This is a genomic window from Mucilaginibacter aurantiaciroseus (genome assembly GCF_024055595.1).
Taxonomy (GTDB): domain Bacteria; phylum Bacteroidota; class Bacteroidia; order Sphingobacteriales; family Sphingobacteriaceae; genus Mucilaginibacter; species Mucilaginibacter aurantiaciroseus.
The window spans coordinates 1-57,671 of record NZ_JAMXOF010000003.1; the positions used below are offsets into that span (position 1 = coordinate 1).

The 57,671-nt window shown below is 43.5% G+C and carries 55 protein-coding genes (1 of these 55 running past the window's edge); 23 read left to right on the forward strand and 32 right to left on the reverse strand.

Annotated features, from left to right (window positions below; genetic code table 11):
- The first annotated feature begins 600 nt into the window (after positions 1-600).
- Positions 601-1,977 (forward strand): methyltransferase RsmF C-terminal domain-like protein, encoded by a 1,377-nt coding sequence (locus NAF17_RS13325; protein WP_252758500.1) that lies wholly within the window; start codon positions 601-603, stop codon positions 1,975-1,977.
- A gap of 131 nt (positions 1,978-2,108) precedes the next feature.
- Here NAF17_RS13325 and NAF17_RS13330 read toward each other — a convergent pair whose 3' ends face one another.
- Both NAF17_RS13330 and NAF17_RS13335 read right to left on the reverse strand, forming a co-directional pair.
- Complete coding sequence (locus NAF17_RS13330) at positions 2,109-2,834, reverse strand: LytR/AlgR family response regulator transcription factor (RefSeq protein WP_252758501.1); 726 nt, start codon at positions 2,832-2,834, stop codon at positions 2,109-2,111.
- A gap of 2 nt (positions 2,835-2,836) precedes the next feature.
- Complete coding sequence (locus NAF17_RS13335; RefSeq protein WP_252758502.1) at positions 2,837-3,799, reverse strand: sensor histidine kinase; 963 nt, start codon at positions 3,797-3,799, stop codon at positions 2,837-2,839.
- A gap of 374 nt (positions 3,800-4,173) precedes the next feature.
- On the opposite strand from NAF17_RS13335, the gene NAF17_RS13340 reads away from it, so the two are divergent.
- The gene (locus NAF17_RS13340; RefSeq protein ID WP_252758503.1) at positions 4,174-4,377 is read left to right on the forward strand and encodes a hypothetical protein; all 204 of its coding nucleotides are present in this window, start codon (positions 4,174-4,176) and stop codon (positions 4,375-4,377) included.
- Positions 4,378-4,436: 59 nt separating this feature from the next.
- Positions 4,437-4,598 (forward strand): ATP-binding cassette domain-containing protein, encoded by a 162-nt coding sequence (locus NAF17_RS13345; protein ID WP_256474531.1) that lies wholly within the window; start codon positions 4,437-4,439, stop codon positions 4,596-4,598.
- A gap of 241 nt (positions 4,599-4,839) precedes the next feature.
- Here NAF17_RS13345 and NAF17_RS13350 read toward each other — a convergent pair whose 3' ends face one another.
- Both NAF17_RS13350 and NAF17_RS13355 read right to left on the reverse strand, forming a co-directional pair.
- On the reverse strand, positions 4,840-5,835 hold the full coding sequence (locus tag NAF17_RS13350) for an EamA family transporter (RefSeq protein ID WP_252758504.1): 996 nt from the start codon (positions 5,833-5,835) through the stop codon (positions 4,840-4,842).
- A gap of 79 nt (positions 5,836-5,914) precedes the next feature.
- Positions 5,915-6,289 carry a DoxX family membrane protein gene (locus NAF17_RS13355; protein ID WP_252758505.1) on the reverse strand — a complete coding sequence of 125 codons (375 nt, stop codon included), beginning with the start codon at positions 6,287-6,289 and terminating at the stop codon, positions 5,915-5,917.
- Positions 6,290-6,369: 80 nt separating this feature from the next.
- On the opposite strand from NAF17_RS13355, the gene pdxR reads away from it, so the two are divergent.
- Positions 6,370-7,857 carry a MocR-like pyridoxine biosynthesis transcription factor PdxR gene (gene pdxR, locus NAF17_RS13360; RefSeq protein WP_252758506.1) on the forward strand — a complete coding sequence of 496 codons (1,488 nt, stop codon included), beginning with the start codon at positions 6,370-6,372 and terminating at the stop codon, positions 7,855-7,857.
- Here the strand turns inward: pdxR and NAF17_RS18330 are convergent.
- Positions 7,854-8,093 (reverse strand): hypothetical protein, encoded by a 240-nt coding sequence (locus NAF17_RS18330; RefSeq protein WP_370341184.1) that lies wholly within the window; start codon positions 8,091-8,093, stop codon positions 7,854-7,856. The two genes, pdxR and NAF17_RS18330, sit on opposite strands and share 4 nt — an antisense overlap.
- Before the next feature lie 129 nt (positions 8,094-8,222).
- On the opposite strand from NAF17_RS18330, the gene NAF17_RS13370 reads away from it, so the two are divergent.
- The gene (locus tag NAF17_RS13370) at positions 8,223-8,894 is read left to right on the forward strand and encodes a MarC family protein (protein ID WP_252758507.1); all 672 of its coding nucleotides are present in this window, start codon (positions 8,223-8,225) and stop codon (positions 8,892-8,894) included.
- Positions 8,895-8,937: 43 nt separating this feature from the next.
- Here the strand turns inward: NAF17_RS13370 and NAF17_RS13375 are convergent, their stop codons facing one another.
- From NAF17_RS13375 to NAF17_RS13390, 4 genes are all read right to left on the reverse strand, one after another.
- The gene (locus NAF17_RS13375) at positions 8,938-10,074 is read right to left on the reverse strand and encodes a hypothetical protein (RefSeq protein WP_252758508.1); all 1,137 of its coding nucleotides are present in this window, start codon (positions 10,072-10,074) and stop codon (positions 8,938-8,940) included.
- Entirely contained in the window at positions 10,025-10,858 is an 834-nt protein-coding gene (locus tag NAF17_RS13380) for an AAA family ATPase (protein WP_370341333.1), read from the reverse strand. The genes NAF17_RS13375 and NAF17_RS13380 overlap by 50 nt, the downstream gene beginning before the upstream one ends.
- The gene (locus NAF17_RS13385) at positions 10,855-11,601 is read right to left on the reverse strand and encodes an AAA family ATPase (protein ID WP_252758509.1); all 747 of its coding nucleotides are present in this window, start codon (positions 11,599-11,601) and stop codon (positions 10,855-10,857) included. Before NAF17_RS13385 ends, NAF17_RS13380 begins: the two co-directional genes overlap by 4 nt.
- Positions 11,602-11,709: 108 nt before the next feature.
- Positions 11,710-14,631 carry a ligand-binding sensor domain-containing protein gene (locus tag NAF17_RS13390; protein WP_252758510.1) on the reverse strand — a complete coding sequence of 974 codons (2,922 nt, stop codon included), beginning with the start codon at positions 14,629-14,631 and terminating at the stop codon, positions 11,710-11,712.
- A 320-nt stretch (positions 14,632-14,951) separates the two neighbouring features.
- On the opposite strand from NAF17_RS13390, the gene NAF17_RS13395 reads away from it, so the two are divergent.
- From NAF17_RS13395 to NAF17_RS13420, 6 genes are all read left to right on the forward strand, one after another.
- On the forward strand, positions 14,952-18,074 hold the full coding sequence (locus NAF17_RS13395; protein WP_252758511.1) for a SusC/RagA family TonB-linked outer membrane protein: 3,123 nt from the start codon (positions 14,952-14,954) through the stop codon (positions 18,072-18,074).
- A 19-nt stretch (positions 18,075-18,093) separates the two neighbouring features.
- The gene (locus tag NAF17_RS13400; protein WP_252758512.1) at positions 18,094-19,605 is read left to right on the forward strand and encodes a RagB/SusD family nutrient uptake outer membrane protein; all 1,512 of its coding nucleotides are present in this window, start codon (positions 18,094-18,096) and stop codon (positions 19,603-19,605) included.
- Positions 19,606-19,623: 18 nt separating this feature from the next.
- Positions 19,624-21,708 (forward strand): hypothetical protein, encoded by a 2,085-nt coding sequence (locus NAF17_RS13405; protein WP_252758513.1) that lies wholly within the window; start codon positions 19,624-19,626, stop codon positions 21,706-21,708.
- 8 nt (positions 21,709-21,716) lie between these two features.
- Positions 21,717-22,610 (forward strand): PKD domain-containing protein, encoded by an 894-nt coding sequence (locus NAF17_RS13410; RefSeq protein WP_252758514.1) that lies wholly within the window; start codon positions 21,717-21,719, stop codon positions 22,608-22,610.
- 8 nt (positions 22,611-22,618) lie between these two features.
- Positions 22,619-23,656 (forward strand): family 16 glycosylhydrolase, encoded by a 1,038-nt coding sequence (locus tag NAF17_RS13415; protein ID WP_252758515.1) that lies wholly within the window; start codon positions 22,619-22,621, stop codon positions 23,654-23,656.
- Between the two features lie 71 nt (positions 23,657-23,727).
- Positions 23,728-24,585, forward strand: coding sequence for a glycoside hydrolase family 16 protein (locus tag NAF17_RS13420; protein WP_252758516.1), 858 nt, complete (start codon positions 23,728-23,730; stop codon positions 24,583-24,585).
- Between the two features lie 201 nt (positions 24,586-24,786).
- Here the strand turns inward: NAF17_RS13420 and NAF17_RS13425 are convergent, their stop codons facing one another.
- Entirely contained in the window at positions 24,787-25,182 is a 396-nt protein-coding gene (locus tag NAF17_RS13425; RefSeq protein ID WP_252758517.1) for a VanZ family protein, read from the reverse strand.
- Between the two features lie 6 nt (positions 25,183-25,188).
- A complete protein-coding gene (gcvH, locus tag NAF17_RS13430) occupies positions 25,189-25,569 on the reverse strand; it encodes a glycine cleavage system protein GcvH (protein ID WP_252758518.1) in 381 nt (126 codons plus the stop codon).
- Positions 25,570-25,711: 142 nt separating this feature from the next.
- Here gcvH and NAF17_RS13435 point away from each other — a divergent pair, with 142 nt between their 5' ends.
- The 3 genes from NAF17_RS13435 (at position 25,712) to NAF17_RS13445 (ending at position 27,920) form a co-directional block, all read left to right on the forward strand.
- Positions 25,712-26,293 carry a DUF4142 domain-containing protein gene (locus NAF17_RS13435; protein ID WP_252758519.1) on the forward strand — a complete coding sequence of 194 codons (582 nt, stop codon included), beginning with the start codon at positions 25,712-25,714 and terminating at the stop codon, positions 26,291-26,293.
- A 100-nt stretch (positions 26,294-26,393) separates the two neighbouring features.
- Positions 26,394-27,410 (forward strand): Gfo/Idh/MocA family oxidoreductase, encoded by a 1,017-nt coding sequence (locus tag NAF17_RS13440; RefSeq protein ID WP_252758520.1) that lies wholly within the window; start codon positions 26,394-26,396, stop codon positions 27,408-27,410.
- 12 nt (positions 27,411-27,422) lie between these two features.
- Positions 27,423-27,920 (forward strand): TlpA family protein disulfide reductase, encoded by a 498-nt coding sequence (locus tag NAF17_RS13445; RefSeq protein WP_252758521.1) that lies wholly within the window; start codon positions 27,423-27,425, stop codon positions 27,918-27,920.
- Between the two features lie 73 nt (positions 27,921-27,993).
- On the opposite strand, the gene NAF17_RS13450 is transcribed toward NAF17_RS13445, so the two are convergent.
- The 3 genes from NAF17_RS13450 to NAF17_RS13460 form a co-directional block, all read right to left on the reverse strand.
- Positions 27,994-28,782 (reverse strand): succinate dehydrogenase/fumarate reductase iron-sulfur subunit, encoded by a 789-nt coding sequence (locus tag NAF17_RS13450; protein WP_252758522.1) that lies wholly within the window; start codon positions 28,780-28,782, stop codon positions 27,994-27,996.
- 84 nt (positions 28,783-28,866) lie between these two features.
- The gene (locus NAF17_RS13455; RefSeq protein ID WP_252758523.1) at positions 28,867-30,801 is read right to left on the reverse strand and encodes a fumarate reductase/succinate dehydrogenase flavoprotein subunit; all 1,935 of its coding nucleotides are present in this window, start codon (positions 30,799-30,801) and stop codon (positions 28,867-28,869) included.
- Between the two features lie 135 nt (positions 30,802-30,936).
- Positions 30,937-31,716: a succinate dehydrogenase cytochrome b subunit gene (locus tag NAF17_RS13460; RefSeq protein WP_252758524.1), complete on the reverse strand. Its 780-nt coding sequence runs from the start codon at positions 31,714-31,716 to the stop codon at positions 30,937-30,939.
- Between the two features lie 208 nt (positions 31,717-31,924).
- Here NAF17_RS13460 and NAF17_RS13465 point away from each other — a divergent pair, with 208 nt between their 5' ends.
- Positions 31,925-33,058, forward strand: coding sequence for a TlpA family protein disulfide reductase (locus NAF17_RS13465; protein WP_252758525.1), 1,134 nt, complete (start codon positions 31,925-31,927; stop codon positions 33,056-33,058).
- A 41-nt stretch (positions 33,059-33,099) separates the two neighbouring features.
- On the opposite strand, the gene NAF17_RS13470 is transcribed toward NAF17_RS13465, so the two are convergent.
- On the reverse strand, positions 33,100-33,555 hold the full coding sequence (locus NAF17_RS13470) for a GNAT family N-acetyltransferase (RefSeq protein ID WP_252758526.1): 456 nt from the start codon (positions 33,553-33,555) through the stop codon (positions 33,100-33,102).
- A 137-nt stretch (positions 33,556-33,692) separates the two neighbouring features.
- On the opposite strand from NAF17_RS13470, the gene NAF17_RS13475 reads away from it, so the two are divergent.
- From NAF17_RS13475 to NAF17_RS13485, 3 genes are all read left to right on the forward strand, one after another.
- Entirely contained in the window at positions 33,693-33,908 is a 216-nt protein-coding gene (locus NAF17_RS13475) for a FeoA family protein (RefSeq protein WP_252758527.1), read from the forward strand.
- A 12-nt stretch (positions 33,909-33,920) separates the two neighbouring features.
- Positions 33,921-36,035 carry a ferrous iron transport protein B gene (gene feoB, locus NAF17_RS13480; protein ID WP_252758528.1) on the forward strand — a complete coding sequence of 705 codons (2,115 nt, stop codon included), beginning with the start codon at positions 33,921-33,923 and terminating at the stop codon, positions 36,033-36,035.
- A gap of 110 nt (positions 36,036-36,145) precedes the next feature.
- Positions 36,146-36,769, forward strand: a complete 624-nt coding sequence (locus NAF17_RS13485; RefSeq protein WP_252758529.1) for a SprT-like domain-containing protein — start codon at positions 36,146-36,148, stop codon at positions 36,767-36,769.
- A 49-nt stretch (positions 36,770-36,818) separates the two neighbouring features.
- Here the strand turns inward: NAF17_RS13485 and NAF17_RS13490 are convergent, their stop codons facing one another.
- Together NAF17_RS13490 and NAF17_RS13495 are read right to left on the reverse strand one after the other, a co-directional pair.
- Entirely contained in the window at positions 36,819-37,073 is a 255-nt protein-coding gene (locus tag NAF17_RS13490) for a hypothetical protein (protein WP_252758530.1), read from the reverse strand.
- A gap of 13 nt (positions 37,074-37,086) precedes the next feature.
- Positions 37,087-39,063: an alpha-ketoacid dehydrogenase subunit alpha/beta gene (locus NAF17_RS13495; RefSeq protein ID WP_252758531.1), complete on the reverse strand. Its 1,977-nt coding sequence runs from the start codon at positions 39,061-39,063 to the stop codon at positions 37,087-37,089.
- A gap of 58 nt (positions 39,064-39,121) precedes the next feature.
- Here NAF17_RS13495 and NAF17_RS13500 point away from each other — a divergent pair, with 58 nt between their 5' ends.
- Positions 39,122-39,970: a DUF4198 domain-containing protein gene (locus NAF17_RS13500; protein ID WP_252758532.1), complete on the forward strand. Its 849-nt coding sequence runs from the start codon at positions 39,122-39,124 to the stop codon at positions 39,968-39,970.
- Between the two features lie 272 nt (positions 39,971-40,242).
- Here NAF17_RS13500 and NAF17_RS13505 read toward each other — a convergent pair whose 3' ends face one another.
- The 11 genes from NAF17_RS13505 to NAF17_RS13555 all read right to left on the reverse strand — a co-directional run bounded on the left by NAF17_RS13505 (position 40,243) and on the right by NAF17_RS13555 (position 50,267).
- On the reverse strand, positions 40,243-40,791 hold the full coding sequence (locus NAF17_RS13505; protein ID WP_252758533.1) for a dihydrofolate reductase family protein: 549 nt from the start codon (positions 40,789-40,791) through the stop codon (positions 40,243-40,245).
- Positions 40,792-40,800: 9 nt separating this feature from the next.
- Positions 40,801-42,183, reverse strand: a complete 1,383-nt coding sequence (locus NAF17_RS13510; protein WP_252758534.1) for a LutB/LldF family L-lactate oxidation iron-sulfur protein — start codon at positions 42,181-42,183, stop codon at positions 40,801-40,803.
- A gap of 144 nt (positions 42,184-42,327) precedes the next feature.
- Complete coding sequence (locus NAF17_RS13515) at positions 42,328-43,908, reverse strand: M28 family peptidase (protein ID WP_252758535.1); 1,581 nt, start codon at positions 43,906-43,908, stop codon at positions 42,328-42,330.
- A 29-nt stretch (positions 43,909-43,937) separates the two neighbouring features.
- Positions 43,938-44,372 carry a ribose 5-phosphate isomerase B gene (rpiB, locus tag NAF17_RS13520; protein WP_252758536.1) on the reverse strand — a complete coding sequence of 145 codons (435 nt, stop codon included), beginning with the start codon at positions 44,370-44,372 and terminating at the stop codon, positions 43,938-43,940.
- Between the two features lie 173 nt (positions 44,373-44,545).
- Positions 44,546-45,403, reverse strand: a complete 858-nt coding sequence (gene tatC, locus NAF17_RS13525) for a twin-arginine translocase subunit TatC (RefSeq protein ID WP_252758537.1) — start codon at positions 45,401-45,403, stop codon at positions 44,546-44,548.
- Between the two features lie 71 nt (positions 45,404-45,474).
- On the reverse strand, positions 45,475-46,809 hold the full coding sequence (gene accC / locus NAF17_RS13530; protein WP_252758538.1) for an acetyl-CoA carboxylase biotin carboxylase subunit: 1,335 nt from the start codon (positions 46,807-46,809) through the stop codon (positions 45,475-45,477).
- A 118-nt stretch (positions 46,810-46,927) separates the two neighbouring features.
- Complete coding sequence (gene accB, locus NAF17_RS13535) at positions 46,928-47,398, reverse strand: acetyl-CoA carboxylase biotin carboxyl carrier protein (RefSeq protein WP_252758539.1); 471 nt, start codon at positions 47,396-47,398, stop codon at positions 46,928-46,930.
- Between the two features lie 167 nt (positions 47,399-47,565).
- Positions 47,566-48,570, reverse strand: coding sequence for a beta-ketoacyl-ACP synthase III (locus tag NAF17_RS13540; protein ID WP_252758540.1), 1,005 nt, complete (start codon positions 48,568-48,570; stop codon positions 47,566-47,568).
- Between the two features lie 11 nt (positions 48,571-48,581).
- The gene (gene plsX / locus NAF17_RS13545) at positions 48,582-49,520 is read right to left on the reverse strand and encodes a phosphate acyltransferase PlsX (protein WP_252758541.1); all 939 of its coding nucleotides are present in this window, start codon (positions 49,518-49,520) and stop codon (positions 48,582-48,584) included.
- A gap of 16 nt (positions 49,521-49,536) precedes the next feature.
- Positions 49,537-49,728: a 50S ribosomal protein L32 gene (rpmF, locus tag NAF17_RS13550; protein ID WP_252758542.1), complete on the reverse strand. Its 192-nt coding sequence runs from the start codon at positions 49,726-49,728 to the stop codon at positions 49,537-49,539.
- Between the two features lie 17 nt (positions 49,729-49,745).
- Positions 49,746-50,267 (reverse strand): YceD family protein, encoded by a 522-nt coding sequence (locus tag NAF17_RS13555; RefSeq protein ID WP_252758543.1) that lies wholly within the window; start codon positions 50,265-50,267, stop codon positions 49,746-49,748.
- A 619-nt stretch (positions 50,268-50,886) separates the two neighbouring features.
- Here NAF17_RS13555 and NAF17_RS13560 point away from each other — a divergent pair.
- Positions 50,887-51,297: a nuclear transport factor 2 family protein gene (locus tag NAF17_RS13560; RefSeq protein ID WP_252758544.1), complete on the forward strand. Its 411-nt coding sequence runs from the start codon at positions 50,887-50,889 to the stop codon at positions 51,295-51,297.
- Between the two features lie 236 nt (positions 51,298-51,533).
- Here the strand turns inward: NAF17_RS13560 and NAF17_RS13565 are convergent, their stop codons facing one another.
- The 3 genes from NAF17_RS13565 to pdxA all read right to left on the reverse strand — a co-directional run bounded on the left by NAF17_RS13565 (position 51,534) and on the right by pdxA (position 54,436).
- Positions 51,534-52,022, reverse strand: a complete 489-nt coding sequence (locus NAF17_RS13565; RefSeq protein WP_252758545.1) for a cupin domain-containing protein — start codon at positions 52,020-52,022, stop codon at positions 51,534-51,536.
- A gap of 92 nt (positions 52,023-52,114) precedes the next feature.
- Positions 52,115-53,299: a DUF5009 domain-containing protein gene (locus tag NAF17_RS13570; RefSeq protein WP_252758546.1), complete on the reverse strand. Its 1,185-nt coding sequence runs from the start codon at positions 53,297-53,299 to the stop codon at positions 52,115-52,117.
- Positions 53,300-53,380: 81 nt separating this feature from the next.
- The gene (pdxA, locus tag NAF17_RS13575) at positions 53,381-54,436 is read right to left on the reverse strand and encodes a 4-hydroxythreonine-4-phosphate dehydrogenase PdxA (RefSeq protein ID WP_252758547.1); all 1,056 of its coding nucleotides are present in this window, start codon (positions 54,434-54,436) and stop codon (positions 53,381-53,383) included.
- Between the two features lie 217 nt (positions 54,437-54,653).
- Here pdxA and rsmA point away from each other — a divergent pair, with 217 nt between their 5' ends.
- Positions 54,654-55,436: a 16S rRNA (adenine(1518)-N(6)/adenine(1519)-N(6))-dimethyltransferase RsmA gene (gene rsmA / locus NAF17_RS13580; RefSeq protein WP_252758548.1), complete on the forward strand. Its 783-nt coding sequence runs from the start codon at positions 54,654-54,656 to the stop codon at positions 55,434-55,436.
- Here rsmA and NAF17_RS13585 read toward each other — a convergent pair.
- On the reverse strand, positions 55,433-55,996 hold the full coding sequence (locus NAF17_RS13585) for an EcsC family protein (RefSeq protein WP_252758549.1): 564 nt from the start codon (positions 55,994-55,996) through the stop codon (positions 55,433-55,435). The genes rsmA and NAF17_RS13585 overlap by 4 nt on opposite strands.
- A gap of 170 nt (positions 55,997-56,166) precedes the next feature.
- Between NAF17_RS13585 and NAF17_RS13590 the strand changes: the two genes are divergently transcribed.
- Both NAF17_RS13590 and greA read left to right on the forward strand, forming a co-directional pair.
- Entirely contained in the window at positions 56,167-57,105 is a 939-nt protein-coding gene (locus NAF17_RS13590; protein ID WP_252758550.1) for a 2-hydroxyacid dehydrogenase, read from the forward strand.
- A 263-nt stretch (positions 57,106-57,368) separates the two neighbouring features.
- On the forward strand, positions 57,369-57,671 hold the 5' portion of the coding sequence (greA, locus tag NAF17_RS13595; protein ID WP_252758551.1) for a transcription elongation factor GreA. The gene runs 171 nt beyond the window's last position; the window shows 303 of its 474 coding nt (coding positions 1-303); it begins with the start codon at positions 57,369-57,371; its stop codon lies beyond the right edge, outside the window.

A 57,671-nucleotide genomic window follows, 5' to 3' on the forward strand; every position in this document is an offset into this window, starting at 1 on the left:
TCCGCTGCCGTTACGCTGCATAATTTATTCTCTATCTCTTTTAAGAACTTTACGCCTAACCATCTCGGCTCGGCTTTTATGTCGTCGATCATTGCGATCTAAACTCTCAATCTTGTGCTTAAGAAATCATTGCGATTTCTTTGTTTTTCAATGCTTTGCTTCGTTGTAGAAGCGGATGCAAAGATGCGGTTATTTTTAATTCGTGTCAAGTGCTATTTTCACTTTTTTTGAACTATTTTTTCTTCGCTGTTTTTCAATTTAACAACCGCAATTTCTTTCGTTGTTGCGGGCTGCAAAGGTGCAAATAAATTTGGTGATTGACAAGTGAAATATTCACTTTTTTAAATCTTTTTTTTATTCGCTAAACTTAAAAAAACAACGCCCTTTTTATTTGAGCGGCCACAAATGTAAGTAGAAAACCTCTACCCTTACAAGCATTAATTGAAAATAATTAAAACAATTTTGTAACTACCTGTAAATTAACGCCAAATTAACGTAAGCATTATTTGTGCAAACATCAATCCAGGCCATATATACCTTATGATGCATAATAAAGGTGTTATTTAGGGGCATAAAAAAATGCGTAAGTTTGATTTACATATGGAAAACTTCAACTTCCCACCGCTGTTTTTAGAAGATTTGAATGACGAACAGGGCTTTGACCGCCAAAATTTTATTGATGCCCACCTTTCAGAACCTGCCCCAACATCCATCAGAGTTAATCCTTTTAAACAATCGGACTTAAAAACCGACTCTCAAGTGCCCTGGTGTACCGAGGGTTTTTATTTAAATGAACGCCCTTCCTTTACTTTCGACCCGCTGTTTCACGCGGGTGCTTATTATGTACAGGAGGCATCGTCTATGTTTATCGCACATATATTAAACAACATACGCCCAAATAAGGATGATGCCATTAAGGTATTAGACCTTTGCGCGGCACCGGGCGGTAAATCTACCCTGTTAAATTCGGCGCTGAATAGCAGCGACCTGCTGGTGGCTAATGAGATCATCAAAACGCGTGTACCTATATTAAGTGATAACCTTAACCGCTGGGGAACATCAAACACTATCATCACCAATAACGACCCGAAGGACTTTAACGCCATCCACAGTTTCTTTGATGTGGTGCTGGTTGATGCGCCATGCTCGGGCTCGGGCATGTTCCGTAAAGATCCTGCCGCCATGAACGAATGGAGCGAAGGCAACGTTAACCTTTGCCACCAACGCCAGGAGCGCATCCTTGCTGATATTTATCCCGCTTTAAAAGAAGACGGATACCTTATATATAGTACATGCAGTTATTCGCATCAGGAGAATGAGGATATACTGGATTGGCTTTGCACCGACTTTGGTTTAGAAAGCATACGCATACCTATACATAAGGAGTGGGGTATAGTTGAGACCGAATCGCCGCTGAAAAAAGCATGGGGTTACCGCTTTTACCCGGGTAAGGTTAAGGGCGAGGGTTTGTTTGCGGCTTGCCTGCGTAAAAAGGAAAGTAGCGGTGGCCTATCCAACTATAAAAACAACGGGCAGCAAAAGCTACCGGCCAAAGAGATGGATATTGTAAAAGGTTATATTAATGATGCCGATAACTTTTACTTTTTTAAAGTGAATGAAGACTGGCTGGCCGTAAACCGCGAGCACAAAGAAAGCCTGAACATTTTACACCGACACCTATATATAAAGAAGTCGGGTGTGCGGATTGGGAAGCTGGCCGGTAACGACCTGATACCGGACCATGAGCTGGCCTTAAGCCTTATTATTAATAAGGATACAGTATTATCTACCGAGCTAACCAAAGAGCAGGCTATCCAATACTTACGCCGCGATAATATAGATATAGAAATTACCGGAAAAGGCTGGAGTTTGATGACCTACCAGGGATTGGCCTTGGGCTGGGCGAAGTTGTTGCCGAATAGGATCAATAATTATTATCCCAAAGAGATAAGAATAATGAGCCAGCAGGGGGTTTAACCTAAAAACTTGCTTACCGAGCGTAATTACGAGAAACGTAGTGAAGTGGCAATCCTCTATAGACTTGTCTGTGGCTCTGTAAGTAGGGGATTGCCACGCTATCGCTCGCAATGACGCGAGGAGAGAATCCTCTATATATTCTTCCCGTCCACAATCTTAAAAAACTGATCCCTATAAGTATCCCCCACAGGAATAACTTTATCGACTATGAAAATGCGGCTGCGTTCAATACTGTCTATCTTATTAATAGATACGATGTATGATTTATGCACGCGGATAAAGTGCTTGGGCGGCAAGGCATCTTCCATCTTTTTCATGCCTTGCAGGGTAATGATACGCTCGGCGGGGGTAAATATGGATACGTAATCTTTAAGGCCTTCTATAAAAAGAATGTCGTGCAGGTACACCTTCTGAATTTTATGCTCTGTTTTCACGAAGATGAAGTCGCTCATAAAATCATCTTGCTGCACGGGCTCGGCTTTAACAACCGGTGCCGTTGTGGGTTGGATAATTGCCTGTGCTTTTTGTACCGATTTAAAGAACCTGTCGAAAGCGATTGGCTTCAGCAGGTAATCTACCACGTCAAGTTCGTAACCTTCCAGCGCGTATTGCGGGTAGGCGGTTGTCAATATTACTTTTGCTTTGCCGTTTGAGATGCGCAGGAACTGGATGCCGGTGAGTTCGGGCATTTGCACGTCCAGAAAAACCAGGTCAATACCGCCATCCTGCACCATGGTAAGCGCTTCGATGGGGTTGGTGGTTGCTTTCACCAATTGCAGGGCGGGCATCTTGGAGATATAATCTTCCAGTATATTAAGCGCCAAAGGCTCATCATCAACAACAAGGCAACGGATCATGGCTATAAAACTAAGGATAATTGAACGGTGAACGTATCCGCTTCGTCGCGAATATCTAAATTATATTTACCGGGGTACAGCAGGTCCAGCCTGCGGCGAACGTTTGCAAGCCCTATCCCGCCGGACGAATCGCGGTTATGCGTATGTTTTTTGTTTTGGATAAAGAAGTAAAGTTTCCCATCCTCTATATTGATCTTTAATAAAATAGGCGATAGGGCATCGTTTGCCACACCATGTTTAAACGCGTTCTCAATAAATGAGATCAGTAACAGCGGTACAATATGCTGATTGGTTACCTCGCCCGTTACTTCAAAATTGATAAACGCGTTGTTACCGAACCTGATCTTTTGAAGGTCGATGTAGTTTTGCAGGTACTGCAATTCCTTAGTTAGCTCTACCCGGTTATCGTTACACTCGTAAAGCATATAGCGCATAATCTCAGAGAGCTTAAGGATAGCCTCGGGCGTGGTATCCGATTTTTGGTAGGCCAGCGAGTAAATGCTATTTAATGAATTGAACAGAAAATGCGGATTGATCTGCGATTTCAAAAACGACAATTCTGCCGAAAGGCGCTGGTTCTCCAAGTCGCGCTGTACGCGTTCGTTCAGGAACCAGTCGATAGTAAATTTCAAAACCGTACTCAGGAAAATAAATATGATGCTGGTAAATAACGTACTGAAAGCATATTGCCAAAAGGTGATGGTTTTACCTGCCCGTTCTAAGGCGATAGGCTTAAATATTACCGCCGCCCCATACTTAATAATCCCAAATACAATTAAGGCGCTTATTATATATATAGCGTAGTGCTTATACTTTTTTACATCTAAATATTTAGGGATAAGCAGCAGGTAATTTAAATAGAACAACGCAATGTTTATTACACCAAAAACCACAAATACAACCAGCAAGGTTTTCATAGGCATTTTACCCCCGCTGTGCCCTAAAAACACAAAAAGCGAGATCATGCTTAGCCAGAATAGAAAATGCCAGAAAATTTGCCAGGCCCGCTTCATCTATATATATATTTATCTAAATCTAAGCCTCATCCTTCCCTCTACAAAGGATAACGTTCCAATAGCTTTTTCAAGTCCTCTCCCTATAGCCCTCGGGATGGAGGGGATTAGGTGAGACTATCAGCATCTAAAGTAATATTTATAGCCGGATTTAGATGTGTAATTATATATAGCAACGCATTGTTTAGATGAACGGGCTAAAAAAACCGACGAACGGGTTAAACGTGGTTTTTAACCGTTCATCTACAAATGCTGCCTGTTGGTCTAAATGATTTTAGGGGGTGGGTTATTTAGTATTCCTTTGTTCTATCAAAATCACACACACAATGAAAAAGTTAGTTTCAAACTCAAATCCATTTATCTTATTACTGGCCCCTGTAGTTTTTGCCATAATAATGGGCGTTAGTTACCAGTTTGAACAAAAACAATTTACTGCAAGCAACTCTGCAGTACACGCTACATCATTATTTATTAAAGGTGTAACTGTTATTAAAACCGTAGCCTCTATCGCTACCGAGAAACTATGGTAATCCAAACAAACGGTTTATCATTCAACTTCGGCAATTAGCAAGTTGTTAAATCACTTTCCCTGCAAGTACCCGCGGGGAGCATATACGGGTTTTTAGGGCCAAATGGCGCCGGCAAAACTACTACCATAAAAATGCTGCTCAACCTGCTCCAAGCCGGCGAAAGCAGCATTCATATTTTTGAGAAAGAGGTGAACAGCACCCGCATCGAAATTTTAAAGTAGATAGGTTCGCTGATAGAGCAGCCCGCCATATACCACCACCTTACCGGCCGCGAAAACTTGTTGAATCGCGCTATGCTTTTGATTGGAAGAAGTTCGCGGGTATAAAGTTACATTTGGCTAAAGCCAACGGCAATGATATACTCCACTTAGTAATAATTCATTCATTGCCGTACCATTTATGAGACAGATTGGCAAGCCGGATATGGGATTTAGCCAAACCTCTGCGGGGCGCCCGCAGCTATTATACCGCCTCGCACATTTGCCCGCTAACCTTTGCCGGTTTAACTTCAGCTTCTTTCTTATCATTAGCATCTTTGCGGTATTTGGCAAGGTTTATCAGCAGTACACTTATTAATATAATTACCAGCCCGCCAATTTGCACCCACGAAACATGCTCCTGTGCAAACATCACCCCTAATAAAACCGCAATAACCGGGTTAACATACGAGTGTGTGCTTACCTGTGTTGCTGGCCTAACCTGTAGCAACCAAACATAAGCGGTAAATGCCGCTATCGACCCAAATACAATAAGGTATGCTACCGCCAGCCAAGCCTGCAAAGGCACACGGGTTATATCAAAACCTGCAAATTCGTTATGCAGGGCGCTTGCCGGTAAAAAAGCAAAGCCCGCTATCAGCATTTGCCAGGCGGTGGTTACGCGTGCCGGGCTGCTGCTCTTTTTATATTTAGAATACAATGACCCTGCCGCCCAGCCTATAGGGCAAATGATCAGCAAGCCCACGCCCCAGATCTTGGCACTGTCATGCGTGCCGCCAAGGGCGTTTGCCACCTGTTCGCCAAATAATAAGATCACCCCGGCAAAACCAATTACCAAACCCACAACGGTGGCGGTACTTGTGAGGTTTTCTTTCCAGTTGCGCTTATCTAAAATCACAAACCAGATGGGGTTGGCCGATATCATGATGGCAACCATAGCGCTTGGTAAAGCCTGCTCTACCCATATCACTATCCCGTTACCAACGGCTAAAAGCAGTAGACCACTAATGGCCGCGGTGATCACATCTTTTTTCACCCAGATCTTGTCGCCTTTAAGCGCGCACCATCCCAGCATTAACAAACCGGCAGTAATATAACGTATAGCCCCCATCAACATAGCCGGGATGCCCTGGATGGCCATCTGGATAAAAAAATACGTTGAACCCCATACAATATATACCGTGGCAAAAGCTAATACTATTAATAAGGTGGCCGGTGCTTTTTGTGAGATATTTGTCATGACGGTTGTTGTTTAGTAATTAACGTATTGATACTCCATTTGTAATAGGGCAGTGTTGACAGCAAAAAGCTTGCAGCACTTACCGTAAAAACCGAGTATCCTGAAGCGCGTCTATCCCCCTTGAAATGGTCATAGGCGCTGCGAAGGCCTGCGAAAGCACTCCGCTACCCACTGCGGCCTGGCGTGTCAATAAGCCGATGATAAGCATCAAACTAAAAACGCCTTCACCAATAGTGGCTAAAACGGCCAGCGGCGTTACAAGGGCATCGGGCAAAAACGACATGGTATCTTTAGACAGCACCATAAAAGGTGTCCAATAATCGCCCCAGCTAATATGTGGTTGCCCCGGTGCACCCAACCAGCCAAGCCTATCGGCCACCAGCCAAAGGTATGCTACGCCAAGGGCTAACCTTAAAAACAATGCTATTGCCTGCTGATATTTTGATGCTTCCATTATTTTTTGTTAATGGTATAAAAATACAAGCATAGTGGCCTATCTTTATAGTCCAGATAAAACAAGCAAGATAGTCCAGTATGCAATTTTTAACCGGTTTACTTAGTATCGACAAATCCTTACAGGTGCCCGTGTACCTGCAAATAGCCAACGGCATTATAGGCCACATCAGGCAGGGAACTTTAAAACCGACATCGGCGTTGCCCAGCAGCCGCGCTTTGGCCCTTGGTTTAAAGGTGCACCGCAATACCGTAGTTGCCGCTTACGATGAGCTATACGCCCAAAGCTGGGTGGATGTTTATCCGCAGAAAGGCATCTTTATTGCTTCCAACCTGCCGGAGGTGTCGCCGCGGCCAATTGCAGATAATGCGCCGCAACTATTGTCATACCCAGAGAAAACACATTTTGATGTTTGCGAGAATACGCTGAGCCATATCAACCTTTTTAAACCGGCATCCGGTTTAAGTATTGCCTTTAATGAAGGCTTCCCTGATACGCGCCTTGCACCTGTCGATTTGATGCTGCGCGAGTACCGTCGTTTTGCCGGTTATCATTTCACCAGTAAATATTTATTGTATGGACCAGAGCAGGGTTCAGAGAACCTGCGGACGGAACTTGCCCGCTTCCTGGGCGAGACCCGTGGACTGCACGTAAACCCCGAGCATGTGCTGATGACCAAGGGCGCGCAAATGGCTATTTACCTTGCGGCGCAATTGCTGCTTGGTAAAGGTGATACCGTTATTGCCGCAGACCCGGGTTACTGCGGCGCCAATGAAGTGTTCGTGCAAACCGGGGCAAATTTGGAACTGGTGCCCGTTGATGAATGTGGGATAGATTTGGACGCTGTGGAAGAGATTTGCAAAAAGAAAAAGGTAAAAGCGCTGTACGTGATCCCGCATCACCACCAGCCTACTACGGTTACGCTAAGTTCGGAAAGGCGGATGCGCTTGCTGGAACTGGCTATGAAGTATAGCTTCGCGATTTTGGAGGATGATTACGATTATGATTTCCACTATGCCAGCAGCCCTATCCTGCCACTTGCCAGCGCCGATTATTATGGCAGCGTTATTTATATAGGTTCGTTTTGTAAAACCATCGCACCGGGCATCCGCATAGGGTTTATGGTTGCGCCACCCAACCTTATTTCGCAGGCTACCAAATTGCGCCGTATCATCGACAGGCAGGGCGAACAGCTTTTAGAAGAGGCCATGGCCAACCTGCTCAAGAACGGCGACATTACCCGCCACCTTAAAAAGGCTAATAAGCTTTACCACGAACGCCGGGATGTGTTCTGCGATATACTGAACCAGCAGCTTGGCGAACACGTAAGTTTTAAAATTCCAGATGGTGGGTTTGCTATCTGGATGAAATACCTCAATGGCATCAAACCAAAAGCGGTTGCCGAAAAGGCCGCGGTCATGGGTTTAGCCGTTAGCGCCGGCCGGGATTACTATTTTGACCCATCCCGCGAAAGCGAACATATCCGCATAGGTTTTGCTTCCATGAATTTTAAGGAAATGGAGCAGGCTACCGAACTGTTGGCAAAAGCGGTGAAGAAACTGGTTTAATCTTTCTTGCCGTTTTCTACACGTTTCACATCGCCGCAGCGATCCTTCTTAAAGTCGAAGTTATCGAAGTCTTTGGTTTGGGGAATGTCAACCTTACCGGGGGAACAATTAACCAGGGAAAAATGCCGCCGACTATCCAGAAACTTTCCCAAGCCCACCCTTTTATACGGAATATAAAAAATGCCCGAGGTAAACCCACCGGTAAAGTGGAATATGATCCCAAAAATTGCTTGCATGAAATTAGGTTAATTGGTAAATAACTTTGCTAAGCTAATTAACCCCAATTTTATAACTGTTATATACTGTATGGTACTTAGGAGTATTCATCTATTTTTATAGTTTTATAGGAATTTAAACAAAACCCGATGCCCGAATTTTACGAATCGTTTGTACACCTTGTTTTTATTGGCATTATCGCCTTGTTCCCGGTTGTTAACCCCATAGGCTCGGCTTTTATGGTTAGTCCGTATTTTGAGAACCTGACGAGGGGCGAAAAAAAGAAAGCTGTAGGGCAAATAACGTTCTACGCGTTCCTCATCTGTACGGTATCCCTTTTTGCCGGGCAATGGATCCTGCGGTTATTCGGTATCTCGATACCGGTTGTACAACTGGCGGGTGGTATCATGATCTGTAAAATGGGCTGGGAGTTCCTCTCATCCGACGAGAAGAAAACCTCCGCCGAAGACCTTGACGACCAACCCAACGTTTCGGCATTTAGCCATATTGCCAATAAACTTTTTTATCCCATTACTTTCCCGGCGACTACCGGAGCAGGGACCATATCGGTACTATTCACCCTAAGTGCCCAAGGCGACGCGCTGGGCAGCTCCCGCTATTACATGACCACCGGCGCTATCCTGGTGTCCATAGTGGCAATGTGCTCCATGATCTATTTCTTTTACCTCAACACCAAAACCATGATCCACTACCTGGGCGAAAACGGCGAGAACATCGTAAACCGCATCTCGGCCTTTTTGATCTTTTGCGTGGGCTTGCAGATTGGAATAAGTGGGTTGAAGACGATATTTAAGTTGTAGGGGTGGGATAGACGCAGATAAGATACACGTAACGATTATCAAATTAAATAGCTCTTTTTACAGTCCTTCCTAAAATAAACGAACTAATAGTCTGTCCCATATCTAACCAAACTTTCTGTAGTGAAGGATTAACGTTTAAATATTCGAAAATCTCATCGGCTTTATATTCCACAAAGTTGGATAATACATTATGGCCGTAACCAGGTATATAAAAATGATTGTCATTATGCCAAATAGTTTGCAAACTGCTTTCTTGAATTATACCGTACCAATAGTCGTTTAACAAATGACTCATTTGCTTTTCAAAAGTTCTTAATCCTTTTTTATAATCTACATAGAAAATCGCATCTGGACATTTTTTTTGCAATTTTTCCAATCTGAGATGAGTTTCGTTAAACTCTTTAGATTTATATGTTGACTTGTAGAACTCGTGTGGAAATAAATTCTCCACCTCTAAGGCATTCAAGATCACATAATGACACTTTGCGTTTGGTAAGGTTGACGAAGCCGATTCATGAAATTCCTTCACTTTTTTTGCTGTGTCGCCAAGTTCGGAGTTTGGAGTACTCTTATCACTATCAAGTATACAAAGACAAAACTCTTCTGCCTTTTCATAAAGCGTTTTATATTCTTTAACAGTAGTGCTACCTCCACCTGTTTGCCTTTTATAAACTACTTTAAATGATTCTAATTTGTTGTGAGCTCTAAAATACTCAGCAAATAATGCGTATACCTCGGAATCGTTACCATTTTCACCAAGTAATATGGTTCTTTGGACTGAGGCTGTATCTATTAAAGTTGAAAATTTAATAGATCGAATTTCAGTTTTAGTCTCAATTTCCGTTGAAAAACTTTCCGGCTCATTAATAGGAATAACTCGAATTATAACGTTAAAGATAGTGAGCCACCCCAAAGCCTCCTTATCCCGGGCTAAATAATGTTTCAAATAGAACTTTGAAGTTTCATCCACACTGCCGTCCGAAATTAACTTTACAACATTCCTCGGTGAAATCACAACAATATGCTTACCCTCTTTGTAGGCCATCATTATGGTTTGAATGAAATCATAATATCTATCGTCTTTTGGTCCCTCTTCAATAAGAACGTCGTCTAAATAAAATACCATTATTTTATTTAGACGGAAGAAAAAACCCAAGTGGCCAATTAATAAGATTTCCATCAGAATCAATTTTTGAGATTGAAATTTTAGTAGGTTGATTCTCGGAAGTTTTGTTAAAAACAACTATATTCACATCATCAGCGGATAGTTCATTGTTTATAATACAGTCACCAAGACGATTAATTATAATATCGCTATGCGTTTCTATAATAAGACTTAAAATAGTACCTTCGGCTTTTGTTAATTTGATTACTTGCGCAAGAGCATCTGCAAACTTTGCTTGAAATTCAGGGTGCAAGTGTAATTCTGGCTGTTCGATAACAATAATATTTCTATTGCTACGGTAATAAGATATAACGTTTCTACGATTTGCAAATTTCGATGCTGTATACCACAGCTGAGTAATTATTGGAAGAATTTGGGAATATCCAAAGCCCATATCCGACAAATTTATTTCATATCCATCTTCGTGAACAATTTTAATTGAATAATGCCCTTCGATTTTTGTAATTTTCGTTCTAAACCCGAAGTTCTCATTAGTCCAATTTTGGAAACTCGACATCTGTGTGTCTGTTAAGCTGTCTAAAAAAACCGGAAGATTTTTCCCATTAGGATCAACTTCGTCAACTGCAAGATGTTGAATCCGATAATATCTTTCTGCAGTCGCTCTTATTGGAGCAATATATTTAATTCCTGAAAATGTGCTTGTTAGGTACTGATTAATTGCAGACCCGTAGATATCTAAAAAGTCATAAAGTATAATTAAATCTTTCAGGGTTTTAAAATCTTCAGAATCAGTCTTCCAATCTGCTATTTTTTCATGCCATTTTTTGGGACTCTTTATATTTTTATTTTTTCGAGTGTGATTTTATCATCGTCTGTCAAATCAACATTTTGTATTATATGCCATTTAGTATCTTCACCGGTAGACCTCAAACAATATTTTGATAAAATTGAAAGTATTCGTTTTCGAATAGTCTGTTCAACCCTTTCAAACTGTTGAGGATATTCCGAAGATATTTTTTTTTCTTTTAAAAACTCTAAAAAAAAACCTCCATCGTCTATAAATCGAAAGTTGTCATCTGCCTTAAAATGATTGGAACCATTTATTACAATGGAAGTTGTTGAGTTTTTTTTTTGGTCAATTTTAATTACAACCTGATTAGTTAAAAATTTGAAAACTATTTCACTGATTTGAATTAGTTCTTTGTCATTTTCCTCGAACTTTAAGTTATAATTAACCGCAAAATCCTTTCTCAAGGGATATCTTACGTAACGTCTTCCACGATTTCTCCTATTTAAGAATTCAAAAAAGTATTCATCAAGTGTAAAACCCAATTCATATTTTTCATTTTCGCTTTTTAAATTGTGTGGTTTGATGTCTTTATATGAACCAAAATCTATGTAATTCCCATAGAGCAGAATCGGTGACTTAGTTTTTTCTTCAGTGCTTTGCTTTAGCATAGGAAAAGTCCTTAAAAACGAACTTTTACCTGAACTGTTTTTACCTATCAGAATAGTTATTGGTTTTATGTCTATATCACCAGTATCTTCTAAACTCCGAAAATTTTTTATTCTCAACTTCATATTAAGTAGATTACTTTTTAAAGATGTGAATTTAAATGAATAGGACGCATGGTAACAATTAATTATAATTTCTTAAAATAGAGAAGATATGTTTGGTCATGATCCACCTCACCCCCTCATAATCTCCCTCTGTATATTAAACAAAAATTCAAACAAGTTCATTTCGGTGGGGATCTGGAGTTTTTTGCGGAGACGGTAACGGCTGATCTCTACTCCGCGTACGGAGATGGCCATCAGCTGGGCCACTTCCTTGCTGGATAGGTTCATGATGAGGTAGGCACAAAGTTTTAGCTCCTGCTGGTTGATGCTTGGATAGCGGTCTTTTATTACGCTTAAAAAGTTGGAGTGCACTTTGTCAAAATGGATAGAAAATTGTTCCCACTCCTCGTTCAGCTTGTTTTCTTCGGCAAGCAGGCGCAATATCTTTTTGATCTCGGCGGTCTCAACCATCTCCCTGCCCAATTTTTGGAGGTGCTGCAGTTCCTCCTTCACCTTTAATATAAACTCTTTTTTCTGCACCAGGTTCAACGCCGCGGATGCCAGTTCGGATGTCTTAAATTCAATTTCAGATTGCAGCTTATCGTTCTTCAGCTTCACCACCTCTTTTTCAGATCGTTCTAGTTCCAGCTGGTGCAGGTAGGCAATTTGCTTTTGCTCTTCCTCGTTCTTTTGCTGCTGTATCAGCAACTGCTTTTGCTGCTTTTTAATGTGGCTTGCTTCCTGCAGCTTATATATATAGTATAGTACGCCGGCTATCAGCACTGAATAAAGCAGGTACGCCCACACCGTTTGGTACCAGGGCGGGTTGATCACAAACACATACGTAGCCACCGCCGATTCATTATTCTGGTGGTTGCGCGCCTTTACTTTAAAAGTATAATTGCCTGCGGGCAAGTTGGTATAATCTTTATCCGGCCGTTTAGACCATTCCGACCATTCCTTATCAAAGCCATCCAGCAGATAACTGTACTCCGCATTAGATTGTTCCTCAAAAATTGGCGACGAGTATTCAAAATGCAGCGAGTTCCAGTTATGGGTTAGGGATGGGGTGTTTTCTGCAGCTTGCTCTTTATCATCGCTCACCCCGGTAAAGTAGCCGCCGTAAAGCAGGCTATCAACACCATAAGTAGCTTTCACCCTGCGGATGTAGACATTTATCGGCCTTATATTTTGCTTGTATTTGGCGTAGTTGATGTGGTAAAAACCATTCTCGCTACCCACAAATACGTTGTTGGCGTTAACGGGGTAAATATTTTCGAAGCCACTTAGTATGCGGTTGTTCAGTTCGGGGATGTTGATGATGGTTGGTGCTGACGTGTAATCTGCCACGCCAACGCTTTTGCCTTGTACAAACCAAACGTTGCCGGCGGCATCCTCTTTTAGGTACCGTAAACTTCTGTCGCCAAAGATTTTTTTGAACTGTGCGGATTGCACAAAGCGGTCGGTTGCCGCATCGTATTCGTAAATACCTTTTTCGGAAGCGATAACGATCCGGCCCTTTATCTTAAACACAAAATTGTTTAGGGTTGATGGCAGGCCCTCATCTTTGGTATAGGTTTTAACCTGGCCTGTATTAGGGTCGAGTTTGTAAACACCACGGTACGGGTGCGATGTCCAGATCAAATTATGCTCATCCACCTGCATAAATCTCGCCGACTCATAATACTTGCCCAAGCTGCCTTTATCAATCAGGGTAGCGCCTTTATTATCAAATAACCGAACCCCGTAGTAGTTACCCGCTGCTATCAATGATTCGCCACTTTTGTTTTTCAAGGCCTGGAAAGTCCAGAAACCGGTAACATTATAGATGGGAGAAAGCCTATCGCCCATGATCTCGAACAAACCATCATCCTTACCCGCAAGCAGGCGGCCGTTCACTTCAACCATGTTCCATGTTTGGCCTTCGCCGGTCGTTTTAAAGTCGTTTTTTAGATAACTGAGGTCGCTTATACCCTTAACCGGGAGCTGGTACACGCCGTTAGATAATGCGAAGTATAAATTGTTCTTAAACAAGGCCGCGCCATAGCCACCGCCATCTTTAAATATTAATGGATTTATGTGCTTAACCGCGTTGTTATAGGCGATATAATCAATTCCGTTATCCAGCCCAAGCCATACGTTGTGGTTAGCATCGGTATACATACAACGCACATTGATATTTTGCAGTCCTTCTTTTTTGCCGATGTTCTCGATGATGTTACCGGTTTTATCAAACTGATAAATGCCATTAACATAAGTGCCTACCAGGTAAGTGCCATCGTTCAATGCTGTTGCTCCTGAAAAATGCTGGTGGTTATCAATACCGGTCCCGTTAAGGTTAAAGTAATTTAGTTTATTGCCAGTTAGCAAAAACAAGCCATCCTTTGCAGAGGTAACCAGGCCCGTGGTATCATTAAATTTGGATATGCTGGTAATATAAAAGCCATTTGGCAGATCCGCTTTTGCAATAAACGGCGTCCAGCTGCCATTTGTTAATGCTAAAACGCCTTTTTGCTCATCATGAGCCAATAGCTTACTGCCATATGTACCCAAAAACAACCACGAGGGCGAATGGTAAATGGTTATCTTACTGTTGCTATACCTAAAGATCTTATCATGCGTGCGAAAAAAGATGTCATTCCCATAAGCCGCAATATCCCATATATCAGAAAATGCTTGATCGGTTTTAGGGATGAGGTTTTTAAGCGAGGTAAAAACAAGCCGGCCATTTTTTGCGGGGGCAAAGTATCCTATTTCATCCTGCCCGCCAACGTAAAGCTTTTTATCGGCACCAAATTCTAATGACCGTACAATGGTTTTATTGGGCAGCGGGTAAAGCTGCCAGTACGAACCATCGAACACCAGCACACCCTCATTGTTAGCCAAATACATCCGGCCCTGCGCATCCTGGCGTATTTTCCAGTTTTGCGTACCTGCATTATACTGCCTTTTCTCGTAATTAACGGTTTTGCGCTGCCCAATGTAGGCCTGTGCCATGGCACCTTGCGCCATCACATTAATTATTACGAAAAGCAGCAGCCTTAAATACAAAAGATTATAGCGTTTAATCAAAATTATATAGGTGTTTAAAATTGATTTACTAATATCCGTCTTTTTAAATGAAATTTCAATGTTGTGTAGTAGTGATGTAGTGCGAAATTTCGCTTTGGGATACGCTTCGTATACATTTGATTCCTATAAACCAATTGCTCCGGCAAATTATAACCCAATTTAAAAACCGTTAACAAATGCTTAAAGCTTAAGTATGGCTGCGCATGATTGTGCGCGAAAATGAAAACATATGAAGAAACTTTTACAACCAACCAACGTCGTCCTGAACGACCTAATTAATTTAACCTAAAAATAAATCTATGCAATTAAAACTCAAGTTTTTTATGGGGATTGCTTTGCTTTTCTGTTTCGTTAGCCAGGGCTATGCACAAACCCTGCGCCTAACCGGTAAAGTAACCCAAAAGGTGGACGGACAGGCATTGCCCGGCGCATCAGTAACCGTTAAAGGCACAACGGTGGGCGTTGTTACCGATGTAAACGGTAATTACGCATTAAACATCCCGCAAAGTGGCGGGACAATCGTGGTATCATTTGTCGGCATGGTATCCGTTGAAAGAACAGTAACACAAGCCGGTACAGAAAACTTCACATTAGAAGACAACGCTAACAACGCGCTTAACGAGGTTGTAGTAATTGGTTACGGTACCCAAAAGGTAACTAAGGTATCGGGTGCTATCTCAACCATAAAAAGCACCGACATCCAAAGGCAAAACCCGGTACGTGCAGAAGAGGCCATACAGGGCCGCGCCGCAGGTGTTACGGTTATACAAGGCGGTACGCCGGGCTCATCGCCAACAGTGGCTATCCGTGGTATCCCTTCTTATGCGGGTTCAGCCCCGTTGGTGGTTATTGATGGTGTGCAACAATCACTGGCCGATCTTAACTCGGTAAACCCGATAGATATCGAATCTATCAGCGTACTTAAAGATGCATCTGCAACCGCTATTTACGGTGTTAAAGGTGGTAACGGTATTATTGTGGTTACTACCAAAACCGGTAGAAAGAACATGAAACCCGAATTTACTGTTAACAGCAGCTACGGTGTGCAGGAAATAGCACGTTACATTGGCGTTTTAAATGCAACCGAATATGGCGCAATAGTAAACGAAGGCAGCGTAGCATCGGGTGGTAACGTTATTTTCCCTGACCTGACCACTTTAGGTGTTGGTAGCAACTGGCAAAAAGAGGTGTTTAAAACCGCTCCTTTACAACAACATACCATTGGTGTACGTGGCGGCAGCGAAACTGTAAACTACTTTTTATCGGGTGGCTACACCAGCCAGGGCGGTATAGTTGGCGGCATCGATAAATCAAGGTTTGATCGTGGAAATTTCACTGCAAACATCGATTTTCAGCTATCACAAAAACTTAAACTTACCCTGAACACTACCGGTGTAATTTTAAACTCAAAAGGCATCCAGGAAAACTCGTTTAATAGTGTAATTGGTAGCGCGCTTAACTTCGACCCAACGGTACCAGTTTTAAATACCGATCCTAACAGCGTTGGAAAATACGGATACAGTAATTTGATCCTGTCTGAGGTTTACAACCCGCTTACCAAACTGGATAACACCTACAACAAAAGCCTTGGCAGTAAATTGTACGGTAAGTTTGAGGCACAATACGATATTTTAAAGAACCTGAAATTAACCAGCAGGTTTGGTTATACAAAGTATGATGCTAACAGCAAAGGCTTTACCCCGCTTGTATTTTACGGCCCGCTTAACGTTGATAACAGCATGAATGCCGATAGATCTACCGTGATTGATAAGCATAACAGCGTAAACCACGATAAAGTGAGCAACTTTAACTACACCTGGGAAACATTTGCCAACTATAACTTTAAAGTAGCGGAAGACCATACCTTTGAAACGGTTGTTGGTTTCTCACTGGCAAAAGAATCTGGTAACGCGGCCGGTGTAAACAGGCAGGATGTACCTTTTAACTCTTGGGAGTTTGCAGATTACAGCGCGGCAACCGGTACCAACACAGCTACCAACCCAAGCGCCACAGGGGGTTATTACTATCAGTACTTTAAACGCAACATGTCGTTCTTTGGCAGGTTGAACTACGATTACAAAGAGAAATACCTTGCATCGTTCACCGCGCGCCGCGACGGCTCAACAGCTTTTGGTGCCGATAACAAGTTTGCTAACTTCTTTTCCGGTTCGGTAGGATGGGTTGCCAGTAAAGAGAGTTTCTTTAATGTACCTGCTATTAATTTCTTAAAAATTAGGGGTAGCTACGGTACTGTAGGTAATGATAATACACCAACACAGGCTACCACTATTATCACCGGCGGCCCTGATTATGGCCCTACTGCAAACAGCAATGGCTATAACTTTAGCAATGTGTTCTATCCGGGGTCTACCTTAGGTACAACAGAAAACAAACTATTAGGATGGGAAAGCCAGAAACAAGCTAACGTTGGTTTCGACCTTACCCTGTTTAACGGCAAATTAACAGTTACTGCCGATTATTATGAAAAACGTGTGGGTGGGTTGTTATTCCAACCGGCAACAGTTTACACAGGTGGTACAACCCCGGTACCTGCAGCTAACATCGGCTCAACCAAAAACAACGGGGTAGATATATCTATAGGCTACAACGAAACTATTGGAAACGGGTTTAAACTAGGTAACACTTTTAACATAACTACAGTAAAAAGCCTGGTTACCGCAACTAATACTGATGGCACCGCTAAAATATTTGGTGGCAGCTACTTCAACGGGCAGTCGCAACAGGTAACCGTATTTGAAAAAGGCCAGGCACCTGGTTATTTCTATGGCTACAAAACAAATGGTTTGTTCCAGAACGCGGCTGAGATAGCAGCAGCGCCAACTCAAACAGGCGCTCAACCGGGCGATATCCGTTTTGTGGATGTTAACGGCGATAAAGTAATAAATGCCGCCGACCGCACCAATATTGGTAACCCGTTCCCTACTGTTATTTTGGGATGGACGCTATCAATGAGTTACAAAAACTTTGATTTTAACGCGTTCACTTATGCATCTATCGGTAACGATATTTACCGTGCTTACGAGCGTAACGGTAACTACACCAACAAATTCCGCGGTGTGCTTGCAAGATGGACCGGCGAAGGAACTACTAACGATGCCCGCAACCCAAGGTATTCATTTACCGATGCCAACAGCAATATCCGCGCGTCAGACAGGTATGTCGAAGATGGTTCATTCGTGAAGATCAAAAACATCCAGTTAGGTTATACCTTCCCTCGCTTAATGCAGGGCAAAGTATTTAAAAGTATAAGAATCTACGCGCAGGTTCGTAACGCTGCAACATTCACCAAGTACTCCGGCTACGATCCTGAGATCTCAGGTGGTGTGCTTGATACCGGTGTTGACCGTGGCGCATACCCGCAGCCAAGAACATACAGCATGGGCCTTGACATTAAATTATAATTCATTAAAAAACAATACGATGAATAAAAGATATATAAAGCTAATTGCGATGGTCCTGTTGCTGACCTCGTTCACAGCATGTAAAAAATGGGTGGAGAATAACCCGCACGACAGGTTCCTGGTTACCGACCTTGACTACCTGAAATCAGAAACCGATTATCGCACCATGGCTGTCAGCGTTTACTCGCCGGTGCAATGGTTAAACCAAGCGGTAGTTGTGGGCGATATCGCATCAGACAACTCTGTAGCCGGTGGCGAAAGTGCATCAGATGTTTTAGCACTACAGCAAATAGATGATTTTACGCTAACATCAACAAATTCAACCTTACTTGACCTGTGGCAGGTTGCTTACGAAGGTGTTAACAGGGCTAATTACATGACCCAGTATAAAGACAAAAACAAAGCAGGCGAAACCGTGAACTTTAACGGTAAAGATGCCCTATACGCCGAGGTTTACTTTTTACGCGCTTACTACTACTTTACCTTAACAAAAATGTGGGGCGATGTTCCATTGTTTATTGATAAGCGCCTAAATAACAGCGATGCAAAATTATTAACCCGCGCACCTAAAGTTGAAGTTTACGCGCAGATAGAAAAAGACCTTAACGCTGCCATTGCTGCTTTGCCAACTACACAAAGCCAAAAAGGCCGTGTAACTAAATATGCTGCACAAGCCTTATTGGGTAAGGTTTATTTGTACGAGAATAAATTTACCGACGCAGCTTCAGTGTTAGACCCGGTTATCACCTCAGGTGCCTATAGTTTGATTACCAATTATGCTTCTATCTACTTAGCAGCAGGCGAGAACGGCCCTGAATCGGTATTTGAGATCCAGTACACAAACGGTTCGCCATACTTCAACTGGGGTGGTGTAACACGCGGCCAGGGTAATTATGCGGTTCAGCAGAATGGTATCAGGGGGTTAAATGGTATTGGCGGTATGCCATATGCAGCCGGCTGGAGCACTAACCTGCCAACACAAAACCTTGCCGCGGCTTACTCAGCCGGCGATCAGCGTAAAGCAATAACGGCTTTCAACATCGAAGATTACAAAGCCGCACATCCCGAATATAATATTAGCTACCAGGTAGCGCCTTACAAAAACACAGGTTTATACAATGGTAAATACTTACCACGTAAAGGTGAAACATCCGGCCAGGTAGAGCTTAACTACCTGAACAACTTTAGAGTGTTAAGATATTCTGAAGTATTATTACTGGCTGCCGAAGCAAACAACCGTTCAACAGCGCCAAACGATACTAAAGCACAAGGTTACCTAAACCAGGTTCGCCAGCGTGCATTTGGTGATGTAGCTCATAATATAACGGCTACAGGTACTGCTTTAAAGCAAGCCATTTGGGACGAAAGAAGATTAGAGTTGGCTATGGATGGCGACCGTTTCTTTGACCTGGTTAGAACAGGGCAGGCCGCTAATAAACTTACAGGTTTTATTGCCGGTAAGCACGAAGTGTTCCCTATACCACAGGAAGAAATTAACGTTACAGGTTTAACACAAAACCCGGGTTACTAAACCTTAAAAATCAAGATCATGAATGCAATAAAATATTTTTTGAGCATAACCCTTTTAATGGCTGTGATAACAGGCTGTAAAAAGGAAAAGTTTGATGACGTATCGTTCGTCAACAACGTAGCAGACCCTGCAAAAATATCGGTATTGTTTGATATTACGCAAGACAATACTGGCTTGGTAACTATTACCCCTAACGGCGAAGGTGTATCTACTTTTGATGTTTACTACGGCGATGGCGGCGAAACATTTGTAAAAGTAGCCGCTGGTAAAAACATCGAGCATAAATATGCCGAGGGCGTATATAAAGTTAAAATTGTTGGCCATGGCATCTCCGGCAAAACTGCCGAAGTTAACCAATCGCTTACGGTATCGTTTATGGCTCCGGCAAACCTTAAAACAACCGTCACAACCACTGGTTTAGCGGTAACAGTTGGCGCAACTGCCGATTTTGAAACCATGTTCCATGTATATTACGGTGACGAGGCAACGGCAAACCCCGAACCTTACGATTCGTTCATGCAAGAGCAAACCGCCACACACAACTACCCTAAGGCAGGCACTTATACCATAAGGATTGTAGCTTTAAGCGGGGGTGTTGCAACAACAACCGTAGAGCAAATCATTAAGATAGGAAAACAAATAGACCTGCCTTTGGCGTTTGATGATTCGAATTTTGATTACACCACAAGCGATTTTGGCAATAACCAATCGGCGTTAGCAACAGATCCTAAAAACAACACTAACAAAGTATTAAAGGTTACCAAACCTGCAGGTGCCGAAGTTTGGGCCGGTACCACCTTGGGTACCGCAACAGGCTTCGCAACCAAAATTCCGGTTAGTCCGCTAAATAATAAAATGACTATGCGAATCTATTCGCCTGCGGCAGGTTTAACCATTAAGCTGAAACTGGAAGAACATGCTAATGGCAAAAATACGGTTGAAACTGATGCTAAAACTACCATAGCTAATGCATGGGAAACTTTAACGTTCGACTTCAATAATCCATCGGCAGGCACACCTGCTTTAAATGCCGCGTTTAATTATGATAAAGCTTCGGTTTTCTTTGACTTTGGCACGCCGGGCAGCGGTAAAGTGTTTTATATGGACGACCTGCAAATGGCTATCCAAATTGCACAAATAAGCCTTCCTGTTACATTTGATGCACCAAACACCGATTATACCGTTACCGATTTTGGTAACAACAATACTGTTGATGCCAATGACCCAACCCTTGCATCAAATAAAGTTAAAAAGACAACCAAACCTAACGGTGCCGAAGTATGGGCGGGCACTACAATTGGCACCCCAGCGGGCTTCTCTGCTAAAATTCCGGTAACTGCATCTTACGCTAAAATGAGCATGCGTGTTTATTCAACGGCGGCAGGCCTGCGCGTCAGGTTAAAAATTGAAGACCATAATAACGGTAATATCTCGGTAGAAACGGAGGCCATCACTACAGTTGCCAACGCTTGGGAAACCTTGACTTTCGACCTTACCGCACCATTTACAGGCACCCCTGCGCTTAACGCGGCAAATACTTACGATAAGGCATCCGTGTTCTTTGATTTTGGTACAGCAGGTAACGGTAAAGTGTTTTATTGGGACGACGTGAAATTTGTACCTCAACCTTCATCAATATTAGGTATCCCGCTTGATTTCCAGTCGGCAACCCTAAACTATGCCTTTACCGATTTTGAAGGTGGTGCTGTTACAGTTGTAAATAACCCATCGGCAACCGGCATTAACACCAGTACCAAAGTTGCTAAAATGGTAAAAAATGCAGGTGCCACATACGCAGGTAGCTACATAGCCCTTGCAGGCCCTATCGACTTTACCAAGAAAACACTTAAGATGAAAGTTTACTCGCCTAAAGTGGGTGCCAAAGTGTTGTTAAAGGTAGAGAACCTTACCGATGGCAGTGTTAGCTTCGAGAAAGAAGTACTTACAACCAAAGCAAATGCATGGGAGGAGCTAACCTTTGATTACAGCGCTATCAATACTGCAAAATCGTATCAAAAAGTAGTACTGATATTTGATAACGGTAACGTGGGTGATGGCTCGGCCAACTTTACCTACTATTTTGATGATATCACCCTTAATTAATTATAGAAATGAAAATTAATATAAAAGCATTACTAACCATCTGTTTGGCAGCCGCTATCATTGCAATAGGCTGTAAAAAAGAGAAGTATTCGTTCGGTAATATAGTTACCCCAACGGATGTAACATTAACCACGACCATCGAGGGTGTCAACACAACCAACCCGGATGGTGGCGGCTCTGGTAAAGTAACTATTACTACTGCCGGTACCGGCGCCATATCATACAAAGTTGATTACGGCGACGGCATTACCGAAATTGTTCCGGGTGGAGATAAAGTACATAAGTACTCTGCCCCCGGTACATTCGATTACACCATCACCGCTACCGCTATTGGCACAGGTGGTGTAACCTCTACCGTAAGCAAAAAGATCAGGGTATTTGTATCGTTTGAGATTCCCGCTGCAATTATGCAAAACCTAACCAATGGCGCATCTCGTACATGGGTTATAGACCGCCTTACACCAGGCCACGTAGGTGTTGGCCCGGCAGATGGTTATACACCAAGCTACTACGCAGCCGACCCTAACCAGCGTGCCGAATGTTTGTATGACGATGAAATAACCTTCAGCAAAAATGGCGCAGGCATTAATATGGTTATCAACAACAAAGGTCAGTCGTTCTTTATTGCGGGTGCTACAGTATTTTACGGTAAAACAGGCGGCGAAAACTGCTTTGATTTTGATGCCACAGGCACTAAAAAGCTTGCTTTTATGGATGCTACATCGGGCTCAACATCGGCAAACTCTACACGTATCCAATTTGTAGTGCCGGATAAGGGCTTAATTGCATTTGGTACAGGTGGTAACACTTACGAGATAATGGAACTTACCGAAACTACCATTACCTTACGGAACATTGGTATCGACGGCCTTGCCTGGTATCAGAAATTTAAAGTTAAATAATAAAAGATATGAGAAAAATTAACGCTTTTTTAATAATAGCACTGGTAACATTGTTTACTAATTGCTCTAAAAGTAATGATACCGGCGGCAGCGCTACTGCAGGCATGCCAACCAACCTCACTGTAATACCAACCGTAAGTACTGATAACAGTGGCACGGTAACATTTGCGGTAACTGCCGACAATGCGGTATCCTACGAATTTGATTTGGGTAACGGTGTTTTCCAAACAAACACAACAGGCAGTTTAACCTACAAATACGCGGTAGCAGGCACTTATAATGTTAAGGTTACTGCCAAAAGTTCAACCGGTAAAACAAGCACAAAAACCATTTCGATTAATGTTTCGGCGAGCGAAGCTTTGATCTGGTCTGACGAGTTTAATATCGCGGGTGCGCCCGATCCGGGCAAATGGGGTTACGATATAGGTAACAACAATGGCTGGGGTAATAACGAGTTAGAGTATTACACCAACCGTTCTGATAACGCTTCGGTATCAAACGGCACTTTAAAAATAAACCTAAAGAAAGAGGCCTATAATGGTTTCGGTTACACTTCGGCAAGGCTGTTAACCAAAGGCAAGTTTGCCTTTAAATACGGCCGTGTAGAGGTGAAAGCGAAGCTACCTACAGGTGTGGGTACCTGGCCTGCAATATGGGCGCTTGGTGGTAATATAGATAGCACCCCATGGCCTGGCTGTGGGGAGATAGACATTATGGAACACGTAGGTAAACTGCAGAACACTATCTTCTCTACCATGCATTACCCAGGCCATTTTGGTGGCGGTGGCGTTGGTAGTACTACACAAAACCCTACTGCATCTACAGCGTTCCACGTATACAGCATGGATTGGACACCAACGGCTATGAAGTTTGCCATAGATGGAGTCGTTTTTTATACCTTTGATAACAGCGCCGACAAGCCGTTCAACCAAGATTTCTTCCTGATATTGAACGTAGCTTTTGGAGGTAATTTTGGCGGCCCAGCGGTTGATCCTAACTTTACTGCCGACGCCATGGAGGTAGATTACGTTCGCGTTTATAAATAATCAATTAAAATAGATAGAAAGGCCATTAACAATGGCCTTTCTTCATACATGCTATTCCCTTAATTAAAATCATGCTTTATAAAAAGTGTATTTATTTTGCGGCCTTAACGGCAGCTATAGCTGCGTCGTGTTCATCGGTTAAGCAAGCGCCGGTAGCAAGCAACTCAAAAGGCAACGTAATCTTCTTTGACGATTTTTCGGAAAGTAAGATCGACCGCACCAAATGGAGCCCTATCATTACCGGTTTCCACACCAACGGCGAATTGCAGGCCTATGTAGATTCATCTGCAACCGCTTATATCGAAAACGGGGTGCTGGTTTTAAAGCCTCAATACTCACCTAACTTTAAAACAATCGATAATCAGCAGTTCGATTTTATATCGGGCAGGTTTGTTACCAAAGGTAAATTTGATTTTACTTATGGCACAGCCGAGGCGCGTGTTAAGGTCACGGCAGGCGATGGCTTGTGGCCTGCCTGGTGGATGCTGGGCAATGGCATGTGGCCAAATGATGGCGAAATTGATATTATGGAATTTATTGGCGAAGCCGACTGGGTAAGCGCGGCGGTACATGGCCCAGGCTATAGTGGCGAAACCCCATTTGTAAATCGCAAATATTTTGATAAAGACCACGACGCCACCCAATGGCATGTTTACGGTGTAGACTGGACACCCGAAGCGCTTGTTTTTAAATACGATGGCGTGCCGATGTTCCGCGTTACCCGTAAAATGGCCGGGCATTATGGCAAGTGGGTTTTTGATAATAAGCAGCACTTGATCCTCAATTTCGCGGTGGGCGGTATTTATCCTTTCAAAATAAACGGTATCAAAAAGCCATACTACGGCCTGTCGGAAACATCCTTAAACAAGATAAAAAATGGCGAAGCTAAAATGTGGGTAGACTGGGTAAAGGTAACCCAAAACAAATAAGAGGCATGCCCCTGCTAAAGTGAAAAGCCTTTCGGATGAAGATCTGAAAGGCTTTTTTAATGTCAAACCATAAAAGGTTAAACTATAGCTGTTTTTTTAAAGGGAGACTTGACGCTCCCAAAATGCGGACAGTTACAATCCTTTTTAAATATACCACATGATGATAGCACAAAAGTTAATATTGCTATCGCGAATATGTATTTAACTTTTTTCATGATTTAGCGCGTTACTGATTATTAATACTCCAAATACACCCATACACCCCCCAATAGCATCAGCTAACAGGTCGTTCCAGTCACCGCTGCGCCAGGTAAAGATCCGCGTTTGCAGCACTTCTATTAATGCACCATAGCTTATAAGCACTACAGTATTTTTCATCGCAATCTCTATCCGGATACTACGGGTGTTCCATTTACGGATGCTGCCCGCGCAATATAAAATGGAGAGCACGAAAAACAAACCACAATGCACCAATTTATCAAACCCCTCAAAAAACATGGGCGAATTGCCAACACTACCAAGCGGTATTGCACATATTATTAAAATAAACAGGGCCCACAAAATTGCAGGCCCATAGTATCTTAGTGTGTTTTTCATTTACAATTAGTGGCCAATAACGCCTTTGTACGCATCAGCATCCAAAAGGCTTTCTGCATCAGCAGCATTGGTAATTTTTATCTTCACCATCCAGCCATCGCCGTAAGGGTCGCTGTTCACCAACTCAGGCTGGCTATCCAGTTTGCTATTCACTTCAAGGATGGTACCATCAAGCGGCATAAACAGGTCAGATACCGTTTTAACGGCTTCTACCGTACCAAAAACAGATTCTTTGGTTACATCCTGCCCAACAGTATTAATGTCGATGTAAACAATGTCGCCTAATTCGCCTTGTGCAAACTCGGTGATACCGATGTAAGCCTCGTCGCCTTCAACCCTGATCCACTCGTGGTCGCTTGTGTATTTTAACTCTGCCGGAAAATTCATATCTGTTAATTTATGTGCTCAAAAATAATAAAACTTTAAGGTATAACAATAATATCATCAACAAACTATAAGTGCCGCTATTAAAACCATTTCGCGTAATAGTTGTTGAACATTAACTATAAAAACTAAAAAAATCTATAAAATGAAAAAATTAAGTTTAGTGGCAATGATGGCTGTTGCAGCCCTATCATTCCAGGCGTGTAACAACGCCGCAAAAGACAGTAAACAAACTGCTGACAGTGTAAACGCAGTTAAAGACACAACCACCAATGGCTCTACAGGTATTGCTGTTGTTGCAAACGATGCAAAATTTGCTACCGATGCAGCTAACGCAGGTATGGCAGAAGTTGCTGCCGGTAAAATAGCTGCCGAAAAAGCTATTAACCCACAGGTTAAAGAGTTTGGTGCCATGATGGTTACCGACCATACTAAAGTGAACGAAGAGTTAATGGCTATCGCTAAAACGAAAAACATCACTTTACCAACCGCACCCGATGCTGATCACGAAAAAATGTTGACAGATCTATCTGCAAAAACAGGTAAAGATTTTGATAAAGCTTACGTTGACGCAATGGTTAACGGCCACAAAAAAGTAGCATCGATGTTAGAAGATGCTTCTAAAAACTGCAAAGATGCCGATTTAATGGCTTTTGCTACCAAAACATTACCAGCAGTAAAAATGCACTTAGCTAAAATTGAAGCTATCCAAAAAAGCATGCAATAAGCTTAGGTTATTTCATGTAGAAAGGGATGGGCACACGCTTATCCCTTTTTTATTTTAGATAATTTACGTTGCTACATCATATTATGATAAATTTACCACCATGCAAGCACCAATAGTTACGGGCTTAATGGCCTATGGTATGTCGGGGCGTATATTTCATGCGCCGTTCATCAGCACCAATCCCGGTTTTAAATTGAAAGGTATTGTGGAACGAACCCACAAAAAAGCCGCGCAAATATACCCGGAAATTAAAAGCTACAGCTCTATAGATGAGTTACTGGCCGATGGCGAGATAGAACTGGTTGTTGTAAATACTCCAAGCAACCTGCACTTTGAGCACGCTATGCTGGCCCTAAAAGCCGGTAAGCACGTACTGCTCGAAAAACCCGCAGCCGCAACATCGGCAGAAGTAAAAGAACTTTTTGATACCGCCCGTAAATTGAAAAAACACCTGATGGTTTATCAAAACCGCAGGTTCGACAGCGGCTTTTTATCAACCAAAGAAGTGATTGAAAGCGGCCGTTTAGGTAACCTGATAGAAGTTATTTTCCGTATGGATAGATACAAGTCTGCCATCGGTATAAAATCATTTAAGGAAACGAAAGGCGTACCCGCCGGGGGATTAGTTTATGACCTCGGGGCGCATTTGGTTGATAATACCATTGCCCTGTTTGGCAAACCATTATCTTTCACCAAAACTACGGGTATTTACCGCGAGGGATCTGAAGTGCCCGATTATTTCCATTACCATTTGATATACCCAAACCAACTAAATGTTTACCTAACATCGGGTTTGCAGATAGCAGGTGATACCCCGGGCTTTTGGGTGAATGGAACGCTGGGCAGTTTCATCAAAAACCGCAGCGATGTACAGGAAGCACAATTGGATAAAGGCATGATGCCAACCGACCCTGATTACGGCATTGAACCTGCCGGTAGTGAAGGACAATTGACTACTGTTGGTATAGATAATCAGAAGATAACGGAGTTGATCTCATCGGTTAAAGGAGATTACCGCCAAATATTTGATGCTGTTTATCATACAACACGTAATAATGCGTTATACCCTATTACAGAAGAACATATTGCCTGGCAATTAGAACTACTGGAAGCATAATTAACATTCTCAATGACGATAGAACAAATGAAGAAACTTATATTTTTATTATTCGCGGTAATAGCCGGTTTTGCATGTACACAAGCACAAACTATACCCCTTACAATTCCACCATATAAAATACTAACTACTAAAGATCAAAACCTTACACCGGCAGACCTGGTAAAGAACAAGCCGGTAATGATCATTTATTTTGCGCCAGACTGCGCACATTGCCAAAAACTGATCAATGACATGAAGCCGTCAATGGCTAAGTTTAAAAATATACAGGTGGTAATGATAACTTTTACCGATATACGTATGGTTAAAACCTTTGAGAATGATTACGGCTTAAAAGCATATCCAAACTTTATTTTAGGTACCGAAGGTTACACCTACACTGTACAGCGCTTTTACAAGCTTCAACATACGCCGTTTGTGGCCATTTATGGTAAAAACGGCCAGTTGGTGCAGTCATTTGAAAAACAACCCGAAGCGAGCGATCTGCTAACGGCGATCAAGAAAATTTAAGGGCAAGGTGCCCTTCATAACAAAGCCCGGCTGCAGATGCAACCGGGCTTTTTATTGTTAAATCTTATCTGAATTATTCGCCGCCGGTGTGGTCGTGCGCGTGCTCTTCGCGGAACAGTTTGGCGCTAAAGAAATCGTTGTTCATGAACGCGATATTGTTGAGGGTAATCTCTTTCGGGCATTCAGCTTCGCAGGCTCCGGTATTGGTGCAGTTACCAAAACCTTCTTCATCCATTTGCGCAACCATGGCTTGTACGCGGCTGTAACGCTCTGGCTGGCCTTGTGGTAATAAACCAAGCTGAGTAATTTTAGCAGAGGTAAACAACATGGCTGATGCATTTTTACATGCCGCAACGCAGGCACCGCAACCAATACAAGTAGCCGAGTTAAAAGCCTCATCAGCAATTACCTTAGGGATGGGGATGGTGTTGGCATCGGGCACACCACCGGTGTTTACCGATACATAACCACCAGCCTGTTGGATGCGGTCAAAAGCAGAGCGGTCTGTCGCCAGATCTTTCACTATCGGAAACGCGGCCGAACGCCATGGCTCGATAGTGATGGTTTCGCCATCGCTAAAGGTACGCATGTGTAACTGGCAGGTTGTAATAGCCCTTTTAGGACCGTGTGGGCGGCCGTTAATATATAACGAACAAGACCCGCAAATACCTTCGCGGCAGTCATGATCAAAATAAATAGGCTCCTCGTTCTTGCGGGTAAGGCTTTCGTTCACCACGTCAAGCATTTCCAGGAACGACATATCCGGCGAAATATTTTCGGCTTTATAGGTCACAAACTTGCCCGGTGTTTGTGTGTTTTTTTGGCGCCATACTTTCAGCGTCAGGTTCATGTGTCCACTCATGTTTGTTTGAGATTGGAGAGTAGTTGATTAAGTTAAGTAATGAATGGTTAAAAACCATTCTCTATTTACTCAATCAACCATTCTCTATTTATAACTACGTTGTGTTAACTTAACATTTTCAAAAATCAACTCTTCTTTGTGCAGCACTTCTTCCTGGTTTTCACCGGTAAATTCCCATGCCGATACAAAAGCAAAGTTGTCGTCATCGCGTAAGGCTTCACCCTCTTCAGTTTGCGATTCCAAACGGAAGTGGCCACCACATGATTCGCGACGCTCTAACGCGTCGGTAATCATCAGTTCGCCAAGTTCGATAAAATCGGCAACACGGCCTGCTCTTTCAAGGGCAGCGTTCACTTCTTCGTCTTCGCCAGTTACAATAGCATTTACCCAAAAATCAGCTTTTAAGGCTTTAATAAGGGCTTTTGCTTTGGTCAGGCCTTCTTCGGTACGTGCCATACCACAGTACTCCCAAATAATATGGCCAAGTTCGCGGTGGTATTCAACAACAGTTTTGTTGCCTTTTAAGGCAAGCAGCTTGTTGTTATAGGCTATTACATCCTTTTTGGTTTGCTCAAAAGCAGGGTGGCTGGTATCAACCTTTTTGGGGCCAATGGTGGCTAAGTAATCACCTAAAGTGTAAGGGATAACAAAGTAACCGTCAGATAGCCCCTGCATCAAAGCAGATGCACCAAGTCGGTTTGCACCGTGGTCGCTAAAGTTACACTCACCCATAGCGTAAAGGCCGGGTATGGTTGTGCTTAAGTTATAATCAACCCAAAGGCCGCCCATGGTATAATGCACTGCAGGGTAAATACGCATTGGTTGCTTGTACGGGTTCTCATCCGTAATTTGCAGGTACATGTCAAATAAGTTACCGTATTTGGCACGTACGGTGTCTTCACCTAAGCGTTCTATAGCTTCGGCAAAATCAAGGTAAACGGCTAAACCTGTTGTACCTACACCTTTGCCTTCGTCAGATATTTCTTTAGTGTTACGTGATGCCACGTCGCGCGGTACAAGGTTACCAAAAGATGGATATTTTCTTTCCAGAAAGTAATCTCTGTCCTCTTCTTTTACCTGAGAAGCGGTAATCTCTTTATTTCGAAGTTTTTGCGCTGTTTCAACCGTTTTTGGCGCCCAAACACGCCCATCATTACGTAACGATTCAGACATCAGCGTAAGCTTACTCTGGTGATCGCCGGTAACCGGGATACAAGTTGGGTGAATTTGGGTGTAACACGGGTTAGCAAAGTAAGCACCGCGTTTGTGTGCGCGCCATGCTGCGGTTACGTTAGACCCAATCGCGTTTGTTGACAAATAGAAAACGTTACCGTAACCACCAGTCGCTAAAAGCACTGCGTGGCCCTCATGAGTTTCTATCGCGCCGGTTTTTAAGTTACGGGTAACAATACCTTTTGCATGGCCGTCAACCACAACCACGTCAAGCATCTCCGTACGGGTGTACATTTTTACTTTACCTAAATGGATCTGGCGGTTTAATGCCGAGTATGCCCCTAAAAGTAATTGCTGACCTGTTTGTCCACGCGCGTAAAACGTACGTGATACCTGCGAACCACCGAACGAACGGTTATCAAGCAAGCCGCCGTATTCGCGTGCGAATGGTACGCCCTGTGCAACACACTGGTCTATAATATTTACCGATACCTCAGCAAGGCGGTAAACGTTGCCTTCGCGGGCACGGTAGTCACCACCTTTAATGGTATCATAAAACAGGCGATAAACGCTATCGCCATCGTTTTGATAATTTTTTGCAGCGTTAATACCACCCTGTGCAGCAATAGAGTGCGCACGGCGCGGACTATCCTGAAAGCAGAATGACTTAACGTTGTAACCAAGCTCGGCAAGTGATGCCGCTGCAGATGCACCGGCCAAACCTGTACCAACAACAATAACATCGTACTTACGCTTATTGGAAGGGTTAACCAGCTTTAAGTTAAATTTATGCTTGCTCCATTTTTCGGCTAATGGGCCTTGCGGAATTTTCGCATCTAAACTCATTTCTTTTATTTTAGAGGTAAGAACCAAGAGACAAGAATCAAGATATTTGATGTTGCCTTTCCTTTCTTCCCTTTGCGTTTTTAAATTTATTAAATACGTTGTCTTAAATCTTGACTCTTATAGTCTTGATTCTTGTTAAAGGCTTTTAATGTAATATATAATTGGCATCAGGGCAAAGCATACCGGTATAATAACCGCGAATAGCCAAGTACCAAAAAAGTAAATAATTGGCTTGTACTTTTTATGTACCCAACCCAAAGTGTGGAAAGCACTTTGGAAACCATGCAGTAAGTGGAAAGATACTGCGCCCATTGCAATTACGTAGAATGCAACATACCACCAATAACTAAAACTGTGCTGGATACGCGCATGCAAATCCTTTACACGAACGATCTCTACATTGTTTTCTGTAGAGATAGAACGCTCAAAATCGGCAATTTCCGGCTTGTAATCAGAAACGGTTGTTTCGTTAGTTGCCAGGTTGGTGCGGTACTCCTTAAAGCCCAGGATGTTGTTGTACTTGTAGGTAAACCAAAAATCGCCCATGTGGATCACGATGAACAACAGCAGGATAGAACCCAGCAAGCCCATGTTTTTTGATGACCACGATGCATCAGATTTGTTATGCACAGCATAACCTACCGGCCTTGCCCTGCGGTTTTTAATAGTTATCACCAAAGCGTAAACAGCATGCACAATTATAGCCAGGTATAAAAGGTAAGCTATCACCTCTATGGGAGGGAAATGCGTTAAGAAGTTTGCGTAGCTATTAAATGCAAAGCCTTGGTCGTTCTTAAATAACAAAAGGTTACCGCCAAGGTGCACAATTAAAAAAGTACACAAAAACAAGCCAGTTAAAGCCATTATCAGCTTCTTTCCCAGTGATGAGTTAAAGGTTTGTTTAAATTCGCTCATTATTGATCAGATTTATTTAGGCAAAAATACCAAAAGATAGAAACGGTTTCGACTTAAAGCAGGGATATTGGCTATTTAGAAACAGTCTAAGGAACTTGCCTGCCAATTGATTTATCCATCATGATAATTTTACACGCTAATGCTGATAAATTGATCCAATATCAAGTATATTTTAATAATTTAGTAACATCCTGTCACACGTAATATTATGAAATATTTTTACTGCTTCGCGCTTGTCCTGCTAATATCGTCATGCGATCCGCAACCTAAATTAGAGCTTAATTTTAAAACCGGTACTATTAAAAACGGCACCGTTACGCTAAACCAGTTTAACCAAACGCTTTTTAGCCAAGCTATAATGGATGGCAGCGCTATTCTTAACAAACCTATTGAAAAGCCGGGCTACTATACAATATCAATTATCAATAGCGATAAACCGCTGAACACCAAGCAAACCTTTGAGTTGTATTTAGAGAACGGCACATACAACATCGAAACCAAAGTTAATGGCCTTTATCCTGCAGTTACATCGGCATCTAAAACGCAACAGCAATTATCCGACTATTATAAGGTAGAGAATGAAATGGCCGGGGCGCTAAATAACACCATCCGCTCGGGGTTGGGTTTTCTTGAAACAAGCGAGGCACGCAACCAATCGCCAAAAGAACACTCTGCTCTTATTGTAAAAACGCGCGGCTACCAGATTCAACGCCGCGAAATGGAGCCAAACATTTTGGATGCCTATATGACCAAACATCCCGATAACGTTGTTGCGGTTCATATTATGGCGCAGCAATACATGGATGAGTTTCCTGAAGAATATGGCAAGCTGGGTAAAAAACTATCCGCCGAAGCCAAGAATACTGACGAAGGTTTAAAAGTGACCGACAAATTAAATGTGTTAATTAAATTATTGCCGGGATCTGATGCGCCCGAAATTATAGGGGTTACTACGGATGGCAAATCGTTTAAAAGGAATAGTTTAAAAGGTAAAGCAATACTGGTAGAGTTTTGGGTGGCCAACAGCCAGCTGAGCGAAATGAACCATACCAGGATCTTGAACGGGCTGATCATTGGCGACAGGGATAAAAATAAATTTGGGGTGGTAAGTGTTTCTACCGATACCGACCCGGCGGTTTGGAAACGCGCTGTAAAAAAAAGCAACCTAACCTGGCCACAGGTAGCCGATTTTAAAGGCGATGCCTCGCCAAACGTTACTAACTGGAAAATAACTAAAGTGCCTTCGTACTTTTTGGTTGATCCAAACTGGAAGATCATCAAACCTAACATCGATATACTCGACGTGGACGACCTGGTGCACGAATACTTTAACAAGCACTAACAAAAAGCCCTTTAAATTTTCACTAAAGGGCTTTTTCATAATTAAGTGTTTAGCTTCCTTACCATTTCTACGTGTTCTATCCCATCCTCATCATATCGCTCCCCCCCGGCAACAAAACCTAGCGACTCGTAAAAGGGCAACGCGTAGGTTTGCGCGCCAATGCGGATATCTGCAGAGCCAAAAAGATCATAGCAGCTCCCGATAGATAATTCCATTAACTTTCTTCCTAATCCGCTGCCCCGTGCCTCCGGCGAGGTTATTACCCTACCTATTGATACTTCGGCATATGATAAACCTGCGGGTACCAGCCTGCTGTAAGCCGCAAGTTTATTATCAGCATAAATTAATACATGGTGGCACTTTTGGTCTTTATTATCCTGGTCTAAAAACACACAGTTTTGCTCTACCACAAACACTTCGCTGCGCAAGCGAAGCAGTTCGTATAGTTCGTCCACATTTAGCTCTGCAAAGGGTTTTATTTCGTGTGTGATATTCATAGCGTATTTATTAAAGCAGCAAATTTAAATTTTATAGGTCACGTTTTATTCTTAGGCCATTTAAATTTTACAATCCACGTTTCCTTATTTGGATTTGTTTTAAATAAGCTTACATTTGTGGTCTAATATTTACGCAGATGACGCTTGAAGAGCTAGGAGTAGGAGAAACAGGGATAGTAAAGGAATTTACTGATCTGGAGATGTCTGTAAAGCTAATGGAAATGGGTTGCTTGCCGGGCGAGGCTGTAAGGGTATCGCGCATTGCACCCCTTGGCGATCCTATCGCTATCCATGTATCGGGCTACCAACTAAGCCTGCGTAGATTTGAAGCATCAACCATTATTTTGCAATAGTATTCTCATCATTTGAAAGCCGATATCAGAGTAGCGCTTGTAGGAAATCCAAATACCGGTAAATCCACGCTATTTAATGCATTAACCGGGTTAAATCAAAAAATAGGAAATTTCCCGGGGGTTACTGTTGATAAAAAAATTGGTTACAGCCAATTGCCCGATGGCCGCCGTGCCGAAATCATTGACCTTCCCGGTACATATAGCCTCTACCCAAAAAGCCGCGACGAATCTATCGTGTTCTCGGTTTTGGCAGAGAAAAATACCGATCTTACGCCCGACTTGGTTATTGTTATAATTGACGCTACCAACTTAAAACGCAATCTGTTGCTTTATACCCAGGTTGCCGACCTGAAGATACCTGTAATAATCGCCCTGAACATGATGGACATGGCGAAAAAGGCGGGTATCGGCATAGAAATAAACAAACTGGCAGAAAAACTTGGGGTGCCCATTATCCCGGTATCGGCACGTAAAATAGAAGGTATCGACGAACTGAAGACCGCTATATCATACGCTAATAAATTTGCCCTGCAGCAGGATAGCATCGATGTAAATTCGATAGCACCGGGTATTATCGAAAGCATTAGTAAAGAGTTCGGGGCCGATAACCCTTATTTTGCCCTTCAACTGGCCCATCAGCACGAAACCCTAAAGTTTTTAACCCCAGCACAAAGCGAACGCATTGAGGAACTGGAAAAAGAGCATGGTTTCCATACCCAAAAAGCGCAGGCAAGTGAAACTATTGCCCGCTATAACTACATTAACGACCTGCTTTACGATACCGTTAAAACGCCCGTAACAGCGCATGATGAATCGATAAGTAATAAGATAGACAAAGTGCTTACCCACCGGGTGTTTGGCTTTGTGATTTTTATTGGCGTGTTGTTGTTCATGTTCCAGTCTATATTTGCCTGGTCGGCGTACCCGATGTCGTTGATAGAAGACCTTTTTGTGTGGATACAAGGTGGTTTGCGCCACGTGTTGCCCACCGGCCCCCTTGCCGATCTGCTGATAGATGGTGTAGTTGCCGGCCTTAGTGGTGTAATGGTATTTATCCCGCAGATAGCCATCCTGTTCGCCTTTATATCTATATTGGAAGATACAGGCTACATGTCTCGCGTTACATTTATGATGGATAAGATCATGCGTAAGGTAGGGCTTAACGGTAAATCGGTAGTGCCGCTGATAGGTGGCTTTGCCTGCGCCGTGCCATCCATCATGAGTACCCGTACCATCGAGAACTGGAAGGACAGGATGATCACCATAATGGTTACGCCACTGGTAGCCTGCTCCGCACGTTTGCCGGTTTATACCTTATTAATAGCGCTTGTAGTACCTAATAAAAACGTTTGGTGGATCTTTAACCTGCAAGGCCTTGCCCTAACGGGGATGTACGTGCTTAGTTTGGTATCAGCAGTAATCGTAGCTTATGTGATGAAGTTTGTACTTAAGGCCCGCGAACGGGGTTACTTTATTATGGAGCTGCCCGTATACCGCATGCCGAGGTGGAGCAACGTGCTATTCAGCATGTATGAGCGTGCAAAAACATTTGTGCTGGAAGCCGGCAAGGTGATCATTGCCGTATCGGTAATACTTTGGGTGCTGTCATCATACGGCCCGGGCGACCGCTTTAAAAACATTGAACAAAAATATCAGCAGCCACAATACACCAAAACCATGACTTCGGATAGCCTGAAGCGAGTTATATCTACCGAAAAACTGGAGAACTCTTACGCCGGTGTTTTAGGCCATGTAATTGAGCCGGTTATTAAGCCTATCGGTTTCGACTGGAAGATAGGTATTGCGCTGATCACCTCTTTCGCCGCGCGCGAAGTATTTGTAGGCACTATGGCCACCATTTACAGTGTGGATGGTGATGCCGACAGGATAGATTCCGTACAGGATAAAATGCGTAATGCTAAAAACCCAAATACAGGCGGACCTGTATTTACGCTTGCTGTAGCTTTCTCATTGATGATGTTTTACGCCTTCGCCATGCAATGCGCCAGTACCGTTGCTGTAGTATATCGCGAAACCAAAGACTGGCGCTGGCCCGCCACCCAGTTCTTATACATGACCGTGCTGGCTTATGGGGCTGCGTTTTTGGTGTATCATTTATTGAAGTAGGGAAGAGCTTAATGCAGAAAGCGAAAAGCATTTTGTCAGTGTATTTTAAGCTTTTGGCTTTAGTCTTTTCGCTTTCAGACTAATCTATTATCTTTGGAAAGAGGTAAAAATTGGATAAAGTAAAAGTATTAGAACAGTATCTTCCAACGCAAGCGGCGCCGCTTATTGGCCGCTGGATAGATTACTTTAAATGCGAGTTTAAAATTTCGCGCAACCGCGGCACCAAGTTTGGCGACTATCGCGCACCCTACGATGGCAAAGGCCACCGCATATCGGTCAACTTCGACCTTAACCCTTACGCTTTTTTGGTGACTACCGTACACGAGTTTGCGCACCTGCATACCTGGAACGAGCACAAGCAAAAAGCCAAGCCCCACGGCACGGAGTGGAAGAACAATTTTAAAAAAATGATGCAGCCTTTTTTCGAGAAAGATGTGTTCCCACCGGATGTGAAGCAGGCCATAACCAGTTACCTTAACAATCCCGCCGCATCCAGCTGCTCGGACCTTACCCTGTACCGCTCCCTACGTAAATATGATGCGCCGAAGGAATCAATACATACAGTAGAGAAGCTGCCCCTTAAGGCCGTATTTAAGCTCAAGGACGGCCGCGTATTCCGCAAGGAAGAGAAGCTGCGTAAGCGTTACAAATGTGTGGAGATAAGCACGCGCAGGGTTTATTTGTTTAGCCCGGTTGCCGAGGTAGAGGTGATAGAGGAAGGAGATTTTAAATAACGCCTCTCTGTGTGGTGGTGTAAGAACGGTCCACCATCAATTGATGGCATTATAAAGCGTTTAAAGGCCTGATTATTTCTTCCAGTAAACGGAGGTCATCGGTTAGTTCTTTTTTTACAATGAATTTTGCCCCGCTTGTATATTCCTTTACAAAAAGATTTCCTTCCATCGTTTCAGGATATTGTTCATCACGATAGAATATCGGTACACCTGCCTTTAGCATTTGTTCAGCTCCCCAGCCCGCACCTTCGTCAATCACTTTTTGGTTTGGGTCTTGCGCGTATATTTCTTCTAACGTTAGCATAATACTAAGATACCTAAAATTTCAACAAAGTATCCATCACTTCTGCTAACCTTGCTTTGGCCATAAACTGGTCTTCCAGCGCTTTGTTCATGGGGATGGCGGTATCGAGGCTGGCGCAGCGCATTACGGGTGCATCAAGATGTTTGAAGCAGTGCTCTCCAATGTAGGCAGCTATTTCGCCGCCAAAACCGCTGGTGAGCGTATCCTCGTGCAGTACCAGCACTTTTGATGTTTTCTTTACGGTTTTGATCACCGCCTCCTTATCCCATGGTTGCAGGCTGCGCAGGTCCAAAATCTCTATGGACTGGTCGGGGTGGTTATCGGCATACTCAATAGCCCAATGTACACCCATTCCAAAGGTGATGATGCTGGCCTTAGTGCCTTCACGCACCACACGGGCTTTACCAATTTCTACATAGTAATCATCATCGGGCACGTTGCCGCTTATGCTTCGGTATAGGTTTTTATGCTCAAAGTAAATAACGGGGTTAGGGTCATCCACCGCCGACATTAATAAACCTTTTGCATCATCGGGGAAGGCAGGGTAAACCACTTTAAGCCCCGGTGTTTTGGTAAACCAGGCCTCGTTGGTTTGCGAGTGGAAAGGGCCCGCGCCGCTGCCACCGCCTGCCGGCATGCGAATCACCACATCAACCGTTTGGCCCCAGCGGTAATACGTTTTGGCAAGGTTGTTTATGATTTGGTTGAAGCCACAGGTAACAAAATCAGAAAACTGCATCTCCACAATAGATTTATAGCCGTTGATAGCCAAACCCATTGCCGTACCCACAATGCCCGATTCACATATAGGTGTATTGCGGATGCGGTCTTTTCCAAACTCTTCTAAAAAGCCCTGGGTTGTTTTAAATGCGCCGCCATATTCGGCAATATCCTGGCCCATGATCACCATATTTTGATGCATACGCATACTTTGGCGCAGGCCATCGCTTATGGCATCAATATAGCGCTTGCTGGTGCTAACTTCTGATACGGCATGCCTTGGGGTGTTAAACAGGCGGTACATGGCCTGCTCTTCGGTTTGTACATGCGGTATAATATCGGGCTCGCTAAACACCTTTTCAACTTCGGCATCAATCAGCGTAGTAAATTCGTTTCTTAAATAAGGCACCCATTCTTTGCGTAATACGCCTTCATCAAGCAGGTATTTCTCAAAACTATCAAGCGGGTCTTTCTGTTTCCATTCCTCAAATAGTTCCTGCGGGACGTATTTTGTACCCGATGCCTCTTCGTGCCCGCGCATGCGGAAGGTCATACATTCTATAAGTACCGGCCTTGGCTTCTCGCGCATTTCGGCGGCAAGCTCGCTTATGGTGTGGTAAACTTCCAGCACATTGTTGCCGTCTATTTTGCGGCCTTCTATCCCGTAGCCTATTGCCTTATCTACAATCGAAGCGCAACGGTATTGTTCGTTAGTGGGGGTACTTAAGCCGTAGCCATTATTCTCCACCAAAAATATAACCGGCAAATCCCAAACGGCGGCAATATTTAGCGCCTCGTGGAAATCGCCCTCGCTGGTTGCGCCTTCGCCGGTATATACCAGGGTAACTTTTTTATTATTCTTTAATTTATCTGCCAGGGCTATACCATCTGCCAGGGCCAGCTGCGGGCCAAGGTGAGATATCATCCCGATGATCTTAAACTCTTGCGTGCCAAAATGGAAGGAGCGGTCGCGGCCTTTAGTAAAGCCCGATGCCTTACCCTGCCACTGGGCCATTAAGCGCGAAATTGGGATATTGCGGGTTGTAAATACACCCAGGTTGCGGTGCATGGGCAGGATATATTCCCCGTCATTTAAAGCCATTGTACTGCCCACGGCAATAGCTTCCTGACCAATGCCGGAAAACCATTTGCCAATACGGCCCTGCCTGAGCAGGATTAACATCTTCTCTTCAACCAGGCGAGGCAATAACAGTTTCTTATAAAACGTTATCAAACCATCGTTATCTATCTTTTTCCGGTCAAATATCATCGGGTAAAGCTAAGAAGTTTTTAAAACTTTGTATGTTTGAGCAATCCATATTTTCGCCATGAAGCACTTCTACGTTAAAATCCTTATAATGTTCGCGTTTATTAGTTTGGTATCTTTTATACCAGATCACTTTTTAATGCCCGAAAATTTTTACCTGCACAAAGGCGGTAAGTTTAACCTGCATTTATTATCGGGCGAAAACCTGGTAAAAGAGCGTGAAGTGCCCTACATGGCCAAGCAAACCACCAAGTTTATGATCTACGAAGGATCTAAAAAAACCGACCTGGCGCCTGTTACCAAAAAAGATGCTACACCGATATTGAATTACACCATCCAAAACAGCGGTTTGGTATTGGTACAAATGAACAGCAACGAGTTAAATGAGATACCCCGTGAAGATTTTTTGCCATACCTAACCGAACAGGGCTACGATGAAATTGCCGATAAGCTTAAAAACAGCAATGCCTTAAACTTCACCGAAAAATATAACCGTTACCTAAAAACACTTATTACGGTTGATGAACCAAGCGGTAATGCCTATGAAAAAGTATTGAACGATGACTTCGAGATCATCCTAAAAAAGAACCCTTACAAGCTAAACTACGGCGATGATATTACCGCGATAGTAAACTTTAAAGGCAAGCCATTTACCGGTCAGGTAATGCTTTATATCCGTACAGAATCGGGCAATGTATATCCGCAGAAACTGGCGAGCGACGCGGCAGGTAAGGTTTATTTTAGCGTTAGCCGGGAAGGTGTTTATTTGTTGAGGGCAACCAAGTTTGAGGCATCAAAAGGCAAAGAGGCCGATTACGAAACGTGGGTGGCCAGCTACACCTTCTCGTTCAGTAACCTTAACGACGCGCCTAACACTTATAAAGAGTTTGGTTTTGGTGATAAGCACTAAGTAGCCGCTCCAAACCTCACCGGAAGGGAGGCTTTAAATTCTACTGCCCTTGTTGGTGCTGTTACCAACAAGCCACCATTCGAGTATGCATCTTTTATACCTGTCTGAAGGTTATTGGTGACAACACCAACAATGGCGAAAAAGGGCAACTTTTAACGGAGTAAAACTATTCCCCCACATAGACTACAAAACGGAAGAACCTCCGGGCCATAGGAGATATACCTATCTAAAAAGCACACGGTAACTCCCCAAGATGGAGACTTAAAATCTTCTTACCCCAAAAACTGCAGCTTCTCCGGGTCAAACCAGGGCATTAGTTCGTAGCGTACCTGCAACAGGCCGGTGTCATATGTTTTTTGTTCGATGAAGGTTAGGCCAACGCGGCTATCAATATCTTTAAATAGTGGTTTGCCACCGCCTAAAATAACCGGGTGAATGGAGAGCAGGATCTCGCTCACCAAACGTTTATTCATAAAAGTGGATACCAGTTCGGCACCACCAAAGAGCCAGATGTCGCCGCCATCAGTGTTAATTATTTCATCAACAGTCGTTCTAAAGTTTGCAGAAGCTATCACCTGAAAAGTTTCGCCCGGTTCAAGAGCGATGGTATCCGAGAACACATAAATATCCTTTACGGGGAACATGCCTGCATCCCCTCTTATCATGTCGAAACTTTTACCGCCGATGAAGATGGCATCGGTATGGCTGAAAAATTCTTCCATGCCATAGTCCTGGTCGGCAAGGCACCAGTCGTACTCGCCGTTAGGGCCTTCAATAAAACCATCGAGGCTCACAGCCAGGTTTAAAATTACTTTACGCATAAAAAGGAATTATTCGGGGCGGTACCGCTCCTGCCATTGCTGGCTAAATGATTTTTGAGATACTTCGGGCATTTCGCGCTTGTCGCCCCATAATCTTTTGAAAAACATCCGCATCAACCTGTTCTTCATTTTACCGCCAAAAAAATCGGTAAGGTTGCGTTTCAGCATACCTTTTGTCCAGATGTTCCATCCCCATTTTTCTTTGGTGGTTACAAGTCCTTCGTTCACAGCATCGCGGCGGTTAAGCAACAGCATTTTGTGGATATCGATCTTCACCGGGCAAACCTCGGTACATTTACCGCAAAGAGTTGATGCATAGCTGAGGTGTTTAAACTCATGCATGCCGCGCATATGCGGGGTTATAATAGACCCTATGGGGCCGCCGTAGGTAGTATCATAAGTGTGGCCGCCAATGTTCTGGAAAACCGGGCACACGTTAAGGCAGGCACCACAACGGATGCAGTACAAGCCCTGACGATGCTCTTTTTGCGCAAGCAGGTTGGTGCGGCCATTATCCAGCAGCACTACATACATTTCATTAGGGCCATCGGTTTCGTTTGCCTGGCGGGGGCCGCTTAATATGGTGTTGTAAACGGTTAAATTTTGCCCTGTGCCGTGGGTAGACAGCATCGGCCAGAAAACGTCAAGGTCGGTTATGGATGGGATGATCTTTTCTATCCCAACAACCGCTATGTGAATCTTAGGGAAGCTTGTAGTTAACCTTGCATTCCCCTCATTTTCCGTAATAGAAATACTCCCGGTATCGGCAATTATAAAATTGGCGCCGGTGATGCCCACATCGGCTTGCAGATATTTTACGCGAAGCAATTCGCGGGCTTTCTGGGTGAGCTGCTCGGCAGTAATATCCAGCGGTGTACCAAACCTCTCGTTAAATAGTTTGGCAATATCTGCTAACGACAAATGCATGGCCGGAGTAACCATGTGATAGGGCTTTTGCCCGAGCAGCTGAATGATGTATTCGCCGAGGTCGCTTTCTAACGATTCAATGTTATTCTTCTCCAAAAACTCGTTCAGGTGGATCTCTTCGGTAGCCATCGATTTTGATTTGATGACCGTTCTGGCACCTGCTTTTTGGATGATGTTCAGAATTTCGCGGTTGGCTTCTTCGGCATCATTTGCCCAAATCACTTTACCACCGCGTTTCAGGAAGTTGGATTCAAACTCGGGCAAAAACTTGTCCAGGTTTTCCATTACCTTCCATTTGATGGTATGGCCCTTCTTTTTGGTATTATCGAGGTTGATCATCCTCGATAAGCCCTTGTCGAACGCTCCCTCGTACTTATCAATGCTTTTATTGATAATAGCACGGTGCTCCGGCTCGAATGCCTTTTGCGCTGAGGCTACCAAAAATTCTTCGGCGGTGTTTCCCATCTATGCGAAATTAAACAAAGCAATTAAGAGTTTTAAGATTGAGTTAAAAATAACGCTTTTAGATGTATGATGACTGTCGCAAAATGAGCTTAAACCAGCAAAGCAGCCTTGCGGGCCGCTTTGCTGGTTTATAATGGTTGGTTATTATTTTGTTGGTGCAGGTGATTTTTTATCAACCACAGGGCGGGCATCACGGTTAGCTAATTCCCAGCCGGTATAAAATGCAAGTTGCGCACGTTTAACCAATAACGGGAAGTTAATTTTGTTTACCTCATCGCCAAGTCCGTGGTAATCGGCATGTACACCGTTAAAGTAGAAAATAATTGGTACGCCGTGCTTAGCGAAGTTATAATGATCTGAACGGTAATAAAATTGGTTTGGATCGTTAGGGTCATCGTATTTGTAATCCAGTTTCATTTTAGTGTAGTTGTTATTAGCAGCCTCGCCAATGTCATGCAAGTCGGTGCTTAGCATAGCCGAACCGATTGAATATACATAGTTTGCAGAGTCTGGTTTGCCAATGTATTCTTCACCAACACGACCGATCATGTCAATGTTTAAATCGGCAATGGTGTTAGCCAATGGATAAACAGGATGATCGGTATACCACTCAGAACCTAACAGGCCCTTTTCTTCGCCAACGTTACCTAAAAACAATACGCTGCGGCGCGGGCCTTTACCATCTTTTTGTGCTTTAGAGAAGGCGCGTGCAATCTCCAGGATGCCTGTAGTACCAGAACCGTCATCATCAGCACCATTGTTTACTTTATCTTTAGCATTCGGATCAGGGTTTAAGCCAATGTGATCGTAGTGTGCAGAGAATACCAAAACTTCGTTTTTAAGTTTAGCATCTTTCCCCGGCATAAATCCTAACACATCAACCGCTTTAACATCTGCAGTTGTAGCGGTAATAGTAACATCGGCGGTAGTTTTAACAACCTGTGTTTGTTTTGCAGTTTTAGCTGCCTCTTTAAGCTCGGCAAAAGTTTTACCGGTTGCTTTTAACGCTGCATCAGCAAGAGGGCCGTTTACAATAAATAATGGGGCTACAGTGCTTTTTGCCGCTTCGGCGCCTGTTTTCTTAATTGATATTTGGCCGCCGCCACTTGGGTTTACACCTTTAAAACGCGCCAATACAGTTGCAACGCCTTCGTTAGCGGCTAATATTAATAAAGGTTTTTTATCCTGTATCGCTTTTACTATAGCCCTGCGGCCATCAGTCATTCGGTAGCTTGTGTTTGGTGTTTTGCCGGCTTCCGGTTTGTCTTCATTTATCCAAAGCACAACTTTACCGGTAATATCAACACCAGCCAGTTCATCAGCAGTACCAAAACCAACAAATACAATGTCGGCGGCGGTTACCTTAGCATTAGCAGAACCCTGGTAAACAAAATCTTTCCAGCTAGCGAAGGCCTGCCCGTTGATGGTTAAGGGGCTTAGGGTAACAGAATTTTGAGTTAAAGGCACATCTAAAAAGTAAGAGCCGTTTACAGGGGCCTGCAGGCCTAATCTTTTAAACTCGGCAGCAATGTAGTTAGCGGCTTTTTCGGCGCCCGGTTTACCGGTTTCGCGGCCTTCAAACTCGTCTGATGCCAGGATGCTCAGGTGTTTTTTAGCATCGGTAGCGTTAATTATGTTACCGTACTTAAGCGCGGTTGGGTTTTGCTGGGCACAAGCGGCTGCGCTGATAGCCAAACCTGTGATCAATACTGATAAATTCTTCATTTAAATTGTTTGTAATAAATTAATGTTGGTTAGCAACCAATTTTGTTAACGCGGGTTGCATGGCGTCCGCCTTCAAATGCTTCCGTCAGGAAAATTTCTATTATTTGTTTAGCCTCGTCAATAGTTACATGGCGGGCGGGGATACAAAGCACGTTGGCATCGTTATGGGTGCGTGCGGGTATGGCAACCTCAGGTTTCCAGCATATTGCCGCGCGGATGCCCTGGTGTTTATTAGCCGTCATGGCTACACCGTTGGCACTGCCGCAAAGCAGGATACCAAAATCGGCCTCGCCATTTTCAACAGCGCCGGCAACCAGATGGGCAAAATCGGGGTAATCGGCAGAATCAAATGAGTAAGTGCCAAAATCTTTAAAGGTGATATCATCAAACATGCCCAGTATGGCCTGCTTGTAATCAAAACCCGCGTGGTCGGCTCCAATGGCAATCGTTAACCCTTTTTTCATTAGCTCAAATTTAAAAGTTAATTGTGTTGCCGAAGGTAAAAATTTTGTTAGAATTGAAGAGGATAGAAAAAGAGAATTAAGAAAAGGAAATAATGAATATTGAATGCAAAATGATGAAGATGTACTTCGGCGTTCGAAATTCAACATTCATCATTTGGCATTCATTCTATAAATTATAGTGTTGCTTCGCGTGCTTTTTTACGCTTTTCAACCACCCCTGCTACAAGGATACCTACTTCGTATAAAATAAACAATGGGATACTTACAATAGTCATGGTAAGCATATCAGGAGTAGGCGTAACAACAGCCGCAATGATAAGAATCACAACCACTGCATAACGGCGAGTTTCTCGCATAAATTTTTGCGTTAAGATTCCTAACGAAGATAATACATAAACCAGTATGGGTAGTTCGAAAACCACCCCGGTTGCCAGTGTAAGTGTGGCGACTGACGATATATAAGAATCAATAGAAAACAAGTTTTGGATCTTATCACTTACTGTATAACTCGAAAGGAAATTGATTGATTCAGGCGTAATTACAAAATATCCAAACATGATCCCTAAAATAAATAATAAGGAAGCATAAATTACAAAACCGCTTGCAGCTTTGCGTTCTTTTTCATGCAGGGCAGGTTTAATAAAGCGCCATATTTCCCATAGCAAGTAAGGGAAACCTGCGGTTATACCAATCAACAATGCCGAGTTGATCTGTAAGGTAAACTGTCCCGCCATTTCGGTATTGATCAAATTAATATTGATCTTATTGATACAAAAACCATCGCGATGCAGGTAATCTCCTAACTTACACAGCATCCGGTAGGTCCAGAAACTGGTTTTTGCCGGACCCATGATAATAGTTCCGAATATAAAATCGTAAAAATAGAAGGCGGCACAGGTGAAGATAACGATAGCAATTGCCGCGCGTACCAGGTGCCAGCGAAGGGCCTCCAGGTGATCAAAGAACGACATTTCGGCCTCCATTGTCTGGCCTTTCTCTTTTATTGCTTTTATCAGTTTGTTATCGCTCATTACCTTATTTCAGCACTATTAACGCCAGAAACCTAATTACGTTGTATTAACCTTTAAAGATTGTGTAAATATTAATATTCAAACGTTTCCATGAATTTGGTGGTGAAATTACCCGCGCGGAAGTTTGGGTCCTGCAGCAATTTTATATGGAAAGGAATAGTAGTTTTAACCCCCTCAATAACAAACTCGCTCAAAGCACGCTCCATGGTTGCCAAAGCCTCATCGCGGGTTTGAGCCATACAAATAAGCTTGGCTATCATCGAATCGTAATTTGGCGGGATAACATAGCCGCTGTAAACGTGTGTATCCACACGCACACCATGGCCACCCGGCGAGTGGAAGTTTGTTATTTTACCCGGTGAAGGGCGGAAGTTGTTTGCAGGATCTTCGGCATTGATACGGCACTCAATGGCATGCATCGTTGGCTCGTAGTTTTTTCCAGATATCGGGATCCCCGCTGCAACTTTTATTTGTTCTTTTATCAGGTCGAAGTTGATCACCTCTTCGGTAACCGGGTGCTCTACCTGGATACGGGTGTTCATTTCCATAAAGTAGAAGTTGCGGTTTTTATCAACCAAAAACTCTACCGTACCGGCACCTTCGTATTTAACGGCTTTTGCGCCTTTAATAGCAGCCTCGCCCATTTTTTTTCGCAGCTTATCTGTCATAAAAGGTGATGGTGCTTCTTCTACCAGTTTCTGGTGGCGGCGCTGGATCGAACAATCGCGCTCAGATAAATGGCATACTTTACCATATTGGTCGCCCACCACCTGTATCTCGATGTGGCGTGGGTCTTCAACATATTTTTCAAGATACAGGCCGTCGTTACCAAAGGCTGCGCTAGATTCTGCACGGGCACTATCCCAGGCGTTCTCAAAATCTTCGTCTTTCCAAACAATACGCATACCGCGGCCACCACCACCGGCAGTAGCTTTAAGTATTACCGGGTAACCTATTTTATTGGCAATAATAATACCCTGTTTTATACTGTCAAGTAAACCTTCAGAGCCCGGTACAATAGGTACGCCGGCTTTTTTCATGGTTTCTTTGGCAGATGCCTTATCACCCATACGGTTGATCTGATCGGCAGTGGCGCCAATAAATTTGATCCCGTACTCGGCACAAATGGCAGAAAACTTTGCGTTCTCAGATAAAAACCCATATCCCGGGTGTATCGCGTCGGCATTCGTTAATTCGGCAGCTGATATGATGTTGGGGATATTTAGGTATGAGTCGCGGCTTGGAGGGGGGCCTATACAAACAGCCTCATCTGCAAAACGCACATGCAGGCTATCACGATCGGCGGTTGAGTATACAGCTATGGTTTTGATACCCATCTCTTTACAGGTGCGAATAATTCGCAGGGCAATTTCACCTCGGTTAGCTATTAATATTTTTTTAAACATGATACTAATTTGAAAATTTGAAAATGTGTTTATTTGAAAATTCTTTAATCTTCAAAGTATAAAGCTCATTAATTTGAAGCTGACATTATCAAGTCTTCAAATTAATTAATTTTCAAATTTACTTAGGTTCTACTAAAAATAAAGGCTGGTCGTATTCAACCGGTGAAGCGTTATCAACCAATATCTTAACGATACGGCCTGAAACTTCAGATTCGATCTCGTTAAATAATTTCATGGCTTCGATAATGCAAAGTATAGTGCCGGTGCCTATTTCATCGCCAACGTTAGCAAACAATGGTTTGTCTGGTGATGAAGAGCGGTAGAAGGTACCTATCATTGGCGACCTTACGGTGATCAGGTTAGAGGTATCAGCAACCGGTGCAACTTCTACGGCAGGTGCTGCGGGCAGGCTTGGTTGTGGCGCAGCGGCCGCAGCAAGTGGCTGTGGTGCCTGTAGCGAAGCGTTTACGTAGGTAGGTGCTTCGTTAGTTTTTATGGTGATCTTAAAATTTTCCTGCTCGATCGATACTTCGTTTACGCCCGATTTTGAAACAAAGCGTATTAGATCCTGAATCTGTTTAATATCCATAATAAGCGATAATTGGTTTTGGATAAAAGTATTTATAAATATGCAAATGTGCAGATGTGCAAGTATGCAGATGATTTAAAATGAATGAATTATTTAACACGTGCAATTTTAAGATGTTTTAATTAAAAATCTGCATATCTGCACATTTAAAATCTGCACATCTTCAATTAAGCTTCTTTTTTATCGTAAGCCCATTTCAAATAAATAGAGCCCCAGGTAAACCCGCCGCCAAAGGCCGCTAAAATAAGGTTATCCCCTTTTTTAAATTTGTCTTCCCACTCCCACAAACATAATGGAATTGTTCCGTTTGTGGTGTTGCCGTAGCGCTCGATGTTTACAATAACCTTGTCGGACGAAATGCCCGTGCGGCTTGCTGTAGCATCAATAATGCGTTTGTTGGCCTGGTGTGGTACCAGCCATGCAATATCATCGGCAGTAAGGCTGTTGCGTTCCATAACTTCGGCGGCAACCTCGGCCATGTTGGTAACGGCAAATTTAAATACCGCCTGGCCTTCCTGGTAAGCATAGTGCTCTTTGTTGGCAACGGTTTCATGCGTAGCCGGACTAACAGAACCACCCGACTTTTGGAACAACAGGTGCGAACCCGCGCCGTCGCTCTTCATTACAGAATCCATAATGCCGTATCCTTCGGTATTAGGCTCCAGCAATGCGCAACCGCAGCCATCGCCAAAAATGATACAGGTAGCACGGTCCTCATAGTTAATTATCGATGACATTTTATCGCCGCCTACTACCAAAACTTTAGTATGTTTACCAGACTCAATAAACTGCGCGCCGGTTGTTAAGCCATACACAAAGCCGGAGCAAGCCGCCTGCAGATCGTATCCCCAGGCTTTTGTAGCGCCAATTTTATGTGCAAGAATGTTTGCCGTAGCAGGGAAAGGAAGATCGGGCGTAGTGGTACAAAAAATAATAAGGTCAATTTCGTCGGCAGTGATACCACGTTTTTTTAGCAACCCTTCAACAGCTGGTACAGCCATGTCTGATGTGCCCAGGCCTTCGCCCTTTTGTATCCTGCGCTCCTTAATGCCGGTACGGCTGGTTATCCACTCATCATTAGTGTCTACCATCGTTTCCAGCTCCTGGTTGGTTAAAATGTACTCGGGTACGTAACCATTTACAGCGGTAATAGCAGCATGAATTTTGTTCATTCTATATTTTTTTACTGAAAAGCCAGTTTAATTTTGTCTATAAGATTTGTTTCGATCATATTTCTTGACAGCAGCACCATGTTCTTGATAGCCTCGGGGTTTGATATGCCGTGGCCAACAACAACAGGCGCATTAACACCCAGTATAGGGCTGCCGCCATATTGCTCGTAGTTAAAGCGGTCAAAAAATTCGTCTTTAAATCTTTTCTTTAGCGTGATAACGTAAAAAGATTCGGCAAGTTTAAGGATCACGTTGCCTGTAAAACCGTCGCAAACAACAACATCGTTATTGTCTTCAAAAAGGTCGCGCCCCTCTACGTTACCAACAAAGTTAAACAGTTTGGTATCTTTCATTAAAGGGTACGTAGCCAACGAAAGCATGTTGCCTTTTTCCTCTTCTTCGCCAATATTCATTAGCGCTACACGGGGGTTAGGGATACCATAAACACTTTCGGCAAGCAGGCTGCCTAAAACGCCGAACTGCAAAAGTACATCGGGCTTGCAATCTGCATTGGCGCCAACATCCAAAATAATACCCAAACCGCCTTTAAGTTTGGGCACAATGGCTGTCATGGCCGGGCGTATTACACCGGGTATGGTTTTTACGCTAAACATACTGCCCACCAACATCGCACCGGTATTCCCTGCAGATGAAAATGCCTGTATGGCGTTTTCCTTCAACAGTTTAAAACCTACCGCAATGCTGCTATCGGGTTTCTGTACAATGGCCTTAGTGGGGTGTTCGCCCATACCAATAACCTCAGTTGTGTGTACAAACTCGAAATTATCGGGGCTAAAATTATTTTCCTGAAGAATACCGAGGGCTACTTCCTTGTCGCCAATAAGCACAAGTTTTTGCCCTGCAGTTAAAACTTTATAAGCTTCAATTGCCCCTAAAACTGCTGCCTTGGGGGCGAAATCACCGCCCATAATATCTAAGCCAATCTTCATTTTAAGAAAATTAAACTTAAGCTGCTACTGCTTTCTCAATAAGGATTTTTCCGTTGAAGTAAACGTTACCATCAACAGTATAAGCACGGTGAGGCAAGTGTACTGCACCAGTAGTTTGGCAAGTAGTTAAAGTAGGCGCTACTGCTTTGTAGTGCGTTCTGCGTTTATCTCTTCTTGATTTTGAAATTTTCCGTTTTGGATGTGCCATAACTTTTAGTTATTATATTATTTTAATTTTTTGAGAGCTTCCCATCTCGGGTCTGTACTCTCGGTTTGTTCATCATTTGCGGCAAGCTTATTCAAGTTCGCCAGCATTTCCTCGTCACATTGTTTCCCGTCGCCCTGGTTACTGCAAAGTGCAATAAACGGCAGCGCTACGTTAACATACTCATATATCAGCCCCGCTAACGCAATCTCGTGATCGTTTTTGCCAAGGGTAATTATCTCGTCATCCTCGCCCATTTCCTCTTCTGTAAACCTGGCTATCTGCTGTTCGTGAATATCTATCGGTTGCAGATAATCGGCCAAACAACGGTCGCAAGCGGCATTTACAGTGCCGGTAATGTCAAAGTTCAGCATCAGCATCGTTTCCTGCTTATCCAGCTCCACCTTACAAATAAGGTTAGCTTTTTTTACTAACGAATATTCAAACTCCGCAAAAAAAGCATCGTTTATTTCGTATTCAAAATAATGCTTGCCCAGCTTTAAGCCGGTAAAAGGTATTGAATATGTTTTTAGCGATTTCAATGAGCAACAATTAGCCCGCAAATGTAGGTAAATTTTCTAAAACCGGAAAGTGTTTTTTTTAATTGGTTTTAAGGTTATTAACAGGAGGGGAATGGAGCGGGGATTGGAGTGTGGGGAGCGGGTGGAGTTTGCTTAATTCCCCTCTTGAGAGGGGTTAGGGGTTCGTAAAGTAGTGTGTGATCCAGAGCGTCATTGCGAACGATAGTGTGGCAATCCTCGATAGAATTTTACCAGGTTGTCATTTCGAGGGAAGCGCAGCGACGAGAAATCTTGTTAGATAAGGCAAGTAGCCGATTAGTGCTTTAGGAAAGGTTGTTCGTTGATTAACGTCAGCCAGCTCATTGCCGCGGAGGCTACTTCTTTAGTCTTGATACAAAAGGAAGCAAAAAATCAAGACAAAAAAATCCTTCCCCGCACGGGCCTTTACGCATCGGCCACGGTTTTTTGTCGGCCCCACGCTCTTCGATAGAATTGATAATGCTACTATACCCGCCGTTGTTGGTATTGTCACCAACAACAAACTATACATTGCTGCCAATTAAATAAACTACCACATAATCAGTAAATAATACCATTGGCTAATATCTCCCGCCCCTATTTTTGCTTTAAACAAATCATCATGGAACAAAAACTGCCCCTGCCGCCCTTTACCTTTGAAACCGCTACCCAAAAAGTACAAATGGCCCAAGATGCCTGGAACAGCCGCGACCCGCAACGCATTGCGCTTGCCTACACTATAGATACCGAATGGCGCAACCGCGACCAGTTCATTAACGGCCGCGAACAGGTTATCGCATTTTTAACCCACAAATGGGAACGCGAACTTAACTACAAACTCAAAAAAGAAATTTGGGCGTTCACCGGCAACCGTATTGCCGTACGTTTCGAATACGAATACCACGACCATACCGGCCAATGGTACCGCGCCTACGGCAACGAAAACTGGGAATTTGACCAGAACGGACTAATGCAAAAACGCTACGCCAGTATAAATGATTTGAAGATTGAGGAGGGGGATAGGAGGTTGTAGGGGGGGGGGGAAATGAACACTTTGCTATTGGCGATACTTGTGTCTGGGGCTTTAACACGATGGTTTTTAGGAATCATTTTAGAATTATCACATATAGTTCGTTTTAAGTTTAGACAGTTTATGTCCTCGCAGGGTCTTCTGAAAGAGACCCTGCGCCGTATGCAAGGCAGCGCAGGGTCCACGATGTGAGACCCTGCGGGAACGTTAATATTCGGTGTTCGTCGTTAAAGAAAGTATCAGCACCTGCACAACCTCTCCAACAAACCTTCATGCTGCGGGTATTGCGCCAGTAGCTCATCTTTCTTCGCCATTTCAAATTCGGTAAAGTCGAAGCCGGGGGCAACGGCGCAGCTTACCAGGGTAAAGCCTGTGCCTGCCGGGATCTCGGCCGCGAACCAGGTGTTGGGCGGGATGATGGCCTGCAGGCTACCGGTATCCGTGTCGCTAAGTTCGATGGTGGTGTGGCTGCCGTCGTTATCCAGCACGTGGATGTGCAGCGGCACGCCTTTGTGGAAATACCAAAGTTCGTCTGACGCCAGGCGGTGGAAGCCCGAGAAGTCGCGGCCTTCCAGCAAATAGTAGATGGAGGTGCAGGCCTGTTTCGGATCAGTTGCCCCGGCCCGGGTCACCTCATTTGCCGACCGGAAAATTTCTTTGTAGTAGCCACCCTCGGGGTGCGGTAGCAGTTGTAAACGGTGTATCCAGTGTTGGGCGTTGGCGGGCATGGTAATTGGTAAATTAAACTGCAATATAGAACGGAAAGGATGCGAATGAAAGTCGTTTTTTGGTGATTTTTGGTGGTGTTTTTGCCCGGTTTTTAGATCTTGAGCCGTACATTAATTTTCTGCAATAGCCCGGTTAGCCACACCATTAAAAAGGAAAAGATGACGCATTTGATGAGCCCGCCGGTGCCCTGGTCAAAGTATTCGGGGTAGCCCAGGTTGGTCATCTGGTACAGCGGGTAAAACAAAAATGGCAGCAGGTAGCAGGTAAAAGTGTTAGTGCCCGCAGGCTCTATCACCTTAAACCAGTGGAACTTATGCTTAAAATCTACCAAAAAAATGAAGAAGGCATACACCACCAAACTTATCCCGGTACAGATCAATACCCACGAAGGGGTGTCGCGCGCTTTAGAGATGCCCCCGCTAAAATAGCGCACAATAAAGCCTAGGTTGAACAGTATTACCGCCATTAAAAGCATGGCTACCCATAGTATTTTAAGTTCTTTATTGGTACTCAGGCGCATGTAAAGCACTGATACAAAGACACCTGCCATGGTAAAGGCTTGCATGGCACCGTTGCCGGCTATCCACATATATTTTTGTACGGGGCTTAAAAAGTTAAGCATCCCAAAGTGGAAATCGATATTGAAGAACATGAAAAAGATCCAGGCCGCGGCCTGTACCCAAAGCACCCCGTTGCTGTAGTAGTAAATAAACGCACACACCAGGTACGACCAGCCTATGAGCCCCAGTATGCCCCACCAGGTAAGGTGCAGCCATGGGTGGGCAGGGTCGGTACTTTTATAAACGATACAAACGGCTATCAGCAAGGCTACGCCGAACCCCTGGAAAAGGTATTGCCTTAGTTTTGAGGTACTTTTGCCGTAATCTAAAAAGATGAAGAAGAAACTAAAGGTAGCCAGGCTGTCCCAAACCGGCTTGGGTAGCACGGTGGTAGCCTCGTTATAAGTTTCCATATTGGCATGGAAAAACCCGATAAATATCAGCGCGAACGAACGGGTAATGATGCGCAGCGGTAGCTTGGAATCCTCGTTATATAGGCGTTTTTTAAACGCGTGGGGTATAGATAAGCCCACTATAAAAAGGAAGGCGGGGAAGATGGTATCGGCAAGTCCTAAGGCGTCGGCATTTATACTTGCATGTTTTAGCCACTCGGGGGTATTTGGCACACCATCCAGATCATTCACAAAGATCATCAGGAACATGGTAACCGCACGAAACGCATCAATTGACCTGATGCGATTAATTAAATTACTCATTAAACAGTGAAATGATTTTTAGAGATAAAAGCTTTAATTTAACGGTAATTATTTCAAAACAGTATCCACCAACAGGCTTATTTAATCCCTGTCCCTGCTTAATTTAGCAAATACCAGTGGGTTCTCATTAAGTTCGGCAGTTTCGCGGCGGTGCTTGATAATGTGCAAAGCAGTAAACAAAGCCTCGCGGAACGAGATCTCTGACGCCATGTTTCTCCCGGCAATATCGTAAGCGGTTCCATGATCTGGTGAAGTACGTACAAAGCTTAACCCTGCTGTATAATTCACACCTGTTTCAAACGCTATTTGCTTGAAAGGGATAAGCCCCTGATCGTGGTACATAGCTAATACGGCATCAAATTGCAGGTATGTTCCGTTGGCAAAAAAGCCATCGGCAGCGTACGGACCAAAGGCCAGTACATCGTGGTTACGGGCTTCTTCTATAGCGGGGGTGATAGTACTTTGCTCTTCGCTACCTATCAACCCGTTATCACTGGCGTGAGGATTTAGCCCTAATACCGCGATCTTTGGTTTGCGGATCCAGAAATCATTCTGCAAGCTCTCATTCATAAGCTTAAGCTTGTGAACTATCTTATCTGTAGTGATACTTTCCGAAATTTTTGATACCGGGATATGGCCGGTTACCACACCAACACGCAGGGTATCGCTCACCAAAAACATCAATGATTCTGGTTTGCTATCGCGATGTTGCAGGTATTCGGTATGGCCGGGGAAACTAAACTCCGCGCTTTGGATATTATCTTTATTAATAGGAGCAGTAACCAGGCCATCGATACTACCGGCAAGCAGGTCGTCGGTAGCGCGTTGCAGGGATATGTAGGCGTATTTGCCACCATCGGCAGTTACCTGGCCGGGCTCTATCTTCACATCCTCTTCCCAGCAGTTGATCATGTTGGGTTTGCGGTGCTGCGCATCTGCCGGCTGGTCTATAACGTTAAAGTTAAACTCACCTATTTCGGTAGAACGGCGGTGGAATGATGCCACTTTAGTATGCCCGTAAACAATGGGGGTGCAGTAATCGTATATTTTAGCGTCAGACAAGGTTTTGAGGATAATTTCTAATCCTATCCCGTTAACATCGCCAATACTTATTCCTATTTTAGGTTTGTCGCTCATAATATGATGATTTCACCTATTGTTTTATTGGATTTCACAGGTGAGTACGATTGATTTCACCAATTTGGAAAGCCCAAAAAACAACGGGTTATTTTTTAATTCGCTTTGTGTCATAAGCCTTTAGCTTAGCGCCCAACATGCAAATAAAAAGATTTTAAGTTTATAATTTCTGATTAAAGCACAAATATGCCGTAATTTGCTCAAATAAAAACGGATAATGACATTAGTAAGGGCAAAAAAACATCTTGGGCAACACTTTCTTACTGATAAAAATATCGCGTCGAAAATTGTAGACAGCCTTCGCCCCGAAGGCAAGTACAAACAAGTATTGGAGGTTGGCCCCGGCATGGGAATCCTGTCTGATTTCCTGCTGCAAAAGCCCGAATACGAAACATTTTTAATTGATATCGATACCGAATCATACATCTTCCTGAAAAAGAAATATCCTGCTTTAGGCGAGCGTTTGATAAATGATGATTTTTTGGAACTGGATTTTAAAGGCAAATTTGAGGGCCAAATGGCCGTAATAGGCAACTTTCCGTATAATATCTCTTCCCAAATTCTATTTAAAATCTTAGAGCACCGCGACCAGGTGCATGAGGTTGTAGGTATGTTCCAGAAAGAAGTAGCCGAACGCTGTGCATCAAAGCCGGGCAGTAAAGAGTACGGCATTCTGAGCGTATTTCTCCAGGCTTACTATAAAGTAGAATATTTATTTACAGTGAAGGCCGGTGTGTTTAATCCTCCGCCAAAAGTACTTTCAGCTGTTATCCGCTTAACCCGTAACGAAACCGCCGACCTGGGCTGCGACGAAAAACTATTTTGGCAGGTTGTTAAAGCCGGCTTTAACCAGCGCCGCAAAACTCTGCGTAACGCCGTGTCGTCACTCATCAACAAAGAAAAAATGGTCGAGAACAAAACCTTGGATCTGCGCGCCGAGCGCCTGAGTGTTGCTGATTTTGTGCAATTGACGAATGAGATAGCGGAGAACAGGAACTAAATTATGGGTACAATCACCCGCTTATCAACCCTGTTAATTTCCTTTACTTTTAGCGCCACGCGTTTTACAAAAACGTAGTTTGCCGTGCCACCAATTACAGCGCCAACAACCGGTACCAATCTTTCGGCAGCGCGAACGCCAAATGCAAGTAACAGCTTTTCGGCTATGCCTTCCATCATGCTTTTGGTAACGGCTACGCCTGCTTCAATTTTAAATGAAGTGGCAACCAGCTGCATAAATTCGTCGAAGCCAATTTTATAGCTGCCCTTGGCGTAATACATAATAGCCATAGTAACCCTAAATTGTTGGGTTATGAGGTTTACAAAATCTACAGGCACACCTACCAGCATGGTCATTAAACCACCGCTACCGGCTATTGCGCCACTGCCTGCTGCAATGTAAGCACATTGGTTAATGAACTTATCCAAGCCCCTTTTATCAACGCTTTTTTTAATGCCTACCTGGTCTATCTTTTCAAAGATATGTTTAAAGCCATCATGTGATAGCCTGTCTACATATTGCTTTAAGTCGCTGCGGGTATTTTTAAATGGAGCTATCATGGTAGAATGTATAAATGGAGTATTGCTATTTACGTGCCAAGATTGGGCCTCACCCTGCCCTCTCCAAAGGAAAGGGTTTATTCTACAGATGTCATATTTTAAAGTCCTCTCCTTTGGAAAGGATTTAGGTGAGGCTTTTTCTTAATTTTGCCCAACAAACACATTTACCCTTGAAAAACTACATCCTTATAGTCGACGATCTGCACCCGGCATTTATGGAACAGGCCGAAGCCCTTGGCTTCACCTGCCATTATCAGCCCAATATGAAACTGAAAGAAGCTTTCGCTATCATTAATAATTATGATGGACTGGCTATCCGATCCAAATTTCAGGTAGATAAGGCTTTTATTGATGAGGCTAAAAACCTGCGCTTTATTTGCCGTGCCGGGGCTGGGATGGATAATATTGATGAAGATTATGCTATTGCCAAAGGCATTGAACTGATCAACGCCCCCGAAGGTAACATGGATGCCGTGGGCGAGCATGCTATGGGTTTGCTGTTATCATTAATGAATAACATTAATCGCGGCGATGCCGAGATCCGTAACGGTAAATGGCTGCGCGAAGAAAACCGCGGGTATGAGCTTAAAGGCAAAACCGTGGGCATTATTGGTTACGGCCACATGGGTAGCAGCTTTGCCAAAAGGTTATCGGGGTTTGGTGTGCTGGTCATCGCATATGATAAATACAAAACCGGCTTTAGCGACCAATATGCCCGCGAGGTAAGTATGGAAGAGATTGTGCGTACCAGCGATGTGCTGAGCCTGCATATCCCGCTTACTAAAGAAACCGATGGATTGGTGGATGACGAATACTTGTTCCATTTTAAAAAGCCTATATTTTTCCTGAACACGGCCCGTGGCAAAGTAGTGAAAACACAGGCGGTACTGAACGCTATTAAACAAGGTAAAATAATAGGCGCGGGGCTGGATGTGCTGGAGGTAGAGAAATTCCCGGCATTAGCCGAACAGCAATGGTTTGAGGAACTGCGCCAAAGTGGCCGGGTGATATTAAGTCCGCACGTAGCCGGATGGACGTTTGAGAGCTACCGCAAAATTAGCGAAGTAATGGCTTCCAAGCTAAATGAACTTGGGTTGATTGGTAAGTAGTTGATTAGTGAATGGTTTTAATCATTGAAATTCATCCCGACCAAATCAGGTCAATCGGTGTAATCAATTTAAAATCGGTGCAACAAATAATTTGGATATTAAAATTTATTTATATTATCTTCGTTTTACACTAAACAAGACTATGTAGGCAAAGGCCCACGTAGTCTTGTTTGTTTTTAAGGCCATCACGCTCTTCTATAAAAAAGTAGGGGGGCGGTTTTTTTTGGCTTGAACTGATAACAAATACTAATTATAATTGTGTTATGGCAGAGGTATCTTACTATACCAAAGAAGGTTTAGAAAAATTAAAAGAAGAGTTACAATACTTAAAAACTACAGGCCGTGCTAATATAAGCGCTGCAATAGCAGAGGCACGCGATAAAGGCGATCTTTCTGAGAACGCCGAGTACGACGCGGCTAAAGAAGCGCAAGGCTTGCACGAAGGAAAAATATCGCAAATGCAGGAAAACCTTGCAAACGCACGTTTACTTGATGAGTCGAAACTGGATTCTACTAAAGTTTTAGCGCTGTCCATCGTAAAGATCAAGAACGTAAAAAGCGGCGCT

Coding starts and splice junctions, on each gene's coding strand:
- rpmF (WP_252758542.1), bottom strand. CDS start 49,728: ATGGCACATCCAAAACGGAAAATTTCAAAATCAAGAAGAGATAAACGC.
- NAF17_RS13585 (WP_252758549.1), bottom strand. CDS start 55,996: ATGATAGCTCCATTTAAAAATACCCGCAGCGACTTAAAGCAATATGTA.
- gcvH (WP_252758518.1), bottom strand. CDS start 25,569: ATGAATTTTCCGGCAGAGTTAAAATACACAAGCGACCACGAGTGGATC.
- NAF17_RS13560 (WP_252758544.1), top strand. CDS start 50,887: ATGGAACAAAAACTGCCCCTGCCGCCCTTTACCTTTGAAACCGCTACC.
- NAF17_RS13540 (WP_252758540.1), bottom strand. CDS start 48,570: ATGAACAAAATTCATGCTGCTATTACCGCTGTAAATGGTTACGTACCC.
- NAF17_RS13410 (WP_252758514.1), top strand. CDS start 21,717: ATGAAAATTAATATAAAAGCATTACTAACCATCTGTTTGGCAGCCGCT.
- NAF17_RS13385 (WP_252758509.1), bottom strand. CDS start 11,601: ATGAAGTTGAGAATAAAAAATTTTCGGAGTTTAGAAGATACTGGTGAT.
- rsmA (WP_252758548.1), top strand. CDS start 54,654: ATGACATTAGTAAGGGCAAAAAAACATCTTGGGCAACACTTTCTTACT.
- NAF17_RS13350 (WP_252758504.1), bottom strand. CDS start 5,835: ATGACAAATATCTCACAAAAAGCACCGGCCACCTTATTAATAGTATTA.
- NAF17_RS13375 (WP_252758508.1), bottom strand. CDS start 10,074: ATGGAAATCTTATTAATTGGCCACTTGGGTTTTTTCTTCCGTCTAAAT.
- NAF17_RS13425 (WP_252758517.1), bottom strand. CDS start 25,182: ATGAAAAACACACTAAGATACTATGGGCCTGCAATTTTGTGGGCCCTG.
- NAF17_RS13395 (WP_252758511.1), top strand. CDS start 14,952: ATGCAATTAAAACTCAAGTTTTTTATGGGGATTGCTTTGCTTTTCTGT.
- NAF17_RS13440 (WP_252758520.1), top strand. CDS start 26,394: ATGCAAGCACCAATAGTTACGGGCTTAATGGCCTATGGTATGTCGGGG.
- pdxR (WP_252758506.1), top strand. CDS start 6,370: ATGCAATTTTTAACCGGTTTACTTAGTATCGACAAATCCTTACAGGTG.
- NAF17_RS13455 (WP_252758523.1), bottom strand. CDS start 30,801: ATGAGTTTAGATGCGAAAATTCCGCAAGGCCCATTAGCCGAAAAATGG.
- tatC (WP_252758537.1), bottom strand. CDS start 45,403: ATGAGCGATAACAAACTGATAAAAGCAATAAAAGAGAAAGGCCAGACA.
- NAF17_RS13465 (WP_252758525.1), top strand. CDS start 31,925: ATGAAATATTTTTACTGCTTCGCGCTTGTCCTGCTAATATCGTCATGC.
- NAF17_RS13500 (WP_252758532.1), top strand. CDS start 39,122: ATGAAGCACTTCTACGTTAAAATCCTTATAATGTTCGCGTTTATTAGT.
- NAF17_RS13325 (WP_252758500.1), top strand. CDS start 601: ATGGAAAACTTCAACTTCCCACCGCTGTTTTTAGAAGATTTGAATGAC.
- NAF17_RS13450 (WP_252758522.1), bottom strand. CDS start 28,782: ATGAGTGGACACATGAACCTGACGCTGAAAGTATGGCGCCAAAAAAAC.
- NAF17_RS13505 (WP_252758533.1), bottom strand. CDS start 40,791: ATGCGTAAAGTAATTTTAAACCTGGCTGTGAGCCTCGATGGTTTTATT.
- accB (WP_252758539.1), bottom strand. CDS start 47,398: ATGGATATTAAACAGATTCAGGATCTAATACGCTTTGTTTCAAAATCG.
- NAF17_RS13330 (WP_252758501.1), bottom strand. CDS start 2,834: ATGATCCGTTGCCTTGTTGTTGATGATGAGCCTTTGGCGCTTAATATA.
- NAF17_RS13340 (WP_252758503.1), top strand. CDS start 4,174: ATGAAAAAGTTAGTTTCAAACTCAAATCCATTTATCTTATTACTGGCC.
- accC (WP_252758538.1), bottom strand. CDS start 46,809: ATGTTTAAAAAAATATTAATAGCTAACCGAGGTGAAATTGCCCTGCGA.
- NAF17_RS18330 (WP_370341184.1), bottom strand. CDS start 8,093: ATGCAAGCAATTTTTGGGATCATATTCCACTTTACCGGTGGGTTTACC.
- NAF17_RS13355 (WP_252758505.1), bottom strand. CDS start 6,289: ATGGAAGCATCAAAATATCAGCAGGCAATAGCATTGTTTTTAAGGTTA.
- NAF17_RS13570 (WP_252758546.1), bottom strand. CDS start 53,299: ATGAGTAATTTAATTAATCGCATCAGGTCAATTGATGCGTTTCGTGCG.
- NAF17_RS13435 (WP_252758519.1), top strand. CDS start 25,712: ATGAAAAAATTAAGTTTAGTGGCAATGATGGCTGTTGCAGCCCTATCA.
- NAF17_RS13445 (WP_252758521.1), top strand. CDS start 27,423: ATGACGATAGAACAAATGAAGAAACTTATATTTTTATTATTCGCGGTA.
- pdxA (WP_252758547.1), bottom strand. CDS start 54,436: ATGAGCGACAAACCTAAAATAGGAATAAGTATTGGCGATGTTAACGGG.
- NAF17_RS13460 (WP_252758524.1), bottom strand. CDS start 31,716: ATGAGCGAATTTAAACAAACCTTTAACTCATCACTGGGAAAGAAGCTG.
- NAF17_RS13335 (WP_252758502.1), bottom strand. CDS start 3,799: ATGATCTCGCTTTTTGTGTTTTTAGGGCACAGCGGGGGTAAAATGCCT.
- NAF17_RS13510 (WP_252758534.1), bottom strand. CDS start 42,183: ATGGGAAACACCGCCGAAGAATTTTTGGTAGCCTCAGCGCAAAAGGCA.
- NAF17_RS13415 (WP_252758515.1), top strand. CDS start 22,619: ATGAGAAAAATTAACGCTTTTTTAATAATAGCACTGGTAACATTGTTT.
- NAF17_RS13515 (WP_252758535.1), bottom strand. CDS start 43,908: ATGAAGAATTTATCAGTATTGATCACAGGTTTGGCTATCAGCGCAGCC.
- NAF17_RS13370 (WP_252758507.1), top strand. CDS start 8,223: ATGCCCGAATTTTACGAATCGTTTGTACACCTTGTTTTTATTGGCATT.
- plsX (WP_252758541.1), bottom strand. CDS start 49,520: ATGAAGATTGGCTTAGATATTATGGGCGGTGATTTCGCCCCCAAGGCA.
- NAF17_RS13565 (WP_252758545.1), bottom strand. CDS start 52,022: ATGCCCGCCAACGCCCAACACTGGATACACCGTTTACAACTGCTACCG.
- NAF17_RS13470 (WP_252758526.1), bottom strand. CDS start 33,555: ATGAATATCACACACGAAATAAAACCCTTTGCAGAGCTAAATGTGGAC.
- NAF17_RS13420 (WP_252758516.1), top strand. CDS start 23,728: ATGCTTTATAAAAAGTGTATTTATTTTGCGGCCTTAACGGCAGCTATA.
- NAF17_RS13405 (WP_252758513.1), top strand. CDS start 19,624: ATGAATGCAATAAAATATTTTTTGAGCATAACCCTTTTAATGGCTGTG.
- NAF17_RS13475 (WP_252758527.1), top strand. CDS start 33,693: ATGACGCTTGAAGAGCTAGGAGTAGGAGAAACAGGGATAGTAAAGGAA.
- rpiB (WP_252758536.1), bottom strand. CDS start 44,372: ATGAAAAAAGGGTTAACGATTGCCATTGGAGCCGACCACGCGGGTTTT.
- NAF17_RS13400 (WP_252758512.1), top strand. CDS start 18,094: ATGAATAAAAGATATATAAAGCTAATTGCGATGGTCCTGTTGCTGACC.
- NAF17_RS13495 (WP_252758531.1), bottom strand. CDS start 39,063: ATGATATTTGACCGGAAAAAGATAGATAACGATGGTTTGATAACGTTT.
- NAF17_RS13490 (WP_252758530.1), bottom strand. CDS start 37,073: ATGCTAACGTTAGAAGAAATATACGCGCAAGACCCAAACCAAAAAGTG.